This window comes from Gayadomonas joobiniege G7 (assembly GCF_000300815.1).
Taxonomy (GTDB): domain Bacteria; phylum Pseudomonadota; class Gammaproteobacteria; order Enterobacterales; family Alteromonadaceae; genus Catenovulum; species Catenovulum joobiniege.
Window position 1 is genome coordinate 634,386 of record NZ_AMRX01000008.1, and the last position, 57,671, is coordinate 692,056.

Genomic DNA, 57,671 nt, shown 5'->3' on the forward strand with positions numbered 1-57,671 from the left:
TTGCTAAAGATAGAATTAAGCCGACTTTGGTATGCTTGGTTCCAGTCTTCCCAAAGCGTTAATGATAAACCGTCAGGCAAGTGTGGGGTTTTCCGTTCAATGTACGCTTGAATGCTGGCCGACATTTTAGGAATGTTCATGTAATCAGAGTTCATTACGTCGACTAAAATTGCTGGTTCACCATCAAATGCTGAAAATCTTCTGGCTTGCATTGGACCATCAATAATTTCTGCAACGTCTGATAAATATAACGTAGCGCCATCTGCTGTTTGGCGAACAATGATATCGGCAAAATCTACTTGGTCTTCAGCACGGCTACGAACGCTCAGTTTATATGATTCGGTTTCGCTTCTAATGGTCCCTGCTGATAGGTTAACCGATTGATTACGAATGGCATTGGCAACTTCATCAAAGCTGATTTGATAGTATCTGAGTTTATCTTCCGAAATTTCAATCGATACTTCATCGCCGGTTTCGCCCGTTAAGTTGACTAAAGAAATTAATGGTAATGAGCCAACTTCACGGCGAATTTCTTGTGCAACCTTGTTTAAAATTTCTTCGCTGGCAAAGCCGTGTAAAGCAATTCTAATCATTGGCTCGCGGTTTGTCCGCTCAGTCACTATAACTTTATCTGCGTCGTTAGGTAAGCCGTTCACAGAGTTAATTTTTTCGCGCACGTCATCGGCAAATTTTCGTCGGTCGACTCTTTCCTCTCCGGTCACTGTGACTCGAGCGCGACCTTCAAATGCGTTCGACACGACAAACTTAATGCCTTCAACATTTTTTACGGCTTCTTCGAAACGGACTATGATTTGATCTTCAACTTCACGAGGCCCAGCGCCAGGCCAACTCATGCTGATGTCCATGATAGGCAAACGCACGGTCGGAAAAGGTTCTTTTTCGATTGAGAAAGTATAGCTCATTACGCCAGCAACAAATAAAGCAACCATGGCAAGGTTGGCGGCAATTGGGTTTTTAATCCACCATGCCAAAATTGAATTAGCTGGCATCTTCTTCCACCTCTTCGCTGGTGTTTTCCATTGGTTTTTTCACCGCTTTCTGGCTGACTTCTAAGGTGCTCTTTTGCTCTATAGGAATGACTTTTAGGCCATTTGTAGCCATCGCTAATGCAGATGTGATTACGCGTGTTTTGTTTTTAAGTCCAGTCACAATGATACTGTCTGGGGTGCGCTGAACTATGTTTGCTGGCACTATCTCTAATTCATTTTTTTTGCCGACAATCCACAACTCGCCGTTGTTTCTGAGGGCCGTTTTCGGGAGTTCGCTGCCCGCATCTATCCAGCGGCCTGATATTTCGGCTGCCACAAAACTACCGCTTAATAGGGGTGCAGTGTTTGATTGATACGGATTTTTAACCTGAGCGACGGCAAATAGTGAGCGGGTTTTATTATCCACCACAGCTTCGGTTCGAACGATTTTTGCTGGCCAACTTGTTTGCCCTTCGATAGTTTGGCCATATAATTTTACCGTAAACGGAGATTTTTCATAACTTTGGTAATAGCCGGCTGGCAATTGGATCTGCGATAATTGTTCAATGCTTAAAGGTAAACGAACTTCCATTAACTCAGTTGAAAAAATAGATGCAAGATTATTACCGCGGTTTACATATTGATACTCACTGACGGTTTCTTTTTCAACCCGCCCATCAAACGGGGCGTAGATTCTGGTTCGTTGCAGTGATAGCTTAGCGATTGCCAATTCGGCTTCAGCCGATTTTAAATTTGCTTTTGCTTGTTTTAATTGTGGCTCACGCAGAGCTAGTTTTGTAACCGAAGTACGACCTAAACTTTTTAGCTCTAATACTGCCGCTTCAGCTTCTGCTTCAGTTTGTGCTAACTGCTGACTTGCTTGAGCGACTCTGGCTTGTTTTTGGATCACTGCCAATTCATAGTCGCTCGGCTCAATCTCAATTAACAGCTCACCTTTTTTAAATTGCCCACCGTTTACTAAATTGGGAGAAACATAAACAACAGGACCAGATACTTGGGGTTTTAATTCAACCATGTTGACCGGTAAAACTTGACCTTGACTATGGCCTTTTAATTGAATTTTTTGATTTTCGGCAGTGTAGGTAAATACACGTATTTTTTTCACTCGATTCGGTCGCTGCTCGGGTTCAGGTTTGTTCATTTCTAACCAATAATATACGGCATAAAAAAAACTAACCAATATTAAGGGGGTGAGTACCCACTTTATAAATTGACCGCGGCGGTTTATTTGTCGTGTTTGTTCAAAGTGATTGTTCATTATTTTCTTCTTCCTTTAACGGAAACTGGGCACCTAAAGCAAGGGTTAAATCAACTCGGTTATTTAATATGGCAAAGTGAGATCGAATTTCACTTAATTCAGCGTTGATACGGCGGTTTTGAATATTAAATACTTCAAAACTACTCGCTAGACCTTGCTCGTACTGGCGTACTAATAAGTTTTCTGAAGCCAAAATCTGCTCATTTGCAGCGCTTAAATGCAAATATCTTTTGTTGAGTTCATAGTCTGACACTATGGCTGCTTCAATTTCCTGCATGGCTTGCAAGATCTTTTTTTGATAATTAAGCCAGGCGATTTCTTGCCTTGTTAAATTTTTTTGATTTAGTTGGTTGAGCCTATCTGCATTGAATACTGGCATTGCAATATCGGTGGCTAATCGGCCCAGCCAGTTTTGCCAGTCTAATAAACGGCTTAACGAATTAGTGCCATTAGATAAATCGGCCGTTAAATTAAAGCTTGGCAAATGGTTTTTACTGGAACTTTGCCAGCGATGAACCGCAGCTGCTAACCTCAATTCGGCTGCTTTTAAATCGGGGCGCTGATTTAAAATATCGGCCGGCGAAATCGTTATGTTCAATGTTGGGGCTTGCGGTGTGGTAAAAGTTAGTGGCAAAGACGCCGATGGATAACGGCCTAACATAACATTGATGCGTTGGATGTTTTGATTATAACGGCTTTCGTACTGGGCCAAATTAGACTCTATACTGTGCAAGGTTGTTTGAGCCAGATATAAATCTAGCGGTTTGGCCAATCCTAGATCAACGCGGCGACCGGTAATTTCAACACGCTTTTTTTGGTTATCAAGATTATATTGGGTCACTTCTTTTAGTTTATAATTGAGCCCTGCATCTAAATAAACGCGCATTAACGCAGCGATGAGCGATTGTTGAACTTGCTGAAAATCTGCTACAGATGCTTGCCAGTCAGATTCGGCCGCATCGGATAAGTGACCTAAACGATTCCACAAGTCTAACTCCCAACCAATACGCAAACGAGTATTCATGCTGGTGTTCGTGGTTTTTTGCTGGTTGGTATCCAAGCGCTGACTGGCAGACCAACCCGTCGAAAAATTCGCATCTGGGATCAGTTGGCTATCTGCTATTATTAAATCTGATTCGGCGATTTGGATCCTTTTATAAGCGGTTAATACATCTTGATTATTTTTTATTGCGATGTGAACCAAATTACTCAATTCACTTGGGAACTCACCCAATAATTCGAGTTTTTCGCTTTGATATTCGCTTGTTAGCCAGTTTTTTGGTAACTCTAACTTGCTTTGCTCAGCGTTTAGGTTAGCACTTTCAGAACGACTACTGCAGCCAACACTTTGTGTTAATGCAGATATCAAAAAAATCCAACAAACAGTCTGCTTCATAAGTTAATCACTAGAGGTTAAATAAATTGTTTTAAAACCTTAAATACTTTGTATTTATTATAAAGAAGGGAATACGTTTTCCCATCAATTTTATGTAAATTCTTTGTAAGTTAACTTAAGTTGTTACGAGAGAAGATAATTGACACTGTTCTAGCACTTAAATAGAAAAACACACAAAAAACACACTAGAAGAAGGTTTTTATTTTTAATTTTTTGTTATATAAAGGTGTCAGATCGTATTTGAAAAAACAAGTATGGTTTATCTTGTAACAAATAACTTATATATCGCTAATGAAATTATTAAAAAAGCTTGGTAAATTTCTGCTTCTAACGACGCTCACGTCAACATCAATGAATATATCGGCTGCGCAAACTCGCCAACCAAATGTGATCTTAATCTATGCCGATGATATCAGCGCGCGCGAGTTTCCAATTTATCAATCGTCAGTTTGGTCGGGTTTGCGGGGCAATACAGTTGCAGACCCTGATAAACGAGCTAAAACACCTGTAATCGACCGTTTGGCAAAAGACGGCGTTTATTTTGACACCGCTTGGGCGACAACAGTTTGTTCGCCCAGTCGTGCGATGATGATGACGGGGCGCTACGCCAATATCCATAAATGGTGGACAAATGGAGACATTGGTTATCTAGTTGAAGATGGTAAACGAAAGCGGAACGTACGTTTATATGAAACTTCACCGTTTCAAATTGGGCATCTAGCTAAGCAGGCCGGATATCGTTCTATTTGGGCGGGCAAAACTCAAATGAAAGGTGGCAAACATGACCACAGCGTTTATGGTTTTGATGAAGGGGTTTTTACCCCAGGTTTAAATTACCCAAATCCGGGTCCATACAGTGATTTTAATGTGATAAAAAAAGGGCAGCGCTTGTATAACCAAAATACTGGCGAACCCATCAAAAAAAGCTACGTGCAACAAGGCTGGTACTGGAAACCTAATGTGCAACTGATGAATCACAGTTCTGCGCCCGCTAAAATGCAATGGTGGCCTAATACAGAGGCCGCAAAAAAGTCATATGGTGTACATACGTATGGGCCAGATGTTGAATTAGATTTTATTTTTGATTTTATCGAGCGCCAACAGCGTAATAAACAACCCTTTTTTGTTTATCATACAACCCATTTAGGGCATGATGCTTTTGACTTTTTAAACCCCGCGTCAAAGGATAAATGGCCAGCTACGCCAAAAGTTGTCTGGGATGGTAGTGGTTATACTCGGATTACACCTAGAATTACAAAAACTTCATCTGGTTTTGATACCCACAATACGCTGACTGATTCAGGCATAGATCATCATATTGAATATCTTGATTATCAAGTTTGGTTATATTTGAAAAAGCTCAAAACCTTAGGCATAAGTGACAATACCATTATTATTATTACCGCAGATAACGGGACCAGTGGTTATGGTAAACATCAACATGTGCAACAAAGAGGGACCCATGTTCCTTTTATTATTTACGCGCCTGGTCAGGTCTTAACAAAACAAGGCCAACAAAAAACGCTCGTGAGTATAGCGGACGTTATGCCTACTTTGGCCGATATTTTCGCAACCAAAATACCTGCTGATTACACCATTCATGGGCAAAGTGTTTGGCCATACCTAACAACAGATACCGTTAAACACAGGGATTATCTGTATTCTTACAAAGGCCCACGCCAGCTTATCCGAGGCCATTATGTGATGAAAGATGGCAATGATGACTGGTGGGATGTTTCTCAAACACCTGCTGATTTAACCAGTTTTAAAAAAATCACAAACTGGCAGCAAGTCTCCGCGGCTCATAGACAGGAGCGAAAAATGCTTGAGTCTGTATTGCCAACCTTTAATAACTATGATGAAGCACATGATTATGTACTCAAATAAACTTATATGGACCAAAAAGCAGGTATTAAAACTTGTGTCAGGGCTGACTATCACCTTAAGCATGGCCTTAAGTGCGGCTGAAAAACCCAATATTATCTGGCTAATCTCGGAAGATAACTCCAAGCATTTTTTAAATTTGTATAGCCCTGGTGGGGTAAAAATGCCTGAAGTTGAAAAATTAGCTGATCAAGGGTTAATTTTTGAAAATGCTTATTCGAATGCCCCTGTTTGCTCAACTGCTCGTTCAACATTGGCCACAGGTGCTTATGGTCCTAAAATCGGCACTCATTATCATAGAGCTTCGCATTTTACCCGTTTAGCAGAAGATTTAACGCCAATATACCAATTGATGAAAGAGGCAGGTTATTATGTGACCAATAACGCTAAAACAGACTTTAACTTTGTTGAAGATGGGCAGTTATTTGCACAAAACTCGCATAAAGCTGACTGGCGTGCTCGTCAGCCTGATCAACCGTTCTTTCATATTCAAACTTTTTACGAAACGCATGAATCTAGATTGCACTTTCCGGTCTCTGATATCCAAGACAAACCGACAGTTCACGATCCAAAAAAAGTGAACTTGTTTCCTGTTTATCCAGACACTGAAACTTTTAGATATACACATGCCAGATATTTGGATTTGCATTTAAAAGTTGATGCTGAAATTTCCAAAGTGATGGCTAAATTAGAAGCCGACGGCGAGCTGGAAAATACCTTTATTTTTTATTTTGGTGACCACGGTGGGGTACTGCCTGCCAGCAAAGGGCAAATATATGAACGGGGTTTGAATGTTCCTTTAGTCATTCGTATTCCTAAAAATTACCAGCATCTTGTAGGGAAGGGACTTAGAGCACCTCATAATACGCGGGTACAAGGGGTTGTGAGTTTTGTTGATTTTGCACCAACTGTCGCTCGTTTAGCTGGCATTAAACAAACTGAACAATATGACGGTGAAGCTTTTTTAAGCTCAGATCTTAGCTTAAATAAATTAAACCAACGTAGTCATGCGTTTGCATACGGTGACAGATTTGATGATAAATATAATATGGTGCGTTCGGTTCGTAATGGTCGTTATAAGTATGTAAGAAGCTATACGCCTTATTATGCTTGGGGACTGCACTCTTATTATCGCTATCATCAAGCGGCTTATAAAGAATGGCGCAACCTGTATCACCAAGGCAAATTAAATCCAGTGCAAAGTGCATTTTTTGAGCCGGTTGCTGCAGAACAATTATATGATGTGATGAGCGACCCACATGAAACAAAAAATCTAGCATCCGATCCTAACATGCAAAAAACGCTATTGGCATTAAGAGAGCAATTGGCAAATCAATTGTTAGATTGGGTTGATTTAAGTTTTTTCCCTGAATCTTATTTAGCTAAATATGCATTTGATGATGTAAAAAACTTCAAATCAATGCACCGCACAGAAATGCAGCAGTTATTAGACATCGCCAATTTACAAACGCGCCCGTATTCAAGCACACAAAAAACCTTAGAACAGCTATTGCAGCAAGGCACCGAGTTTGAAAAATATTGGGCGTTAATTGTATTAAGTTCATATGGCAAATCAGCACAAGCCAGTGCACAAGTTGTCCGTTCTTTGCTCGCGACAACAAAAAGCACCTACGTGAAAATGCGTGCAATTGAATTTTTAACCATTGTTGATGTTTATGATCCACGCAACAGCTTAACCGAACTGATTGAAACAACAGAGGGTATCTTACGTTTAGAAGTTTTAAATATTGCAGCTTTTTTACACGAAGTCCATGGATTTGACTTTCCGATTTCAGACAAGTTTATTGAACAAGTCGCCGCACGTGAGCCGTCTAATAGACTTGAAAAAGGTGTTTTATTTAGTACAAGTGAGCGTTTAAACTTTATTAAATAAAAGGGTTAAATAACACAGATAGAAAAACCATTGTGGTTTATTATAAAAAGCGCGGGTGAGTTGCTCGCGCTTTGTATTAAAAAAATAGCATGGTTAAACTTATGAATTATCGAGCGACTTGTCAGCAAAACGAATATGCGGAGTTGGTATCTATTCATCGGCTGAATATAAAAGCCATTGATATTAATGGGCGGCAGCTAATAGGGCGAGCTTTAGACATTAAAAAAGCAGACACAGGTTTGGGTGAAGTGTTGCAAATTGAAACACCAAATGGTGTACAAAGCCTATTTATCGCTGAGCTCAAATCGTTAAATGCGTTTGATAATAAAGCACAAACGCATAACTTTAGCGTAGAATTTGAGACGTTAAATAGCTGTAATTATGATTGATTTAATAAAAACCGGATCGCCAAATCAACCCGTTCAGCCCAAGCATTTTCGGAGTGATTGGTGCCAGTAAATTCACGACTTATCCAGTAGCCAATTGGATATTTATGCTCAACAAAAATTTTATCAACGGGTTCTTGCAAAGCCGGATATAAAGCATCTAGGGTTTCAGTGCCAAAATCAAAGTAGATTTTATGTTTGTTCAAACGATGTAAATTTTGTTTGATATAGGCCTGAAAATAAGTCGGGATTGGATTATTTTGATGGCTGAAATCACCCGGCCAATGAGTAGATAAAGCGGCCGCGCCGCGAAAAATTTCTGGATACTCTAATAACCCATACCAAGAAATTAAACCGCCCATACTAGAGCCCATTAAATACGATGCATCTGAGTTTACTGAATAGTTTTTTTCTATAAATGGCATTAACTCTTTAACGATAAAAGCTAGATATAAATCCGAATAAACAGGTTGTTGAAATAATTTGTTCTCACCACCCCGTGTTTTATCATATAAGCTATTTTGCAAATCTTGTGGCATATTTAAAAAAGGCTTTTGTGGAAAGTACTCGCTATGTCTGTTACCACCACCATTATAGATACCAACAATAATAAAAGGTTTAACCTGACGATTGTTTATTAAACTCGTTACAGTTTTATCTAAGTCCCAGGATTGTCCATTCCATGTTCGTTCTGTGTCAAAAAGCATTTGTCCATCATGCATATAAATAACAGGGTACTGGTTGTTTTTGTTATATCCCGGTGGCAACCAAACTTCAATGGTGCGATCTGGCACATGCTCTGATTTAAATGATTGGTATCGTTCTAGTTTTCCATCGCTGACTTGTGGCCATACCATTGCACTTAAGGGGCCGCTAAAGACAAAAATCGCAAGTAGGATAATTTTTTTCATAGGTTAAATTTATTTAAAAAACTTGTTGTGTTTATCAATATATCTAACCTTTGTTTGAGGTCAAATGAATACGAATGCATTTTGTTATTAACTGGTTGTTCAGTTATTTATTTTTTAATTTATATATTTTAACTTTTCTATATAAAAACTTTATATCAGAAATGAATTGTTATACATTTGTTTTATTGCAATAAGCTATCCATAGGAAACCATATTAATGATTAACACAGCTCAGTTGCGACCAGTATTGTTTGCTGTCGCCAGCCTGTTCTCTGTCTCGGCTGCTGCACAAAGCGATCAAGCTATCCTTGATTTGCTTGATCAGCCAGAGCAATTGGCAGCAGGCGAAACGGCTTTTAACTCGATTTGCGCTTCTTGTCATAAAAAAGATTTAAGTGGGGCGACAGGTTTTAATTTAAAAGATTCAGAATGGGTACATGGCAGCGCGCCATCAGACATCTATAAAAATATCCAAAATGGGTTTGCACAAGCTGGTATGCCAGCTTTTAAAGGCATGTTTAGCGATCAACAAATTAAACAAATTACAGCTTATATTTTGTCTAAAAGAGAGGGCTGGGACAATTTAACCTATAAAGTATTCGAACTGGCTGAGGGTCGCGCACGTGACTGGGATCAGGTGTTAATGCAAAGAGCCGTAAAATCTGGCTCTGCGAACAAAAATATGCCTGATTTTAATATTCCTGAAAATGAAGAGTTTGCCTATGTATTAAGCGGTGATTTTTATGCTCCACGGGACCAGGATGCCCGTTTATCTGTTCATGCGCCCCACACACTTTTAGAAGTTTATATTGATGGTGAAAAAGTGGCTAAAAAAGGTAACGCTTGGCGTGGAAGTTACCCTTTAAAACGAGGTAAACAGCATCTTGAATTTCGTTTAATGACCCCACCAAAACCTTTCCCTAAATATACCCGAACCAATGCTTCTTTAATAGTGACCAATGATGCCGAAAATATAAAACTATTCCCAGCGTCTAAAAGGGCTGTGCAGCAGTTAGCTGGAACTAATTTCCCCATTACTGCGACAAACAGTGAAGTGGTGCAACGCAAAGTTGTAATCGAATTACCGCCATATTCGGTGGCCGTTGGTTTACCACAAAAAATGAATTACGCCTTTAATACTCGAAGCTGCGCGATTGTTGGCGCATGGAAAGGAGACTTGTTAAACATAGGTCCCAACATCAAAGAGCGTGGCCAAGATGGCAGTGTGCCACTTGGCGATTGGTTATTTCATGCGCCAGAGCAAATCAAACCACTAACAAAAGACTGTGATTTTATTAAATACACCCGTCGTGACGCGACTGAGTTTGAGTTTACGTTGGCCGACACACGTTTATCCGTTGCGGCAACGCAGGCTAACAATCAAACACTGACATTGACCTATAAAGTACTAGGCGGAGCTAAACCGACTCAACTTAAATTTGCGCTTCCGCGGTCAAAACAAAACAAGTATCAAATTAATGGTGGTCAACTAGTCAAACAAGGGCCTCATACACAGTGGCACATTAATACTGCACAAAATAAAACATTCAGCATTCAGTTAAGTGCAGTAGGAGAATTATAATGAGCATAAAATCTATCTTCAAACCATCGCTATTCGCCTCGCTTTTGCCTCTGGGTCTTTTACTAACAAGCACTCACAGTTTTGCAAATAAAAACTATATCCCTGAAGGTTATGAACTTAAAACTGTGATGACCCCTAAAGACGTGCCTTTTCATATAACCGGGTTAGATTCAGCGGAAAATGGTGATATTTATGTGGTGACTCGGTTAGGTGAAGTGTGGCGATATGATCAAAAATGGCACAAATTTGCTGACGGTTTACATGAACCAACTGGTTTAATGGTGGATGATGACGGCAGTATTTTAGTCGCTCAAAAACCCGAATTAACCCGCTTAGTGGATACCAATAAAGACGGCTGGGCTGATGAATACATTCAAATTGTTGATGATTGGGACTTTCACGATAACTACCACGAATTTACTTTTGGTCCGGTAAAAGATAAAGCGGGCAATTTATATGGTACCCTAAACCTAAGTCATGGCGCGCCAAATAGTTTTTCGTTGGGGACTATGGGCAGCGCGGGTGGCTGGCGTGGCTGGGCATTTGAAGTGACAAAAGCAGGTGAATTTAAACCTTTTGCATATGGTTTAAGATCGCCAGCTGGTATTGGTATTAGCCCAGAAGACGAGTTGTTTTTTACCGATAACCAAGGCGATTGGGTGCCTACCTCTAAAATGCATTTATTGCAGAAAGATAAATTTTACGCACACCCAGTGTCGTTAATTGATCACCCAGATTGGGATGAGCAAAAAATTCGCAATGCCAAGCCAGAAGATTTTGCTAAATTTAGTGAAAAGCCAGTGGTTTGGATCCCGCATATCGAAGTGGCTAACTCACCGGGTAACCCAGAATGGGATACCAGTGGGGGTAAATTTGGTCCATTTGAAGGTCAGATTTTTATTGGCGATCAAACCCAATCCAACGTATTTAGAGTGATTCTTGATAAAGTTAAAGGTGAGTATCAAGGGGCTGTCATCAATTTTGTCGGTGGCATGCAAAGCGGTAATATCCGTACTCATATTGATAATAAAGGCCAGCTGTGGGTCGGTCAAACTGCGCGTGGCTGGGGAGCAAAAGGTGGTAAGCCATTTGGTTTGCAAAAAATTGTTTGGAATGGCAAACAACCGTTCGAAGTGTTAGATGTTAAATTAGTAGAAGACGGCTTTAAATTAACCTTCACGCAAGCGCTTAAAGCAAGCTCAGTTAAGCCAAGTAGTTTTGCCGCAAAACATTGGCATTATGATTATAACGGCAATTATGGCTCGCCCAAACGTGGTGTTACTCAGTTGCCTATTAAAACAGCCAAGCTAAGTGATGACGGGAAAACGGTTCATTTAAAAATGTCTCTCACGGCAGATAAAGTCGTGCAAATTGACTTCAACGGCGTAAAAAATAAAGCAGGCAGCCAAGCGTCTACTCGCACTCTATATTACACGCTAAACCAATTGAACAATTAAGGGGGCGATATGAGCCTACAATGGATGCGAAATAGCCGCGAGCAGAAATTAGTCCCCTTATTTTTTGTGTTAATATTCAGCCTATTGAGTTTTAGCAGTGTAGCCGGAGAAAGAGCGAGTTTTAACCAAGGTTGGAAATTTAAACTGGGTGACGATAAAAGGTTCGCTTTGCCTAGTTATGACGATACTGGTTGGCAAAGTGTGACTTTGCCTCATGACTGGGCGATTGCTGGGCCATTTGATCCTAAATACAACGCCCGAACTGGTGGTTTGCCTCATTTAGGTACTGGCTGGTATCGCAAAACTCTGACCCTTTCTAAACAGCAAGCGGGTAAACGTGTTCGTTTAAGTTTTGATGGCGCGATGCAAAACGCGCGGCTTTATGTAAACGGCGAACTCGTCGGTTATCGGCCTTTTGGTTATGTTGGTTTTCATTACGATATTACTGAATATCTAAAATTTAATGGGCAAGCCAATGTGATAGCGGTTAAATTGTTTGCCGAAGATTTTGCCAGTCGTTGGTATCCAGGGGCGGGTATTTATCGGGATACTTGGTTAGAAATTGATGAACCTCTGCATATTGCGCAGTGGGGGACTTTTGTTACCACCCCAAGTGTCAATAAAAAGCAAGCCAGAGTTGCCGTAAAAACTGAAATTAATAACCTGGAGCAAGTTGATGGAGGTGTTTTAAAAACACGCATCCTTGATGCGCAAGGCCAGCCAGTGGCTAGTGCTGAGCAAAAGTTAAATCCAAATCAAAAGTTGGCAAAACAAGATTTTACTATTTCAAATCCGCATTTATGGGGCGTTGATAACCCTTACCTTTATCGAGTTGAATCAAAACTATATTTAAATGGCCAAGAAGTTGACCGTTATTATTCACCACTTGGTATTCGAGATCTTAAGTTTACGCCCGACAATGGTTTTTTCTTAAATGGTGAGCGTGTGCAAATTCAAGGCGTTTGTTTACACCATGATAACGGTCCGCTAGGCGCAGTGGCGAATCGTCGAGCGATCGAGCGTAAACTACAAATAATGAAAAAAATGGGTGCGAATGCTGTTCGCACATCTCACAATCCGCCGTCACCAATTTTAGTCGAATTAGCCGATAAAATGGGTATTTTGTTGCAAGTTGAGGCGTTTGACGTTTGGAAAGCACCCAAACGTGGCGCTCTAAACTCTTATAACAAATACTTTGACGAATGGCACGAAAAAGATCTCCGTGCAATGATCAAACAACACAGAAATAATCCATCAATCATTATGTGGAGTACGGGCAATGAAATTATGGAGCAGGCTCAAAAAGACGGTTGGAAACGTGCTAAGCAGCTAACTGATATTGCAAAGGATGAAGACCCAACGCGCTTAGTGGCGGCTGGTTTTAATCATTATCCGGGGGCGATCAATAATAAATTAAGCGATCAAGTAGATATAGTGGGTCTAAACTATAAACCTGTTGCCTATCAAAAAGTCCATCAGCAGAATCCAGATTATATATTGCTGGCAAGCGAAACATCATCGGTGACCAGCACGCGCGGTGCGTACCATTTTCCGGCGTTAGAAAAAGGTCGCAAAGATTTATCCGTTAGCAAACATGATTCACGTGAAGTTAGCAGTTACGATTATATTGGCCCACCGTGGGCTTACCCGCCAGATATTGAGTTCTATTATTTAGATAACAACCCTCAAGTGATGGGAGAATTTGTTTGGACTGGGTTCGACTATTTGGGGGAACCCACACCATACGGTGGTCGAGATCATAATAAAGACGGTCATTGGAATGCAGACTGGCCGGTTAAATCATCATTTTTTGGAATTGTTGACTTAGTCGGTTTACCGAAAGACAGATATTACCTGTATCAAAGCCAATGGTCAGACAAACCTATGGTACATGTATTACCCCATTGGAATTGGCCTAATAAAGTGGGGGAAAGCATTCCTGTGCTTGCTTATACCAACGCAGAAGCAGTTGAGCTTTTTGTAAATGGAAAATCAATGGGCAAAAAACGCAAGGGTATTGATAAAGCAACCATCCCGATTGATTTTACCCGCTGGGATACGTTAGGTGAAGGCGAATTTGAGTGGCAATCACCTTATCGGTTACGTTGGGATGTTGAATATCAACCGGGTGAAATTGAGGTTGTGGCCTACACTAACGGCAAAGTCGTTGCGCGTAAAAAAGTTGTCACCGCCGATACTGCCTATCAATTGAGTTTAAACGCTGATCGTGAAGTGATCCAAGCCGACGGCCAAGACCTGTCTTATATCACGGTTGAGGTAAAAGACAAAAAAGGCCATTTAGTGCCAGATGCCGAACACAAAATAAGATTTTTTGTTGAAGGGGGGGAAATCGCAGGGGTTGGTAACGGTGACCAAAGCAATTTGATCCCTTTTAATGCCGACTACACGCGGGCTTTTTATGGAAAAGCTGTGCTTATTGTTAAATCGAAAGCTGGTCGAGCGGGCAAGATCAAAGTCCGTGCCTTTAGCAGTCATTTGCAAGAGGGTCATTTAGAGTTAACCGCAAAACCCTAAACCCCACATCAAATTACACCTTAAAAACCTTTATTTAGTTTTTAAGGTGTAATATTTGTTAAAACTGTTGACAGTTTACAACTTTAACTATTTAATTACATGTAAATTAGTTGTATTAAATATAACGGTGAGCTGTGATGGACATTGTTAGTGAGCAAAGAATAGAGTTACCCGCGGGATTACAAAATTTTAACACGAGTAAGTTGTTGTTAAGCCTCTTGACGTTTTTTGCCGGTGCGATTGCACTGCCGTTATTGTTGAACTTATGGTTTTTATGGGGCTGGTTGCTTTTTAGTTCGGTTATTTTGGTTAAATTTTATCAGCGTGAGATTGAGCAACGTAATGCTCAATTTAAGCAATTAGTTGGACAAACAAACAGTCAAATTGGCCAGCTAAAAAACCAACAAAACACTCAAATTTTAGAGTTAGAAGGACAGATCGAAAAAATCCAACAGCAAGCTCAATTATATAAAACCGTGTTGGATACCATACCTGATTGGATTTATGTAAAAGATAATGACCATAATTATATTTTTGCCAATCATTCGTTTTGCCAAGCGATTCCAGACTTAAAAATAGGTCAAAGTGATGATTTATTTATGCCAATGGATTTTTGCAAAAAAGCCTGGTTAGACGAAAAAGCCGTCATGGAAAATACCAAAAGCTTTATTAACGTAGAAGAGCAGGCCGGTGATACTTGGTTTTCGACCACTAAAGTGCAATGGCGTTCTGAAGATACAGATAAACTACAAGGCATTATAGGTGTCACTCGTAACGTTACAGATGCTGTCGTAAACAGACAAAGAATAGAAGAAAGTAACATTTTAATTAAAGAAAAAATTGAAAAGCTGCACAAAATCAAAGCAGAAGCGCGTCAATCTCGGGGCTTAGCTGAGGCTTGTTATAAAAACTTTGATACTATGTCTTTTACCATTGGCGACATAAATACCAAAAATGATCAAATTGCCGAAACCGTTACTCTGATTAAAGGATTAGCGAACCAGTCAAAATTATTGTCGATCAACGCCGCAATCGAAGCTGCAAAAGCGGGTGATAGTGGCCGAGGTTTTGGTGTGGTTGCACACGAAGTAAGAGAACTGGCTGAGCGTAGTGAAGAAGCGGTGACAGAAATTGAAAGTGCAATCAGTGCAGGCACCCAAGTGATAAGCGAGGGCAATAGAATTGCAGATGAAGTGGGTCAGTCTTTTCATCAAACGATAGACAATTTTCAACAGATAGCTCAGGCAATGGATCTGTTAAGTGATGAGTTACTGCAAATAGAGCAATCTGTATAAAATTGCTGGGTCATCAGTGTAGTTAAGGTCCTCAAATAAATATAAGTTGTTCAATTAATTAAAGCGAACCTCTATTGTTTTGGCGATGGTTTTGATGTGCGGCAAAAAATTTGCAAAAGGCAGATATATTGTTTTAAATTGACACTAAATCAACCCGCAAAACACGCGAGAAAAACCTGGAGCATTCAAATCATAGGGACTAGAGCTCTTCTAGGCTCATTTAAAAAGCTAAATCCTAGGTTGAATGTAACAGCTTGGCCGGTAGAACTATTCATCTACACACACGGTGTGTAAATGTGGTGCACGAATACCCCATTGTCAAATGGGGTATCCAGTTATTAAATCCGCCTTGGTTGCATCTAAGTGTGCAAAGCCGGTTTACTCGTCGACTAAACGCCAGGTTCTAACCCAATCAACTTTCATGGTATTACGGTTGTCGTCCAATAAGTCGGATTTTTTCGGTAAACCGCCAACCCAATGGGAATCTTGGGTCCATAAATCCCAAATTAAATGTTGTTCAAGGGTAAATGGTTGCTCAGACGTCACGCTGTTAACAGGTTCGCCATTTAAATAAAATTGCACTGTATGTTCATCTTTCCACCAAGCGCCATAAACATGGTAAGCCTCGTTCCAAGGCACGCCTTTTAATGTGTTTTTATCGGATAATTGGCGATTGTCTGAAGGGGTTTTATCGCCGTTACGCTCTGTCACACCGTCTTTAACAATAAAGTACTGGGAGTGCATTTCCCAAGGGTAATTTTTGTGTTTGGCTTGATTCATCGATGGGTTAGAGTTGTTTTCAATGATGTCAATTTCGTCTCTGTTATTGGAGTCGCCATTGTTTAACCAAAAGGTGTTGTACGCCGAAATGTGAGCGACTTTTATTCGTGACTCTGTGTACATAGGAAACTTTATTTTGTCTTTTGAGCGAACGCGTGAGGTTTCAAACCATTGCTCTGCGCTGCCTTCATCTAACGTCGCTTTAATCCACAAATAACCGTTAGAGACCCCTGAATTTTTATTCAACATATTGACTGGGGTATTGCCGTAATTCCAATTCGTTTTAGTCCATTTGTTTGAGTCCCATCTATCAAACTCATCCGATAAGCTGGCAACTTTTTGCCATTTTTTACCCTCTGGCGTTGTATTGTCAAAGGATACAAAGCTTGGGTAATCCGGGTTTGCGGTATTCACATCAATCACATCAGACACTTTTTCAGGTGCCTTAATTGTTTGGTTTAATGTGTCGGAGCCATTGGTAATGCCACACGCAGTGACAACAGACAAACTTAATAAAGAAAAGGCAAATGATTTAAAAGTACACATCTTGAACTACCTATTGTAAACGGGTCATTAAATTTTTAATCAATATAATTTAATTGTTAACAGTCGTCAATGAGTCTTTGGGAACAGATATAGGCACTTTATTTTTGTTTTAACTTTTCAAATTTACAGTAAAATACGGTATTCGTATTTATGAGTATTTTATTTTGCATGCCATCTCGATCAGATCTGCTGAGTTAGCAGACATAAATGTTTTGGTTCAACTAGAAGAATGCTGTTTTAAAAGTGACCGTCTAACCAAACGCAGTTTTAGGCGTTTTATTCAAAGTGACTCAGCCAGTTTGCAAATTGTAGAGCAAGACCAACAATTGTTGGCATATGTGCTGGTCTTGTTACATAAAGGCAGTGTGCTGGCGCGTGTTTATTCGTTAGCGGTTCATCCCCAGGCGCAAGGGCAGGGCATTGCCGCGAAGTTAATGCAGGCTGCTGAAAAAATATCTGCGGAGCAAGCAAAACTGTTTTTACGGTTAGAAGTTGCACAAAATAATATTGCGGCGATCAATCTTTATCAAAAGCTGGGTTTTAAAGTGTTTGATGTCTACCCAGACTATTATGCCGATCATCAAAATGCACTAAGAATGCAAAAACGCTTGTTATTTAAACCGCAAAACTTAACAACCCCCAAGGTACCTTGGTATCAACAAACCACAGACTTTACCTGTGGCCCTGCGGCCTGCATGATGGCGATGAAAGCACTGGTTGATGATTTATCGCTTACGCAAAGTTTAGAGTTAGAAATATGGCGGGAAGCCACCACAATATATATGACATCTGGACATGGCGGCTGTCATCCAATTGGACTTGCATTGGCGATGCAAAAGCGTGGATTTACTTGCCAGTTATATTTAAATCAACAAGATACTTTGTTTTTAGACGGTGTACGCAGTGATCATAAACGACAAATCATAAAAACAGTAGATGACAGTTTTCGCCAACAAGCAAAACATAGTCAGCTGCCTATTTATGAAAAGCGTTTTTCACTTGATGAAATGCAACAAGCATTGTTTAGTGGGAAAATGTTAATCATTTTGATAAGTACCTATAGATTTGATGGAAAAAAAGCGCCTCATTGGGTTGTGGTGTCGGGCATGGATGATACATGTGTTTATTTGCACGATCCTGATCCAGTCGATAAACAAACCGATCAGGCCGCGTGTCAATATTTACCAATTAAAAGAGATGAATTTGCAAAAATGATGCAATTTGGAAAAAGTAAACTGCGCTCATTAATTTTGTTATCAGCGCCCGCGTAGCTCCAGACGGCGGGCCATCTCAGACATTATTAACATATAAAGCTCATCCCCCAAATATAGATCTTCGACCCCTGAATCCAGGCTTGGATTGTCGTTAATTTCAATAACAAATGCTTGTTTGCCTTGCTGTTTTATATCAACACCATAGAGGCCATTACCAATGACTTTAGATGCTTTAATCGCAGCATCTAAAACAGACTTCGGGACTTCAAAAGTGGGTAGTGTTTCAAAACCACCTGATTCGGTTTTTTTTCGGTTATGGTTGTAGATTTGCCAATGGTTACGAGCCATTTTATATTTGCAAGCGTAGAGAGGTTTGTTATTTAAAATACCAATCCGCCAGTCAAACTCTGTAAACAAATAGGTTTGTACTAATACTAAAGCACTTTTGGCTAAAATATCATTCAGGCGGTTTGTTAACTCGTTTTTATCATTAACCTTAAACACCCCCAGCGAAAATGCACCTTCTGGTATTTTTAACACCATAGGGTAACTAAACTCGGCTTCTAAATTTTGCAAAGTACTTTCGCTTGCGTCTGAAACACTCAGGGTTTTTAACGCAGGTACATGATTATAGGTAAAAGCATCATGTAAAAATACTTTATTGCAGCAGCGCAATATGGATGTTGGATCATCAATAACAACCATGCCTTCAAGTTCGGCTTTGCGAGCAAACTGATACGTATGATGGTCTATCGCTGTGGTCTCACGAATAAACAGCGCGTCAAACTCAGTCAATCTGTGGATGTCGTCTGGGCCAATAAACTCGGCTTGTATGCCAACCTTAGCGGCTGCTTTTTGCATTTTTTTTAATGCAGCTTTATCGCTCGGTGGTAGCTTTTCCGCTTCGTTCGCTAAAATCGCCATTTCCCAGCGAGCTTGTTTTGCTGGTTTTTTTTGGTTCCATAATTTTTGGTTAAATTTAAATAAAGCCGTATGAAAGTCAATAATTTGCTCAGCTAATAAATCGCTTAACGAGCAGGCTGTAACTTGTAAAATTGCCCAAGGTTGAATTTGCAACTCTATTTTTAAGATTGGCGCGGCGAATAAACCAAATAGTTTTTGACTTAAGTTATCAAAACCGTCAATTGGGCTCTGCCCAAAATAGATCCATAGCTCTATTTTTTGCTGCTGCCAAAGTGGACTCTGAGGAGGAATTTTAGGGACCAGTTTGCCACTAACCTGAGGTTTATACAGTTGTTCGTTCCGTAAGTCATTAATTGTATTAACACTAGGTATTACTTTATGGCCACGGGCTTCAGCCAACAAAGAACAATAATATCCTTTGCCTAAATATTGTTCGGTAGAACAAAGGTTGATCACACGAACATTTTTTAACTCCTTTTTCGGGTGCTCTGCAAGATACTGCTCAAAACTAATGGCAAACTCACCTAGTTCTAAATGTTGGGTTAATGATAGATCGTCGACAACGATAAGCTGAGCTTGCATAAAATTCCTTAAAAATAAATGGCTCAATGAGCCGCATATTTAAGTCCTTTTTGCACACTCGTCAAGCTATATTATCGATTTCTGGGCGATACCCTAAAACAAAAAATTTACATTTCTGTGAAAAATATGATTTAATCAAATATAAACAATCCATATTAAATATAAGTAGTAAATGTATGAATCTGTTAAGTCGGTTACAAATTAAAACCCGTATTATTCTTTTAGTATTTTTGCCGCTCCTAGTGATCCTATATTTTACCGTAGAGCGCTATCAAGTAGCGGATCAACAACTTAACAAGCTACAAGCATTAAATGTGTCATTAGAGTATGTTGAAGCAGTCTCACCTTTTATTGCATATTTACAGCAAGAATGGTTATCTACTAAAAGGTATTTAGGGCCCGGAAAGCCAGATAATCCTGCGGGTCTCGAGTTTAAAAAGGAAATGCTCCAACAACGCGAGTTAGTTGACAACGCATGGCAGAGATTTAAAAGTTTTACTGAAGTTAAAAAAACAGAACTAGCCGCATCTGCAGCGCTCAATCAAGATATTCAACAAATCCAAACAAGTTTACAATTTTTTCCCAAAGTACGCAGTTTGATAGACCAAAGGTTAAAAAGTTCTACGACAGTGTTAACCCCCGCTGGTGAAGTCACCTGGACTTTGATGGAGATTGAAAAGCTCATCGACTTATTTTTAAGCAGTACTCATCAGGTTGTATTACTCGCGGCTGAAAATAAGGACTTGGTTTTGTTGGCCAGTGCGTTTCAAAATTTAATTGAAGCGAAAAATACAGCTGCGTTTCAAATGGGCACGATAGAAACCGGAATCACAGGGCGTATTTTTCCGTATTTATACGGTGTTATAGTTAAATATGAAGCCCTTGAAAAAGACTTTATACAGCGTTTTTTAAGTTATGCGCCGGCACAAATTAAAGCCGAATATAATCGCCTAATTCGCGACACACAAGCGTTTATGACGGTTAATAAAGTTTATGAAAACCAGCGTCGAAATATCAAAGATAACTTGGGCCAACCAATTGAGATGGATATAAATGATTGGCTGAATGATGCGGAACAACTGGCTCAAGCATATAACCAATTATTAGCTCAACTGGTTATAAAAATTAAACAGCAAAAAAACAAACAAATGGCGGATGCCGAAGACAAAGTGTTTAATACGCTACTTGTTTTAGTCGTTTTAATTATCGCCCTATTGATTATTTCAAACACCATAATTACAAGTATAACCAAACCTTTAAATAAAATGGTGCAGACGTACCAAATGTTGGCTAAACACAGGGATATGAATATTCGTTTACCGGCATCAGGCAAAGATGAATTAGCGGCCGCCGCGATCGCGTTTAATCAGTTAATGGATAGTTTCAACCAAGCTATTTACGGTGTGATGACTCAATCCGATGCAATGAAACAGGCGAGTAGCCGCGTCGAGGCAGCGATGCAAACCTCTCTCAATTTATCAGAAAGCCAAAAATCATCAACGGATACTGTATCCGTAGCAATTAATCAGATGACAGCGACTATTGAAGAAGTTGCTGGCATGGCACAGTCGACTTCAGATACTGTGGTTCGTGTGCATGATACTTCAGTTAGCAGTGAAAATGATGCACAGTTAATGCAATCTGATATGCGGGCTTTAATCAGTGAATTAGACCACACGGCACAAACGGTTGACAATTTAAATCAGGAGGCCAGTCAAATCAGTAGTGTTTTAAATGTTATTCAGGCGATTTCTGAGCAGACTAATTTATTGGCTTTGAATGCTGCAATTGAAGCCGCGCGAGCTGGAGAGATGGGGCGTGGCTTTGCCGTGGTTGCTGATGAGGTACGCAGCTTGGCACAACGTACGCAAGATTCTACACAAGAAATTAGAAGCCAAATAGAGCGTTTGCAAAACGGTGCTGAATCTGCTGCTGATAATATGCGGGCACTCCAAAATCGAGGTGAAAATACGATTGAGATTGTTAGCCAAACGGCTGCGGCTTTTTCTACGTTAAAAAACCAAATGGATCAAATTACACAAATGGCACAGCAAATAGCGGTTGCTGCCGAGGAACAAACATCAGTATCGAATGAGATAAATCAACAAATTCACAGAATACGGGATGATGCCGATAGTATGCATCAACAAGCAACACAAACTCTTGAAGTCACCCATACGTTAACGGACGAAGGAAATAAACTGCAACAACATGTTAAACGCTTCAGATTAAATGAGAAAAATTAGCAAATTTTGACAAAAAAATATCACTGAATGACCCAATTCAAAAGTATATTAACAATTAATGGTTGTATGTTTACAATAAGCCATTAAACTTGGATGTTAACCAAGTATAAAATTATTGTTTTATAAGTGCTGAGAAGAGGGTCTGATGAGATTTTTACAATTTATTGGCAGTTGTTTGCTGATTATTTTTACATCAAGTGTGTTGGCTTTGGGGCCATCAAACCAGAGAGAAAGTGATTTTAACTTTGACTGGAAATTTACTTTAGTTGACAGTCGCAACTTGCCTGATCAAGTACCTTTAAATGATCAAGGTTGGCGCGACGTCAGGTTGCCTCATGATTGGAGCGTTGAAGCTTCGTTTGCAGAAAAGTGGGAAGGTGCAACCGGTTATTTGCCTGGCGGTGTTGGTATTTATCAAAAACATTTTAAAACCCCAGCGAACCCTAAAACAAAAAACACTTATGTGTTATTTGATGGTGTATACAATAATGCAACGTTCTGGTTAAACGGCCAACGACTAGGCGAAAATCCGTATGGATATTCGCCTGTATATTGGGATTTAACAAAATATTTAAACACTGACGGTAGCGACAATATATTAACTGTGCATGTTGACCATTCTCGTTATGTAGATAGCCGCTGGTATACAGGTAGTGGAATTTATCGAAATGTGACGTTAGTGACGACAGATAAACTTCATATTCCTATTTGGGGTACCTTTGTCACCACGCCTGAGGTAAATCCGCAGCAAGCCACCGTTAAAGTTGCTGTAGAAATTAATAATAGTGATCAAAAAGACAGAAATTTTGTTTTAGTTAACCACATCGTTAATGCCAAAGGCGAGCACGTTGCGAGTGTTGAAGATGACTATGAATTAGATGCGGGCGAACGTGAAACTTTTGAGCAGCAATTAAGTGTTGCAAAGCCTAACCTTTGGGATACACAAAACCCAAATATGTATCGTGTGCTCACACAAATTTATCAAGATGACACTTTAATTGATTCATATACAACATCTTTTGGTATTCGTGATATTAAATTTGAAGCGGGTAAAGGCTTTTTCTTAAATGGTAAACCGACCTTGATGAAAGGGGTTAGTTTACACCACGATGGTGGTTTAGTTGGCGCAGCAGTGCCTAAAGGCGTTTGGAAACGTCGTTTACAAAGTTTAAAAGACGCTGGCGTAAATGCGATTCGCACAGCGCACAACCCATTTTCGCAAGAGTTTTTAGACTTATGTGATGAGCTAGGGATTCTAGTGCAGAATGAGTTTTTTGATGAGTTTGATAACCCAAAAGACAAACGTTTAAACAAACATGATCGTCACGATGATTATATTTCTCGTGGCTACGACATGCATTTCCAAAAATGGGCCAAAAGTGATTTAACGCGCACCATGTTGCGAGATCGCAACCATCCGAGTGTCGTGCAATGGAGTATTGGTAACGAAATAGAGTGGACTTATTTAAACTATCGGTTTGTTACTGGTTATTGGACCCCGGATGCACCAGATAAAGATGGTAATTTTTGGGGCGGTTTACCAAAATATTCACCAGAAGAGCTTAAAAAGCGCTACGATGAAACCGAAAAAGGGCCCCATTTATTGCACGAAACCGCGCAAAAATTAGCAAAATGGACGCGTGAGTTAGATACCACACGACCCGTCACTACGAATATGATCATTCCACAAGTGAGCATGGTTACAGGTTATGCAGATGCAGTGGATATTGCAGGTTTTAGCTACCGAAATATTACCATCCCTTGGGCGCAAACTCATTTTCCGGATAAATTGATCACCATCAATGAAAACCCAGGTTTATGGGGTGACTGGTTGCAAGTACTAGAAAACCCTGGTGTGTTCAGCATATTCATGTGGACAGGCATCGACTATATGGGGGAACATCACAACAAGTGGCCTGAAAAAAGTGGTTGGGGCGATATCTTAGATTTAGCCGGTTTTAAACGCCAAGGTTGGAACTACTTTAAAAGCTATTGGGTGAATGAGCCACATTTATCGCTTGGGACGCTACCTTTAAAAGGCTCAGGGTTCAAAAAAGACGAACTGTCAAATAAAGCGATTCCGATCCAAAAAGATGTTAATGGTTGGGGTGGCAGTTTTAAACTGCGTGATTCTAATATGCATTGGGATTATAAAGAAGGTGACTTGGTTTTAGTCGAAGTCGCGTCGAATCATGCCACTGTCGAGCTTTTATTAAATGGCCGTTCGTTAGGCTATCGTAGTTTATCAGAAAGCGGCAATCGCATTGTGCGCTGGATAGTGCCATATGAGCCAGGTACATTAATGGCTAGGGCAGGCTTTGATGGCCAGCAGCAAGAGGTTGTTTTAGCTTCAACGAGTGAACCTGCTGCTTTAAAATTTACCTCTGATAAAGCCAATTTAACCGCAGATGCTTATGATGTGGCACATTTGGTGGTTCAACTGGTTGATGATAAAGGTCGTGCGATACGTACACAAGATCTTGATGTGACTTTTGAAATTGACGGTCCAGCTAAGTTACTCGGGGTGGATAACGGTGCCCCAGATAACATTCAAGATTTTCAGTCTAACAAGCTAACGACAGACAAAGGCCGAGCGCTCGCTATTATTCAATCGCTTAAAACGCCTGGCTTGATCACTATTACGGCCAGTGCAAAAGGTTTTGCGAAGCAGCGTATTACTATTGATAGTCAATAATTGTTCAAACCTCGTTTTAACGGGCGAGGGGTGTGCTGATTAAACAAAAAACGGCCAGTTTAAGCTGGCCGTTTTTTTGATTCTATTGCAAGCCTTATGCAGGCTGATAAGGCAGCGAAGATTGGTGTAAAATTATTTTTATTTTGCCGTCTTCACACTGTTTAAAGACAAAACTTTTGTTAACAAAAATGTGGCTGTCGTCGGCCCCAATAAAGTGCACATTACACTGTACTATGGCCAAGTCGCCGTGCAAAATAAAATCTTCTTTGCTGTACCAAACTTTAACCCAAGGTTTTAGTTTAAAGCCGTTGTCGTTTGGAAAGTCACTATCACCGCCGACAAAATAGGATAAAGCCCCTTCTTTAGTTGAACGGAAAGTCTGTTGACCGAATGTCAAAGTTGGCTTAAAAAGCACTTTGCCATTGTCGTAATCATAATGTTCAGACAAAACTTTAAGTGAAAATGCACGGGCATCACCACCTTCGGCATGAAGTTTGCCGACTTTCACGACATTATCACACCAGGTTTGTAGGGATTCATGCACCATTTTTTCGTTAAACATTGAAGAACCTCTTTTAAATATGTTTTGTTATAACATATCATCTATGGTTGGCAAAAACAAAAGTATCCTTGGAATTCATCAATAAAGTTAGTCTTGCTGAATATATGTGATAAAAGGCTGGATTTATTTTAGATAATGTTTTACTTTTGTTGCTTTAATAGTGTCATTTATGTAGGGTAAAAAGGTCAGTGTCATGTTTAGATTGTTTACGTATCTCTATTTGATCGCTCATTTATTCGCTGGCGTTGCGCAAGCTCAAAAACAGCCCAACTTTGTTTGGTTAACGTCGGAAGACAACCATAAAAAGTTTATACACTTATATAACCCAGCGGGCGTTAAAATGACGAGTTTAGATAGACTGGCTGGCCAGTCTATTATTTTTGATAATGCATTTTCTAATGCACCTGTATGTTCGGTTGCGCGCAGTACATTAGCTTTGGGCAGCTACGCGCCAAAAAACGGTGTGCATAATCATCGTGCGTTTAAACCCGTTGCGACAGACTTAGCAACTATTTATCAGATATTTAAAAAACAGGGTTATTACACAGTCAATGACAATAAAGAAGACTTTAACTTTACCTCCAATACAGGCGAGCAGTGGGATCAAATCGGCCGTGGTGCAGATTGGTCTGGGCGCGCAACCGGTCAGCCATTTTTTTATATTAATAATACGAATCTAACACACGAGCAGCAGATGCTGTTCGATGAATCAGAAAAGACGACTAAACCTGTACCTGATTTACCAAAAAATTTTCAATTACCGGCGTATTTACCAGATACACTACTTATGCGTTATAGCTATGCACGGTATTATCAACAACATAAATTGTTAGATAAACACCTAAACCGAGTTTTAGACAAGTTAGCAGCCGAAAATTTATTAAAAGATACCTTTGTCTTTTATTTTTCTGACCACGGTGGTGTTCTGCCCGGCAGCAAGGGCTATAGCCGTGAAGTTGGTTTGCAAATACCCTTAGTGGTTTATGTGCCTGAAAACTTTAAGCATTTACTTAGTCCGTCGCTGCAAAAAAAACTTGGCAAACGGGTAGCTGGTTTTGTCAGTTTTGTTGATTTTTTACCAACCATGGCAAAATTAGCCGGTTTTAAACTTTCACAAAGTACTGATGGAACGCCATTTTTGGGTCAAGATGTCTCATTGACCGAACTTGAGTCACGGCAAACTGTGATTTCATATGCTGATCGTTTTGGCGATAAAATGGATCATATTCGGACGCTGCGCAAAGGGCAGTTAAAATATGTGCGTAATTTTAAACCTTACCGCGCAGATGGCATCAATCAAGGCTATCGGTTTAAACAAGCTGCGCTGAGTGAGTGGCGTGATTTATTTCATGCAAATAAGCTCAATCCAGAACAAGCCCAATTTTTTACCGCCAAACCAGCCGAAGCTTTGTATGACTTAGCCAAGGATCCGGACGAAATAAACAATTTAATAAACGCCCCCGAATATCAAAAACCACTGCAAGAGATGCGTCAGCAATTGGCTCAAAGTTTAAAAGAATGGCCTGATTTAGCCTTTCTGCCAGAATATTTGCTGACTAAAAACGCAGATAATTGGCGCCATTATGGTCTTGAACAGCAATCGAAAATTGTACAAGCAATAAACATAGCTCAGTTGCAATTAGAAGATTTTTCACGTGTTCACCGCAAACTAAATAAAGCCATTAAAAGCGGTGACTATCTAAGTCAGTATTGGGCGCTGCAAACTATGTTAGGCTTTGCGGAGCAAGGCCACAAGGTGAGTAAAAAAATTGATTTACTGAGTTTAGAGAAAAATACCGCAGATACTCTTTTACAGGCCATGGTATTAGCGATTAGGCAACAAGAGAAACCCGAAATTACTTTTTATCAAACGCGACTAAATCAGTTACTTACACAAGAATCGGATGCTATAAAAGCGATTCAAATACTCAATATTGCAACTTATTTAAATGATCAGCACCAATTAAAAGCAGCGTTAGATATCCCACTCGATGCCTATCAAGCCGCCTGTAAAAACGAATCCTATTGCAAATATTTAATTCGCTACCTTAAAAATCAAGCGGCTTATTTGATAGAGTAGATAAAAACATATATTTAAATATGAATTTATTTGTTGACTGTGTTGCATTAATAGTTACAATCAGGTTATTAATGAATTGTGAATGGGTTGTGCTGTTTTATGATAAAATTAATTAAGTTAGCCGCTGTTGTTATGGGTTTACTGACAAGCCAAATGGCTAGCGCTGCTAGTCCTGATTTTGAAATCAGTTTTGGTAAGGTTGCAAAAAAGTCTGTTTTTAAAAGTGATCAATACAGTATATGGGGCGGGTCTGTCGTTAAAGGCGATGACAATAAGTATCATATGTTATATGCGCGCTGGCCAAAAGGGATAGGTTGGGAGTGGGTGACTTATTCTGAAATCGCCCACGCAGTTGCCGATTCACCATTTGGGCCGTTTAAACACCAGAGTGTTGTGCTTGAACAACGCGGCAGCCAATATTGGGATGGTAAAACGACCCATAACCCAACAGTCCATCAATTTAATGGTAAATATTATCTCTATTATATGGGAACAACTGGCGACATGGAGATAGTCAGTAAACCGGGCAAACCCAAACTTAATTGGATGCATCGTAACAACCAACGCATTGGGGTGGCTGTTGCGGACAAGCCATCAGGGCCTTGGCAGCGCTTTGATCAGCCTGTGATAGATATTAGTCGTGATGATAAAGCCCTAGACGCTCTAATGACCTCTAATCCGGCTATTACTGAAAAACCAGACGGCGGCTATTTAGCAGTTTATAAAGCCGTTGGCAAAACCTATCCCTTGCCAGGCGGTGGTCCAGTTGTTCATATGGTCGCTGAAGCAGATTCACCAAGCGGGCCATTTAAAAAACACCCTCAACCTATTTTCACCGAAAAAGGTGTGCGCTTTCCGGCTGAAGATCCTTATATTTGGTATCAAGATGGGCGATATCGAGCGATCGTTAAAAAAATTGATCATCCTGAAGGCGGTGGTCGGGTATTCTCTTTGGTGCATTACGATTCAGAAAACGGCATCGATTGGCAGCCAGGTAAATATTTCAAAGTATCTGATTTAGTCATTAATTGGGAAGATGGAAGCCAGTTAAAACTCGATCACTTAGAGCGTCCACAAGTTTATTTGGAAGACGGAAAGCCGGTAGCCATTATGTTGGCAGCCGATACCAAAGATAATAACAATGTTCGCCATTCATTCAATGTGCAAATACCCTTATCGATTAAAAAGCATTATTAAAAGGATAACTTAACAGGGCTCTATGGCATGAACAAAACGATTGTTAAATGGCTAAGCTGCTTTGTTTTGTGCAACGCAGCCACCGGGTTTGCCAGCGAACGGCCGAACATTTTATTTATCATGTCGGACGATCACGCTTATCAAGCGATCAGTGCGTATGGTTCTGATTTAATTGAAACGCCCAATATTGATCGCATCGCTAAAGAAGGTATTTTGTTTACCAGAGCAACCGTCACTAACTCTATCTGTGCGCCGTCTAGGGCTACAATTTTAACCGGCAAACACAGTCACATGAATGGCAAAATCGATAACCGAACACCCTTTGACGATAGTCAAACAACATTTCCTCAGATCTTTCAGCAAAATGGTTATCAAACCGCTATGTTTGGTAAATTGCATTTTGGCAATAATCCAAAGGGTGTTGATGATTTTATGATTCTGCCGGGGCAGGGTGAATACATAAATCCAGATTTTATTACCCCTCAGGGCCGAGTTAACAAACAAGGATATGTTACCGATATAATTACCGATGAAACGCTAAATTGGTTAAAATACAAACGCAATAAAACAAAACCTTTTATGCTCGCTTATTTGCATAAAGCACCGCATCGTTCTTGGTGGCCGAGGGCGGATAAATTCGCCGAGTTTTATCAAAAAGAATATCCGTTGCCCGAAACGCTATTTGATGATTATAAAACCCGAGGCACGGCCGCTAAATCAGCCGAGATGACGATTAGTGAGTATATGTTGCCGTCTAAAGATGTAAAAGTTGATCCTGCGCTGTTTCCATTCAGCTATGAACCCTATGTTGATTTAAAACAAAATAGTCGTATTTACAAACGCCAGTATCTGGATCGTGCCACCCCTAAACAAAAAGCTGAATATGCCAAAGTGTTGCGACAGATCACCTCAGATTATTTACATAATTGGCCTAAAATGACTGCTCGTGAGCGAACAATATGGAAGTATCAACGTTATATGCAAGATTATATGGCCACTATTGCATCGGTTGATGAAAATATAGGTCGTGTTTTAGATTATCTTGAACAAGCCGGACTGAGTGACAATACCTTAGTTGTTTATACCTCGGATCAAGGATTTTATTTAGGCGAGCATGGTTGGTATGACAAACGTTTTGCCTATCAAGAATCAATGCGAACACCGTTAATGATGCGCTGGCCTGCAAAAATTAAAAGCGGCCAAACATCGGGCGAGTTGGTGCAAAACTTAGATTTTGCACAAACGTTTTTAGATATTGCAGGGATTGATGCCCCCACTGACATGCAAGGACAAAGTTTTAAACCTTTATTAACGGGGAATGCGCATAAATGGAAAAGGGACGGTGTTTATTATCATTATTACGAATACCCCGGCCCACATGCGGTTAAACGTCATTATGCGATTGCAACCAAAAGATTCAAGCTTATTCACTTTTACCAAGATGTTGATGAATGGGAGCTATATGACTTGCAACAAGATCCGCAAGAGCTCAATAACTTGTATGTTAATCCAGCTTATCAAAATAAGGTTAAACAACTGAAATGGCAATTACGGGCGTTGCAAAAAAAGTATGCCGATAATTCATGGGTGCAGTAAGTTAATGCGACGCAAAAAGCCCTTCTACATTAATATCAAAGTTTAGGTAAACCTATGAATAAAAAGTTAATGATTTTTCTCTACCTTTGCTTGCTCTGTTTTAGCCAAATAGTGAACGCAAAATCCATGAGTTTAAACGGTGATTGGCAATTTAATACCTTTTTAGGCGATGGATCAGCCTACCGCCAGATTAGCGTACAAGCACAAGATATTGTAATTGATAATTCACAAACAAATTTAGTTAAAGCGCACGGTAATTGGAAACTGCGCACTGAGCCAGAGCGTGACAGTCAGCAATGGGGACAAGATTATTTAAAGTTTAATTATTGGCAAGCCAGTCGTGACATTCGGGTAGAGTTTAACTATCCAAACATTAAACCAGGCTATTACGAACATTTTGTATTTTACCCATTTGGTGCCAATTTAAATATGCGCTACAGCGTACATCATGCCAACGGCGTGGATGAACACTATATTAGTCAGCGCAACAAAACTGGCCAATGGGTTAGCTTAGGAATTTATCAAATAGACGATCCAGCGAAAAGCCGTATTCTCGTTTCTAGTAATGCCTCTCAGCCTGGTGTGGCTGATGCTGTAATGTTACGGCCAGTCAGCGCTGAGGCTTGGCATCAAGCTCAACAGAAAAAAGCAATGGTGATGCAACCAAGCTTTGATGATAGCCAGTGGCATAGATTAACTGTGCCAGGCCATTGGGGGATGTTAAATCAATACAGCAGTTATACAGGTAAAGGTTGGTATCGAAAACAAGTGTTTTTAGACTCTGATTGGCAAGCAGAAAAAAATGAACGTATTTGGTTGCAGTTTGATGGGGTTTATCACCTAGCTAAGGTTTATTTAAATGGCCAATATATTGGCCAGCATAGAGGTGGTTTTACGCCATTTGAATTTGACGTAACTGAACATATCAAAGCTGGCCAACAAAACCTGTTGGCGGTTCAGGCCGATAATAGCAAAATTGTTGGGGCGACATGGAATTGGGGAGGCATCATTCGAGATGTTAATTTGCGTAAAACGAAAGATACCCGAATTACCTATCAGTACATACACGCAGAGCCGGATTTAAACAAAGGAGATGCGGATTTAACGTTAAAAATGCGGGTAAAAAATTACGCTGATGAAGTCAAAAGTTTAACGTTGAAAGCCGATGTATTGCGCGCATCTGATACGCCTCTAACGCAAATGAAAACTTCTATAAAGTTAGCTGCAAATAGTGAAAAGACCATTGTTTTAAAAAGCAAACTTACGCCTGAACAAGTGGCCCTATGGCATTTTGACCGACCGAATTTATACCAACTGAGTAGCCAAGTCTTTGAAAATGAGAAGCTACTCAGTCAACGCACTGATAGATTTGGTATCCGTAAAGTGGAATTGACTGACTCGCAAATGTTGTTAAATGGCGAAGCTGTGAGAATTGGTGGTTTTAACCGCATCAGCGATCACAGATATTGGGGATCTAGCGAGGCGTTAGAACTACTAAAACAAGACATACGTTTAATGAAAGATGCTGGCGCTAACTTTATGCGTATTATGCATGGGACCCAGAATAAAAAACTGATTGAGTTATGTGATGAAAATGGCATCTTAATTTTTGAAGAAGTAAATGTGCGCACCTTAACCAACCCGGAGTTTCAAGCCCCGGATTATGAGGTTAACCGCCAATGGCTACGTGAAATGATCGAAAGAGACATCAATCACCCCAGCATTATAGGTTGGAGTGTCGGCAACGAATTAAAAGATCATTATCGATATGCTCAGCAAATGATTGCTTACGTTAAAAATGAATTAGATCCGCATCGTCTGGTCACTAACGTCAGTAATACCGGATACCGAGATGGAGATTCTGCGGACAATGATCCTTTGGGGTTTAGCGATTTAATGATGCAAAACATCTACCAAAAAGATCCTGAAAGAGTCGTCACCACTCTTGCCGAGCGGTGGCCTAATCGTCCGTTATTTATCTCAGAGTACGGATTAGGTCGTTTCACGACACCTTCGTTAGATAACGATTATCCTAATTTTGCCAGTTGGCATGAGATGATTAGGGGACGCAATACCCATGTCATCGGCACCTCTATATGGTCATTTAACGACTACCGCAGTGGCTATTCGCAAACACTTGAAGAAGACAATAGAGCTTGGGGTCTTGTCAATGCGTGGCGACAAAAACGTCGCGCCTACAAAAGGGTACAAGCCGAGATGAGCCCGTTAAAGGCCGTCAAAATGCTTAATTTCAATCTAGCCGAGAAGCAAGCCGAAGTGGTGTTAGATCCCCGCAATGCCGATGACTATCCAGCTTATCGGATGCAGGATTACCGTCTGCATTGGCAGCTTGTTAATCAGCGGGGCGAGCTATTAGAAGCCTATCAACAAAAGCTGCCTACTTTGTCGCCCGCGAGTAAAGATTTGCATCGTAAATTAAGTTGGCAAACTGAAAAAGCAGAGATTTTTGCTTTACAGCTGCAAATAAAATCCAGTAATGGTTTTATTCGATATCAGGATAGCTGGCCAATTAAAGCGCCACTATCACCTAAGATAGTCGAAGTAGAAACTTCAAATAACCAGATACGTGTGCATCTCGCCCCGCAAGCGGATGCAAGCGAATTTCAATTAAATTACCGAATATTGGGCGGAGAATGGCAGCAAACCGAACAAACGATAGACCCTATTATCACGATCAACAATGTTGAAAAAGGGGCTCAATATCAACTCAAAGCCAACGCTATCAATGACTATGCGAGTACCGCGGCTAAGCAATTGCAAACAGTCACCGCAAAAGGCGCGCAACTGGCTCCGAGGATATGGTTTCAAATGATTAGAGATAAGCGTTTGATCATTGGTTTTACTGGCCATATCAGCGACCAACAATATCAATTAGAGTATGGGCTTGATCCAAACCAGTTCACACACTCAGAACGCCTTTATGCTAGAGGTATGATAACCGCTGAGTTAGCTGATATGCGTGGCGTTATTTATTATCGATTGCGCAGAGTCACTGAACAAGGAACCAGTCAATGGAGCTCAATTAAACAAATCAAACATCTATGAGGCTGTAAGTCGATAACCTCAGCTGGCTCGGTTTTTATTAGCACAAGCTAAGCTGAAAAATTGTCTGTGTTTAGATAAAAATTTGTAAATAGATTGAATAATAATATTTTGTTGCTATTATAGATTTAATTATATGGTAAACAATTTACATAAATAGTTGTAATAATAACAAGAGGGCAGACTGTGGGGATTATCGACCTGAGCGTCATAGGTATTTTTACCTTGTTAGTTTTAGGCTGCGGCATGAGTTTTTCAAATGCCGGTAAAAATATGAAGTCATTCTTTTCGGCAGGTGGTGCTTTACCTTGGTGGATGAGCGGTTTGTCTTTGTATATGAGCTTTTTTTCATCTGGTACTTTTGTTGTTTGGGGATCAATTGCTTATACATCAGGTTGGGTCGCAGTTACGATCCAATGGACCATGTGTTTGGCCGGTTTTATTATTGGCTTTTTTATTGCGCCGCGTTGGCAAAAAACACGCGTGGTGACTGCCGCCGAATTTATTCGTATTCGTTTAGGTGGTCGTTATCAAAAAATATACGCCAGTATTTTTTTAGCTATTTCTGTACTCTCAACCGGCGCGTTTTTATACCCAGTTGCCAAATTGTTAGAAGTTTCAACGGGTGCCCCTTTGGCAACCACCATTATTGTCTTAGGCATTATTATTTTAGCTTATACCGCGGTTGGCGGTTTATGGGCAGTAATCGTAACCGATATTTTGCAATTTGTGGTTCTGGCTGCAGCCGTGATTATCGTGGTTCCTTTGTCGCTTGATTTAATCGGTGGTATCGGCAATTTTGTTGAAAAAGCACCAGAAGGCTTTTTTAACCTAGTTAATGATGAATACACTTGGGCGTTTATTTTTGCATTTGGTTTATATAATTTATTCTTCATTGCTGGCAACTGGGCCTATGTGCAGCGTTATACCAGTGTGGGCAGTGAAAAAGATGCCAAAAAGGTTGGCTGGTTATTTGGTGGTTTATATACCATAAGCCCTGTTATTTGGATGTTAGCCCCTATGATATACCGAGCTTTATACCCAGACTTAGAGGGGTTAGCTGATGAAGGTGCTTACCTAATGATGTGTAAAGAAGTTTTACCTGTTGGCATGATGGGTTTAATGTTAGGCGGGATGATTTTTGCAACCTCTAGTTCAATTAATACCTCATTAAATATTGCTGCGGGTGTGATAACCAATGACGTATTTAAGCAGTTAAAACCTAATGCAAGCCAAGCGCAATTGGTTAAAGTTGGACGAATAGCCACTATTCTATTAGGGTTTGTCACCATAGTTGTGGCTTTATTAGTCCCTAATTTAGGTGGCATTGTTGAAGTGGTTATGAGCCTAGCCGCATTAACAGGTGGTGCATTGTTTTTGCCACCGATTTGGCTGTTATTTTCAAAATATCAAACTGGACAAAGTATTTTAACCACTTCGTTAGTGACCTTAGCGCTAAACGGATATTTTAAATTTGTTAGCCCTGCATTGTTTGATTTTTCGTTAACTCGAGCACAAGAAATGATGTTAGGGGTATTAGCGCCGGTTATTATTTTGACTATTTTTGAAATTTTTCTGCGAGCCAAAGGCAAAGAATCACCCCAGTATCAGAACTTAGTGCAGTTCCGCCTTGATAAAGCCAATGAAGACGCAACGGTCGAAGTGCAACAAGAAGCCAGTAACGAAAATAAAAAAGGTATCCGCGTTATTGGTACCGGCGTTGCTGCAACGGGTTGCATCATGTTGGTTTTGACTTTGTTTGCTGATAAAGGTGTCATGATAGTAGCGCTAATGGGGGCATTTATTTTAGCAATTGGCAGCCTAATTTTAATAAAAAACAAACCGGCCAAGCGGGTTGAAGGGAGTTTGTAAAATGACAAAAACAACTCAAAGTGCGGGTTATCCTTGGGATATTCCCCAAACAAAGCCGCAGCGTAAATTAAGTGCGGCAATGGAGCGCCTGTACGATAACTATTTAACACCGCGTCCAGAAGATAACCCCTTATCTACTGCGTTTAAATATACCCGTTTATCCGGGTTTGATTATAACGGCGATAACGGCACAGTTAGCCGTCGAGATCCCTCTAAAATTATTAAACATCAAGGACGTTATTATGTTTGGTATACCAAAAGGGATACGCAGACCCCTCCAAGAGGTGCGCAGCATTGTTCTGAAACCATACCATCAACCGATTGGGACTTAGCAGAAATCTGGTATGCAACCAGCGAAGACGGATTTCATTGGCAAGAGCAGGGCGTTGCAGTGGCCCGCCCACCAGCGCCTGAGGTCGGCTGTCGCTCGGTATCGACACCCGATATATTATCTTGGCAAGGAAAATATTATCTATACTATCAGGCTTTTAACGAACCTAGTGGTTTAAAAGGCGACCATTGCCCTGTCACCATGTCTTTTGCCGATTCACCAGAGGGTCCGTGGCAAGCGTGTGGAAAAGTTGTGGTTGAGAATGGTGCGCCAGGGGAGTGGGATCAGTTTTCGATTCATGATCCTTATTTATTGGTTTATCAAAACAAGATCCATCTATATTACAAAGCGGCTTATGGCGATAGACCCGATTATTTGGTTGGCAATGGCGTTGCCATAGCCGACAGCCCATTTGGACCCTTTAACAAACATCCGTTAAATCCAATTTTAAACTCTGGCCATGAAACGGCTTATTTTAAATTTAGGCAAGGTATTGCTGCTTTAGTCACCCGAAACGGGAACGAGCATAGCAGTATTCAGTATGCAAATGATGGTGTGAATTTTGAGTTGGCATCGGTCAGTGCGTTAATGCCAGTGGCAGCCGGCGCATTTGTACCGGATGCTTTTATAAACACGGATAGCGGGTTAGGTATTAATTGGGGACTTTCTCATTTTTCTGACAAAAAAGACCCGAGCACTAAACACAGTTTTTTAGGACGTTTTGACTGTAATTTATTGGCAGATCCTAGCAGTCAAGGGTTAGCCAAAAGTGAGTTAAAAGAAACCGATTTAGTGATAGATCCTGACGTATTTTTTAGTCAAAGTTTAACGCCAGCTCAGCTGGCTCAACGATCAAAAAACTTCTAAGAGACAACACGAATATGAAACAAACGATAGCGGCATCAGCAGCGCTTATTTTTTTATTTGGTTGCCAAAACCAGCCACAAGCAAATACAACACAAAATTATCAACCACAAGTTGATGATAATAAGTTCAATCCAAGTCAGTGGCAACTAGCTTGGCAAGATGAATTTGATGGTCCCGACGCTGAATTAGAACAAGTTTGGGATGTGCAAAATAGTCCAAGTGGACACATCTTATCCAGCCGGTGGCGTGAAAACGTAAAAGTAGGAGACGGGGTTTTATATTTACAGAACCGAAAAGAAAAACGGGGCGGTCAAGATTGGACTTCTGGCAGTATTCGAACAAAAGAACAGTTTGGATACGGCTATTACGAAGCTAGATACAAATATGCAGCATCGAACGGCACCAATAACTCTTTTTGGTTAATGACCTACCCATTAAACCAAGAGATTAAAAAAGGTAAAAAGTTCGAGATAGACATTAACGAAGGACATTACCCAAACGAAGTAAATACTAATATTCATAACTGGAGTGATATTACCACTCGACCTGATGGTCGAAAAACGCACCCGAGCGATAGCCGAACAAAGAGTTATGGCGCCAAACCTGAATATAAGTTTCCGCTCGAAATTCCGGTGACTACACAAAAGATACGTTTTATTTCAAATGACTTAAATTATGTTCATTTGCGTGATTTTAGTGTTTATGGCCTTGGCGGGGCAGTAAAAGGGAAAAACCTTGCTTTAGATAAGCAAGTAAGGATTTTAACGAGTGGCCAGCGCAACGCTAAATTCAAAGCACAAAATATGCTGGGCCCTAACAGTGCAAGCTGGACATCTCAGCTAAAAGGCGATAAGTGGGTTGTTTTAGAATGGCCAGAAGAAAAAACCATCGAAGAGATTCATTTTGCTAATGGCTGGAGTAAAAACAATAAAGGTTGGGCTGGTTTAACGCAGAATTTTAAATTGCAATATTATAAAAATGGGCAATGGCATGATGTTGCCAGCTTAGATGTTGAAAATGACGTTAACTTTGCCGACGAGTACCATACTTGGGGGTTGGAGTGGAACGAGCAAGAGATTGTATTTTATTTTGACGGCAAAGAGATACGCCGAGAAAAAAATGAGTTTGCACATAGCCCATCACCGATTTGGTTAAGTTTAGCAATCATCAAATGGGACGGACCAGTAACAGATAAAATTAATGGTACCAGCATGAAAGTGGATTATGTGCGTTATTATAAAAAAGTAGCGGACGCTAAATAAACTAAGTTTTATAGACGGAAACAGAATTCAAACGTTGACCCTACTGCCTCGCCCGTTCAGGGCGAGGTGATTGCATTTAATAACTCAGAATATGATCTAATCTTTTGGTGACTATTGTCCCTTGTTTATATAATCATCCAACCATTGTCAAATAAAAATATATATAAAGTTTTATTTTTATATTTAAATGGTCAATGGTTTCATATACTCTTAGCATTTATTAACTCTTTTAATAAAAGAGCACCTATGAAACAGATATTAATATTTTTAATTGGTTTATTTTCGACAACTTGTGTCGTAGCAAAACCTATGAATGTTATTTTAATCATGGCTGACGACATCAGCGCCAGAGAATTCCCCGTTTACCAGTCGAATAAATGGTATGGAGATCGTCGGGCAAAAACACCTGTGTTGGATAAGATAGCCAATGAGGGTGGAAACTTTATAGAAACCGTCTGGGCCAGTACAATTTGCAAGCCGAGCCGTGTACAAATAATGAATGGTACATACGCGCACCAGAATAAATATTGGGATAACAGCCATATGGGTGTTAACAGTCATACTCAATATGTCGCGTATCAAAGTGCGCCAATCACACTAGGAAATATGAGTCGAGAAGCTGGTTACGCAAATATTTGGGTATCTAAAACCCATAATACGGATGGCGCGGATACCTTGAGTATGGGATTTAATGAAGGCGTTTTCAGCCCTGCCGAAACCAAACGTGCTGGCTGGAATCCTTTTGGAACCCCGAACGAAAATCCATATAAAATTTTCACCACAGCCGACCCAAAACACTGGGACCATAAATCTTTTTACTGGTGGCCTGAAATTCAGCTAATTAACCATCCAGATCACCCAGCTGAACCCTATAAATATGTAAAAACATCGCTAAATGATTATGCGCCTGATCTTGAATTAGAATATATTTTTGATTTTATCGAACGTTCAAAAGCAGCTGGGAAGCCATTTTTTGTTTATTATACGCCACATCTGGGACACACTGCGCGTGATCCTGCAGTAGAAGGCAATCCAACACTTTGGGTTCCTACGCCTGAAATTTCGTATAACCAAGAAGAAGGTGAGTTTGGCACTTATACCCGAGCAGACGCAAAATATATTCTTCAAGCTGACGGCACTTATAAAGCAATCAATATAACCCCGCCCGGAATTAGCTATCATTTAGAGTATTTGGACTACCAAATATGGCAATATCTGAACAAATTAAAAAAAATGGGCGAACTTGATAATACGGTTATCATATTTACCGCCGACAACGCCACACAGGGGTGGGGCAAAGCTTCAATTCATCGTCAGAAAGGCCCTCATGTACCTATGATTATTTACGCGCCTGGGGTTAAGGGGTTACTTGAAGGGCGACAAAATATCCAAGCGGATTTAACCGATGTATTGCCAACGCTTGCGGATATTATGGGTTATCAATTTCCTCAAGGGTATGACAAGCTTGATGGCAAAAGTATCTGGCCTTATTTAACGGGAAAAACTGATAAACATAGAGACTACATTTATGCAATGCGCCTTGATGCACAAATGATCCGCAACGACAAGGTGTTAAGAGATGGCCATGGTATTTGGTATGATGCCACAGAGACGCCAACAGATTACGACAGTTTTATAAAAATTAAGGATCTGCCTGACGGCGAGCATAAGACTCAGTTGCTGGCAGAAAAAGCAAAACTTGAACCCCTGTTAGCTCAATACGATTTGTACAATACAAGTTCCGAAGCGCCATTGCCGCCGCTCGATAGCGATGGTGATGCTTTATCAGATGCGTTTGAAAGCAAATATTCAGTTTCAGATCCCTATGCAGATCCTGACGGTGACGGCGTGAATAACTTTCATGAGTTTGTATTTGGAACTAATCCAAATGATGCCACTTCACCAACGCCCCTACAGAAACCTCATTTAATTGACGTTAGCGATGCGCAAGGTGAATATATTGGGCTTGCGTTTCAGCGCAATGAGGCACTGGGTTACGATTATTTTTTCATCATTGAAGGGACAAGCGATGGTAAAACATGGCAAACTGACGGTGTCATCCAACAGTATAGCTTTTCATCGAACGGCGATGGCACCGCGAGCGTCATTGCTAGAGTTGCTGCTGACAAAAGCAAAGCGCTGATAAAAGATTTACGCCTCAAGATTAAAAAACCAAAAAAACGCAAACCACGGAAATATAAAAATTTGTTAAAATAGGCCCTATGGAAGGGAATATCCGACAATGAAATCTAATTAAGGACGTAACAGCGCTCGAGCCGCGCCCATTATCGGCTCTACTTCGAGCATGGGAAAAGCCATTGCCTCAAAGCTCGTTGAAGATGGATTTATTGTTGTTTTTCACTCTCTAAAATGGGTTCATTAGGGGGAAAGATTGGCGCAAAGTGTGCACCAAGGGCAGCACATACAAGCTGATTTATCTGAGCAAACGCAAGCTAAATAGCTAACATCAACTGTACTAGATCGTTATGGCCGTTTGTTCTAGTTATTAGTGTTTTCTCAAGCTTTTTGTAAGGCAGCATATGTATCAATTATTAGCTAATTACAACCGTCAAATGAACGAAAAAATATATAGGGCTGCTTTAAATTTGCCCGAATCCGAAGTGTGCATGGATCGAGGGGCGTTTTTCGGTTCAATATTTGATACGCTTAATCACATTTACGTTGGTGATTTAGTCTGGTTAAAGCGGTTTTCCCAAGGAAACTTAGGGCTGAAGTCGCTTCTCCCTATGGCTGATTTACCGCAGCCGATTGGTTTGAGCGCTAGAATGGCTGATTCTCTTGCTGAGTTAAGTGAACATAGAGGCAAACTTGATCAGATCATTATTGAATTTGTAAATGAATTACGCCCCGAAATGTTAACTCGTAAGCTGGTATATCAGAACACTAAAGGGGTGGAATTTGAAAAAGACTTCGCTGCTCTTGTTTTACATATGTTTAACCATCAAACTCATCATAGGGGGCAAGTAACGACGCTATTGAATCAAATTGGTATTGATGTGGGTGTGACCGATTTGCTGGAGTGTATCCCTTAGCTTAAACATAAGTCTAAGTTAAAAACTCCAATATCGCGGCGGTAAATTTTTCAGGGGCATCCTGGGGTAACCAGTGAGAAGCGCCGTCAATGGCTTTAAATATTGCCGTTGGGATCTCACTGGCAAGCTGTTTACCATCCTCTGACTTTTGCCAAGAGTCGTCCATGCCCCAAAGAATCAGGGTCGGGGCACTAATGCTCCCGTGACGGTCGACTAACGCCATTGTCTGGTTCGCGTTTAATGCGGCGGCATTGCGAATTAAACTAAGTTTGCCTTCTTCACTCGCCCAAGGCGCTATGATGCCTTCTCTAAAGTATTGGCTTAATCTGTCTGGGCGAGACAAGCCCGCAGCTAAGCTTTCTTCTAGGGCGGTGACCAAATCAGCGACCGAACGATTTTTCCAGCGTATTGGATGGCCAAAGTCTAACATGTCATCATCAAATCTGTCGTAACAAACTGAGTTTGTGATCACCAAAGCTTGTATTAAATGCGGATGTTCAATCGCTAACATTAAAGCCACCGCACCGCCTGTGTCATGGCCGACTAAATTCACTTTGGGTATATCCAAAATTTCAAGCAAGGCAATAATCATACTCGCTTGGTCTTTAAATGAACGATCAAAACAGTCTCTTTTATCAGACCAACCGTGGCCTAAAAAGTCAGGTGCGATAACGCGATAACCGTCGGCGACAAAGGCATCAATAACAGCATGATATAAAAATCCCCAAGTTGGGATACCATGCATCAATAACAGAGTTCCTTTTTCAGCAACCCCTTTATCTAGGTAGCGCACAGTTAACGGGATATGAGCGACTGTACCCGCTGCTAATTGCACAGATTTTTGTGCAGCCGCAAAGTGTTGCCACTGGCTTAAGTCTGATTCCATTGATCTTTTTCCTCTGTTCAGCAGATAGTAATAATAAGTTCATATTCTTTAATTATCAAAAATATTTTGAAACTGATTACAAAGCTGGCTAGCAGATGATTGCCGCGTCAACTTGTATGATCGTTCAAATACTAACATAACTAACGTATTCATGATGAAAAAATTATTAGCTATATTTTTTATATTTGTTTTAGTCCCTAACCTAGTTAAAGCGGGCGATCACGCTGCTTCTGCTGCGTATATTCAAGGTGAAGGAGATGTACAGGGCATTAAACTGGCCTATCAATATTATCCAGATTATCAAATTGAAGCTTTGCCTTTGCTTGAACTCTATTTTGAAACCAGTATCAATTTTTGGCGCTACAATGATCCAGTAGAAACCGACGGCAATGCTGTGATAGCCTTTTCGCCAGCTATCCTATATCCGTTGGGTACAGTATTTAATCACAATGTTGAACTTGAGTTTGGAATAGGTTTAAGTTTATTAGACGACACCAAATTTGCTGGTAAAGATGTTAGTACACATTACCAGTTTGAAGATCGAATTGGTTTTGTCACCAAGTTTGGTAAAGACAATAAACAGAGTGTATCACTGCGCTATTTGCACTATTCGAACGGTGGTTTTAAAAGCCCTAACCCTGGATTAGACTTTATTTCTTTAACGTATGCTGAGCGTTTTTAGTTTTAGCTTGATTCAACTTATGTATTCGTAGCCCGAGCGCACGCATTATGTCCCGCCACGAAATAATGCCAACGGCGCTATTGTGATTATCAACGACTGGTATGCAGGAGACACCATATTCGTTAAACATAAAAATGGCGTCTTGTACTAATGCATTTTCTGAAATAACAACTGGATCTCTGTGCATAATTTGATGAGCTTTTTTATTTAACGAAGATAAGTCTTTCGCCGTTTCTGCTGCGGTACCTATATTAGGGCTGAGTGATTTTAAAAGATCGCGGTCAGATATCACACCCAAAAGTTTTGCATTTTCTATGACTAATAAGTGATGAAACTTTGTATTGTCAAAAATATCCTTAATAGTGCTAAGGGGATCGTCTAATTTAACAGACACCAAGCGTGTGCTCATTAATGATTTGAGTTTCATGGTGGGTTTATCTTTTTTACAACTTTAAAAGCAGTAGCTTATTAAATACTTTTAGATTAAACAAGCTATCTTAATTGTGCCAGATCAAGGCATGAAAAAATAGAAAGTGAAAAGCAAAAAAGAGACTGTTTAAAAGATAAACAGTCTCTTTAAAGGGTTATTTTATGTGTGTTTTTAAATGCGTGATCACAGGTTTTAACTGATTATGCTGTGAAAGTTTAAATTCTACACTATAGCTATAACCGGCTGGTAAGCTGGTTACGTCAATGCTGGCTGGTTTTTTTTCTACCACACGAACAAAACCAGATTTTTGCTGATAGGTTTCTTTAATGTTTGCAAATTCCGTCCATTGATCAATTTTTCCATCGTTATCAATATCAACACCCGCTCTGGCCTGCACTCCGTCTATCCAAGGGCCATCACTTATATAGTCGTTACCGGCTCGTTGCACTAACAAATAAAACTTGCCTTCAGCAAAACCGACTGTTGGGTCAGGGTGGAAACCAGCGCCTACTTCACCGTCCCAGACAAATTGTTTGTTAATATTGTCGCTGCGCCAACGACCTACACGCATGCTTTTACTTTTATCGGCTGGGTCGTAATCACAAAATAGATAATAGTGATCGCCGACTTTAATAAGCGTGTAATCGCCAAACGCATCTTGAGGTCCCTGATGTTCTTGATAAACATAAGGATACGGATCTTTACCAAATTCCATTTGGTTCGGGTGTGGTTTATACGGAAGTATTTTTCCAGTCGGAGTTGTTCTTACATCAATCGGTGGCTCGTATTCATGAGGTTCAAAGCCATTGATGCCGTCAGGACTGTCAGCATGACCCGCTAAGGGCGAATCCCATGCATGTTTACTCGGGTCTACTGGACTCCAGTCTTCGTAAATTAAATGAAAATTACCATCGTCATTTCTAAAAATGGCCATATCCGAGCCATGAGTTGGATCTTCAAATACCTTGCCAACCACCTTGCCTTGTTTTCCGTCAGTTAAGTCATCATCGATAATTAAATGCGGATCTTCATCATTCGGTTTATCAAAATAGATATAAAATTGGCCGTCTTTGTACTCGGCAGATGTGACCCAACGATTATCGTGGGTAGAGATAGGTCCATGATGAGTCCAATCTTTCATGTTGGTACTATGCCAAGCATGGTAACCAGTTTTGGGTGATTTAGCATAGCGCGCGAGCAGCCAATAATTTCCATCACTCACTGGCACGAACACAGGGGCGTCTTTTGCTTCTGCGGGTACAATTTTGTCAACCGCTTGCCAATTGTCCCAGACTGGCAGCTGCTCAACTTCTATGTTGGCAAGTTTCACCGGCTTGCGGCCTTGAAAAACTTTTGCGGTAAATTGGCCACTATCTGCCGTTAAACGGATTTGGTTTCCATTAATATCAATTCCTTCTTGCTGAGTAATTTCACCCCAGCTAAGTGATGCGGTTTGACTGTTTGGATTTTCGGTGGTCGCACATCCGTTGAGAATGGTGGCAAGCATCATGGTGCTAAGTGTTTTTTTCATTTGTTATCCTTATCATTTAACGACATTTAATGAACGTAAAGGCCAGTCGTCAGTTCTAAATGGCGCAACGGGTAACTCACCTTTGTCATATAAGTTCACGACAGGGTTATCTTCCCAGCCGTAGCGAACGGCGACAGGATTTTTAACTTGCTCAGAAAAAACTTGGACTTTGTTTTTTCCGATTATTTTTGCATCAGCTTTGACAAATTGTTGATCGTCGCCAGCAATATAAAAACCATCAACTTTCCAAGTATCTTGACTGTAGAGCTTTTTAGTCACATTTTTAAAGCTAACAATGGCTTTGTCGCCGTCAATTTTTAATTCGTCGAATCTCGGGCTGTCGGCGGTTAAATTAAAACCATACACTTTTGCGAGCGGATGACGAACTAAACGGTCTGCAACATCCTGTTTGTTCGTTGGGTGTATATTCCGCCCTTCACCGAGATCAATCGCAATCGCTTCTCCGGTGTTTGGCACGCTTAATGTCATGCTTTGTGCTTCTCGTAGTTCAGCCCAATCACTGTATTCTGAAGGCGTGTCCTGTTCAGCTCTAAAGTCCGCTAATTGCACCCAATAAAATGGGAAATCACCCTGACCCCAGCGCTCACGCCAAGTATTTATAAGCAGCGGAAATAATGAACGGTATTGATAACCACGGTTCCCATTGGCTTCACCTTGATACCAGATCACGCCACGAATACCATACCCGACCGTTGGATTGACCACACCATTAAAAATATTGGCTGGGCGTTTACCACCAGAAATGGGATCTTTAGGTTTATCAACACGGCTTTCTGCGGGACGGCCTGCTTTATTCCATGCATTAAAAGCTTTCAGCTGCTGTTGATAAGTTGCTGGATCAAAATCAGCTGTGAGTTGATCCCAATGTGATAACATCGGCTCGTATTCACCACTGTTATCTAAGGCGTCGCGTGGGATCCAGGCTTCGATTGGTGTGCCGCCCCAAGAGTTTTTAATTAAACCAACAGGAACACCAAGTGCGTGGTGAAGGCGGCGACCATAAAAATAACAAATTGCAGAAAAATCGCGAATACTACTTGGTGAGACGGTTTCCCATTTTGCATCAATATCAAACTGCGGGGTATCAATACCCACTCGTGGGACTTTCATAATACGAATGTCTGAGTAATTTGCAGTTAAAGTTTCTACTGCGGGATGGTTAGAATCCTTTACTCGCCATTCCATGTTTGATTGCCCCGAGCACATCCAAACCTCGCCAACCAATACATCTTTTATCTCTATCGAATTTTGCGCCTGAACTTTAATATTGTAGGGCCCCCCGGCCGGCATTTTGGCTAACTTAACACGCCAGTTACCGTCTGCATCGGCTTTGGTTTTATAGGTTTGATCTGCAAGTGAGATACGGATCGATTCGCCCGGGCTGGCTTTACCCCAAATCGGATTTTCCTGTTTTTGTTGCAACACCATTTTATCAGCAAAGACGCTTGGCAGAGAGACCTCTGCTTGTGCTTGCGTGCAATACATTAAAGTAGATGTCAATGACCACAAAGCTAATTTGTTCATGGATTAGTTCCCTAGCAGTTTGTTCAATAAAATTAATTTAGTATTACAACAAGTGACTGCCGGAAAACCGCAAAGCTATTTTATTTCCGATAATGCTTTTGGTAGTTGAGTGGCGAAACGCCGACTTCTTGTTTGAATATTTTAGAAAAGTGATAAACATCTAAAAAGCCGGTTTTGGGGGCTATTTGGGACACAGGCGTTTGGCTAAGCAGTAAAAACTGTTTGGCTAAATCAATCCGTTTAAGCAAAATATAGCGTTTGGGTGAGATATTAAACTGGTTTTTAAAAATACGCGAAAAATGTTCACTGCTCATATTTGCTTGCGCAGCAAGGTCGGCAACTTTTAATGGTTTGGCAAGATTGTCATGAATATGTTTTAGCGTTGGCAAAAGCTTACGGTAAGCGAGTGCATCTTTATTCTCTGATGCTGAAGTCATTTGTGCAACAAAAGGCGTTAGTAAGCTCGCCAAATGAGCATTACGTGTTAAAACGCCAGCCGCCGTATTTGGGGCCTGATGAATAGATTGAACGATAATATTTAAGTCGTCCGTTACTTGTTTGTTTTGAGTAATTGCGATTTTTTTAGGCTGCGAAAAAATCGAAAATAGATCCAGATCACCTTGCACTAGAGCGTGAAAATGGACCCAATAAAACTTCAACGTTTGTTTACAGTGATGAGAGTTTAAAGAATAGGGTGGAATCAAATATAAATAGCCAGGCTCCATTATAATGGTTTCCTGGCTAAAAACTAACTCTGCTCGACCCTCAGTTACATAGTATATGCGATTATAATGATTAACAAATTGATCACCAGACCATTGCTGATCGGTTTCCATGTAATGCGCATAATGGATATGTAAGCGCAAATCAGAGATCCACGGAATTGGCGCGATATTCTGCCATACAAAGCCACCTGAACCTGTTTCATATTTTTCTGGATATAGCACAATATTTCTACCAGTTACTATTTATTTTCTAAGATATGTTTTTATCTATAAATAATCAAATAGAGTGTCAGTTTAAGTATATAAAACAAATATTAATTAAAAGTTAAATGTTTACAAGTCTTTCGAGGGATTTGTATCTATTATTTATTTAAGGTGATGCAAAATGCAGCAAAATAGATTCACATGGCTCGGATTAAGCTTAATGGCCGCGAGCTATAGTTTGATGGCTGGGCAAACAATTGGAGCCTTCCCATATGACATGCCGGCAGAAAAACCGGCCCGGCCATTAAGTGAAGCGGTTGCGCGAAACTATGATAATTACATGTCGCCAAGACAAGAAAAAAACGAACTCTATTCCTTGTTCAAATATACCAAGCTGAAAGGGTTTGACTACAATGGAGAAGACGGCACAGTCTCGCGCCGCGACCCCTCCAAAATTATTAAAGAAAACGGCCAATATTATATCTGGTATACCAAAAGACATACTAAAGCTGTGCCTGTTGGTTTGAGTAATGCACATTTGGCAAGCGACGAAATTCCGTCGGCTGACTGGGATTTGGCAGATATTTGGTATGCCACTTCTAAAGATGGTTTTACTTGGCAAGAGCAAGGCGTTGCTGTGCCGCGTCCACCCAAACCTCAAATTGGCTGGCGCTCGGTTGCGACGCCAGATATTTTAAAGTGGAAAGGTAAATATTACCTTTATTACCAAGGGTTTAATGCACCTAGCGGACTAACTGACAACGATTGCCCAGTTGCAGTTTCGGTTGCGGAATCACCAGACGGTCCGTGGAAAGCCATCAATAAAGTGATTATACCTAATGGCAAAAAAGGAGAGTGGGATCAAAACTCCATCCATGATCCACATCCTATTGTCCACAATGGCAAAATCTACCTGTATTACAAAGCCGATTTTGATCGCATACGTGGCAGTAAAGACAGACCACAAGCAGTACGTATGCAAGGGTTAGCGATTGCGGATAATCCACTAGGGCCTTTTAAAAAACATCCGCTAAATCCGGTTTTGAACTCAGGTCATGAAACCTCACTTTTCCCGTTTAAAGAGGGTGTTGCCGCACTTATTATCCGTGATGGCAACGAGCGAAGCACCATTCAATACGCCGAAGACTGGGTCAATTTTAACATCGCCTCTGTAGTTGAGTTAATGCCGAATGCCGCTGGTTTTTATGTACCGGATGCTTTTACTGATACTAAATATGGCCGCGGGGTGACTTGGGGATTATCGCATTTTACTGCGGTCAATGGTTGGGACACAAATCACTCGCAATTAACTCGGTTTGATACTGATTTAAGTTTAGATCTGCACGATCCTGAGATGAAAAAACACAATTATAAATACAGTCCAGAGCACCACTACAAATTTGGTTTATCGGCCAAACAAAAAGAACGTATAAAAAACCAAAATTATAAGTAAAAAATACCCATTCAGTAAAATATTTATTGAGTGGGGTTTTTTAATCGAATTATTATTGTTATGTTATAACGTTATATGATTGTAAAAATGACCCTAATATAAGTTATCTGCTTAGGAGAAATAAAATGAAACACTTTGATCCGCACATTCACATGTTATCTAGAACCACAGATGACTATCAAAATATGGCGAATGCCGGGGTTGTTGGTCTAGTTGAGCCAGCATTTTGGAATGGTCAGCCGCGCACTCAACTTGGATCTTTTATCGATTATTTTGATTCTTTAATTGGTTGGGAGCACTTTAGAGCGTCCCAGTTTGGGATACAGCATTATTGTACTATAGGCCTTAACTCTAAAGAATCGAATGATTTGGAGTTAGCCGAAGGCGTGATGAAATTATTGCCTAGGTATTGCCAAAAAGAAAACGTTGTAGCCATAGGTGAAATTGGTTATGACGATATCACACCGGCAGAGCATAAGTTCTTTTTGGCTCAATTAGAGTTAGCGAAAGAATCAAATTTACCTGTTCTTGTGCATACCCCGCACCGAGATAAAGTCACTGGCACTAAAAAGACGATAGAGGCTATTCGAGAGGTGGGTGTTGCTGAAAAAATGGTATTGATTGATCACTTAAACGAGCAGACCTTGCCATTGGTGTTAGAAACAGACTGCTGGCGAGGTCACAGTATTTATCCAAATACTAAAATGTCATCTGAGCGAATGGTGGCCCTATTAAAAGAATATGGTTTAGAAAAAATGGTGGTTAATAGTGCAGCTGATTGGGGGATTAGTGATCCGTTAGCGGTTCCTAAAACCGCCAAAGCCATGTTAGCGGCAGGATTTACAGAAGCCGAAGTTGAGCGAGTGACGTTTGAAAACCCGATTAATTTTTATGCCCAAAGTGGTCGCATTAATTTGGCTGACGTTAATCGACTGGCCATTGACCAAACAAAAACCTATCAAGCCAATTCGGTGACTCGCGGCCAACAACCTGTTGTTGAATTAGCAGCCAGTTTGCAAGATTAAAGGTGATTGATGAAAACACTTATAAAAAATGCAATCACGTTAGAGCGCTTGATGGGTGGCCTTGGCGACAATCAGATGAAAGTTAATCTGGTTGTAGAAGGAACAAAGATAACACAGATTTCAACGTCTCAAATACATGACGATTTTCATCAGGTGATTGATGCAGACGGGTTATTTTTGTCGCCTGGGCTGGTCGATCCCCAAGTTCATTTTCGTGAACCTGGAATGGAATACAAAGAAGATATTGAATCTGGCAGTCGCGCCGCGGTTAAAGGTGGTTTTTGCACTGTTATCTCAATGCCAAACACCTCGCCGGTTGCTGACCATCCACACGTGATCCAAAACATGCTTGCCCGTGCAAAAGAAGTTGCGCTCTGCCATGTATATCCCACAGGATCGCTATCCATAAATTTGGCAGGCAAAAAATTAACTGACTTTAAAGCACTTAAAGCGGCCGGCGCGATTGCGATCACTGATGATGGCAAAGGGGTGCAATGTGATTCCTTGATTGAGCAAGCCCTGATGCAAGCCAAACAAGTAGGCTTGGCGATTTTGGATCACTCTGAAGATGAGCGCTTATCTAATCAAGGAGCCATTCATAACGGTGAGATCGCAAAACAATTTTCTGTCGCCGGCATAGATAGCGACTCTGAAAGCAAACATGTCGAGCGTGGTTGTGCATTAAGTTTAAAAACGGGTGGCCGCTACCATGTGTTACATGTGTCCACGGAAAAATCTATTGCCGCCATTCGTACTGCAAAAGCGCAAGGGGCCCCCGTCACAGTAGAGGTTTCGCCACATCATTTATTGTTGTGCGATCAAGACATCAAAATTAAATCTGATCAAACACTTGATGCCAATTGGAAGATGAATCCGCCGCTGCGCAGCAAACAAGATATGCTTGCTTGCCAACAAGCGCTACTAGACGGAACCATAGACGCTATTGCCACCGACCATGCGCCGCATACGCCGGCGGAAAAAGCACTCGACATAGAGATTGCTCCGTTTGGCATTATAGGGTTAGAAACAGCATTTCCTTTGATGTATACCTATTTTGTTAAATCAGGCAAACTGGCATTGGGTCAATGTATTGATCTTATGAGTAAACAGGCAGGGGCACTGTTTAATTTAGACTGCGGTCGTATCAAAGTTGGTGCGACAGCCGATTTGGTTTTATTTGATTTAGACAATTGTTTTGAGGTAAATGAAGCATTTTTTGCCTCTAAATCAAAAAATTCTCCGTTTATTGGTTATCAACTCTATGGGCTAACTCGTATGACAATGACAGCCGGAAATATCGTTTATCAGCAGGGCTGAAGCTATTAGCTCTATCTATTATGGAGCTCGTTTAAGTGTCATACAAAATTAAATAATTCTTGTTAAATAATTTGCTCTGAATGAAACTTTGTGTTTACAATTGGTATTACATGTAAATATACTCTTGTCATTCAGGTGCCGATTATGTTTTTACCAAAAATAAGTGTTTTGGTTATCTTGCTAGCTTTATTATCTGGCTGCGGTAGTTCTTCAACTGGGCCGGCTGCGATTAAACAGCCGGAACCTTTGCCTTCCCCGAGCCCTTCACCACAACCAGGCGAAGAAGCGTTGGAACCAGCCTCAGCCCCTTATGATGTTCAGGCATACCAGGCTGTGATTGATGATGCTTATTTACAAGCACCGACCAGCACTAAGCTGATTGCTCATGGCGATTTTGATGGCCAGTATAATCAATACTTCTTTATCCCTAAGCAGGGAAATGCATGGATGACGTTTAGAGTGTCTGGTGATCATAAGCGCTCGGAACTGCGCCAGATTAGTGAATGGTATGTAAATGATGCGAACTATGTTTACCAATTAAGCGGTGAAGTTAAAATCATAGATCCTTTGGCCGAGTCGGTTGATGAAATCACATTTATGCAAATTCATGATGTGACAAAAAATAGTAATGCTATTAACAAACCTCTATTGCGAGTAGTTTGGCTTCGTGAACGCAGCGGAATACAAAACAATTATTGGGCTGTGATTAAAGCAAATGCATGTTTAGAGTGCTCAGAATACGATAAGATCCCATTGGGTGCTTATTCAGCCGATGAGGTCGCAAATATCCAAATCACAGTCAAAAATAGTCGTATGAGCATTGCATTTAATGATCAAGTGAATCCACAAATTGATGAATACGATATTAGTTATTGGGATCATCTCGAAAGTTACTTCAAAGCAGGTGTATATAACCAGACTGATGGCACGGCAACAGTTCAATTTAAATCTTTAAACTTTTTAAAGATACCAATTAACAATAACTAATCGCTTTATTGGTAAATATCAATTTTTTACAAATTCTGGTCAGATTAATCAATTGTTAACTGTACAACCGGATATTAACATTCACTCATATTAATAATGATATGAGTGGGTGTGTATGGATTTAATCCAATTTTTTGGCCGTTTCCATGTGTTGGTGTTGCATTTGCCAATTGGCATTTTGTTAATGGCCGCGGTGTTAGAATTATATGCGTTGTTTTTTAATAAACAGCGAACAAAAACATTGCAAACCATTTGGTTGTGGGGTGCGTTATCGGCGTGCGGCGCCGCGCTATTGGGTTACTTATTGTCGCTAGGCGGCGGTTACAACGCAGACGCAGTTTTTGTTCATAAAGCTTTTGCTTTTGCCGTTATAGGCTGTGCTTTTATTTGCTGGTTTTATTTTTGTTTGTTAAGCCGCATTTCTTCCAAATTTGCCCCCTTTATCACCACAATTTTGTGTTTTGGTCAGCTGTTTTTACTATTTTCAACGGGTCATTATGGCGCAAATATGACCCATGGTTCGACTTATTTGTTTGATTATGCGCCCGATCCCGTTCGTAAATTAGCGGGTTTGGAAGCTCACCCGACACCACGCGAAAAAGTAACGGATTTGGCTCAGGCGCATGTTTATCTCGATTTGATTGGACCTGTCTTGGAGCAAAAATGTGTTGCTTGCCATAATGATGACAAAAGCAAAGGCAAACTTAATTTAACCCGACTAGATTCGCTTTTTAAAGGTGGGCAGTCCGGGCCAGCAGTGGTAGCTGGCGATCTCAATGCCAGTGAGCTGTATCGGCGCATTACTTTAGACAGCCATGATAAAAAATTTATGCCAGCGGGTGGAAAGCCACCGCTAAGCGATATTCAAGTTAAAACATTGGCTTGGTGGATTGAAGCCGGATTGCCGCAGGATAAGCTGTTAGGTGAGCTGGAACTTGATGATACAGCGCGCTCGATTTTGGCAACTCAACTGGGATTGCAAGCAGCCAAAGGCAGCTGGCCATTAGCTAAAACTGAGCCTTTATCACAAACACTGGCTGATGAACTAACGGCAGCAGGATTTGTGGTTAAACAAATATCGCAAGACGTCGCTTATATCGATTTAGATTATTCAGTTTCACGGCAAGCATTTACCGATCAGGCGCTTGAAGTTTTATTAAAGGCTAAAGACCATGTGGCTTGGCTTAATTTGGCTAATAGTCAAGTGAGCGATCCGCAGCTGGCTGCACTTTCTCAATTAACTCATCTGATAAAACTGAGATTAGAAAAAAATCCAATTACCAGTCAGGGGATCAATCATCTTGCAGGGTTAGATCAGCTGACTTATCTGAATTTATACAAAACTAAAGTTGATGATCAGGTTTTTAGCGCGTTGCAACAGCTTCCAGCACTAAAAAATTTGTATTTAACCGAAACCCTTGTTAGCGAACAAGCACTGACCCAATGGCAGCAAAAAAATAAAACAAGTTCACTTCAGGTAATTGCCGCCAATTATGATTTGATGGGACAAAATAATGAAAAATAATCAATTTAGTAAACGCGACTTTTTAAAAAATACGGCTTTGTTATCGGCCGGGATGATGTTATCAGGTGCCAGCCGTAGTGTGATGGCTAAAACCTCTAAAAATCCAATAGCCGCCGATCAGGTAGGCCGCTCGGCCCATGGCAAAATAGTTGGCCATGGTGATTTTAAATATAAGGTAAATTTTGAGTGGGGTAATTTGCATCCGCATAAAACGCCGGTTGAAAACAGTCATGGTTTAGCTATCGACTCAAAAGGTCGAATCATAATGTGCACCGACAGTGATGTGAATAATTTTATTGTTTATAACAAAGACGGGAAATTAATAGACGCATGGGGTACACAACACCCAGGTGCACATGCTGTCAAAATCGTTAATGAAAATGGCGAAGACGTGATTTATATCGTCGACAGTGGTTGGATTTTGAACCGTCACCGCACCAGTAATCAGTGGCGCGGTAAGTGGATTAAACAAACGGGTTTTGTTTCTAAATTAACCATAGACGGAAAACTGATTTATACCTTAGCCCATCCAGTGCAGCAGGGCATTTATGAACCAGGCATGGCGTATAACCCAACTGATATTGCGATTGCGCCAAATGGTGATTTATATGTCACAGACGGGTACGGCTCAGATTTTGTCATTCAATATGACAGCCATGGTCGCTATATTCGTCATTGGGGCGGTCCAAAAAATTCTGATCCTAATTATCGGTTAATCAATAGTCATGGCATTGAGATTGATAACAGAGATCCGTCCGATCCGCATTTATTAATTAGCTCACGTCAGCAAAAACAACTCAAAGCTTTTTCATTTGATGGCCAATTTCGTTCGGTGATTGATTTTCCCGGCGCTTATATTGGTGGCCCAGTATTTAAAGGTGATTATTTTTACGCACCGGTTTGTTGGACGGATGATAATGGTCGCAAACTGCCCAATTCTGGCTTTATTACGATTGTTGATAAAAACAACCGAGTCGTGGCGAACCCAGGCGGCGCAGCCCCCAACTATATTGATGGAAAATTACAACCTATGGCAGGCACATATGGTGTATTTAATCATTGTCATTCGGTGTGTGTAGATGATGAAGAAAATATTTATGTAGGCCAATGGAACGCCCATCAGGCATATCCGATTAAGCTGGAGCGTGTGTAATGATAAAAAACAGATATTTAGGTCTCTCAGCAATGACTCTTTTGCTCAGTGGTTGTTTTGATAATGAACCTGAGCAAGTGTTTGCCGAACCTATACCGGACAAGGTAGATTTTAACTTTGACGTTAAACCAATTCTATCGGACACCTGTTTTTTGTGCCACGGCCCAGATAAAGTGAATGCAAAAGCGGGTTTAAGTCTAGATACCTTTGAGCATGCGACTTCGCATATTACAGATAACAAAATGGCAGCCATTACGCCGGGAGACGCAGATCAATCGGAAATTTATCATAGAATTATTTCAGAAGATGATAATTTTGTGATGCCGCCCCCGAGCTCAAATTTAAAACTCTCGCCTCGCGATAAAGCCATCATCAAAAAATGGATTGAGCAAGGTGCAGAATATAAAAAACATTGGGCTTTTATAAAACCAGAAAAAACAGAGCTACCAGAGGTTAAAAATGCAGCTTGGGTAAAATCTCCAATCGATGCCTATGTATTGGATAAAATCGAAAAACGTGGTTATGAGCCAGCACAAAGGGCAGATAAAGTCAGTTTAATTCGGCGCTTAAGTTTCGATTTAACAGGCTTGCCACCAACCGAAAAAGAGGTGGCTGACTTTTTAGCGGATCAGTCTGATTCAGCCTGGCATCAATTAATCAATTATTATATGGCAAAACCCGCTTATGGCGAGCGTATGGCACAAGAATGGTTGGATGTTGCTCGTTTTGCCGATACGCATGGTTATAGCACAGATTTTTACCGTGATATGTCACCATACCGCGACTGGGTGATTGATAGTTTTAACCAAAACCGCCCTTTTGATCAATTTATTAGTTGGCAGATTGCCGGTGATTTAATGCCAAATCCAAGCACTGAACAAAGGCTGGCTACTGCGTTCAATCGGGTGCATGCACAAAACGGTGAAGGGGGCATAGTTAATGAAGAGTTTAGAGTTGAATATGTTAAAGATAGGGTACAAACATTAGGCACGGGGTTAATGGGTTTAACTATGCATTGTGCTCAATGTCACGATCATAAATATGACCCTATCTCGGCCAAAGAATATTATCAAACCACAGCGTTTTTTAATAATTTAGATGAATCTGGTCAGATATCTTATGATCCAAATGATATGCCTGTGCCGACTATGTTATTGCCAAGCGCTGAAGAAAAAGCTCAGTTAACCAAGTTAACCACTGAGATTAAAAGCCTTGAGAATCGATTGCAAGCAATCAAACAAACGGCTAACGACGCTTTTAATCAATGGAAAGGCAGTTTTTCAATTGCAGCGGCAAAAACCAGCGCTCAACAGCATTTGATTGCAGATTATCCATTGACGTTAGAAGATAACAATGAAGCTATTAAAAATCGTTTAAACGGTGAAGCACAAGGCAAAGTCATCTATGGCTCTAACGTTAAGAAAAAAGACGGCCCGGCCATGCAGTATTATCAGCAGGATAGTCGCCAAGCGATTAAGTTAAACGGAGACGATCCTTTATATTTTCAGCATTTAAATGATTTTAGAAGAGGTATTCCTTTTGCTGTGACTATAGATGCCTGGTTGCCTGAATCTGCACAAGAAGGTGTGCTTTTTCACTATAATAAAGCTGGTATTTTATATAACTTTAAAGGTTTTGATGTGGGTATAGAACACGGCCATTGGCATGTTCGGCTGGCCCATACTTATCCATATAATGCGATTTCTTTAAAATCAGTTGCTCCAGTACAAAAGGAACAATGGCTAAATGTTGCTTTTTCTTACGATGGCTCATCTAAAGCCAGTGGCGTAGATTTTTATGTCAATGGTCACGCGGTTGAGATGCAGGTAGAGAGAGACAACCTGTACAAAGAAATAAAACATACTAAAGCGCAGGTGCTTGAAGAAATTGGTCTTAAAGTGGGTGCCCGTTGGCGAAGTCGAGGTATCGCGGGTGCAATCGTTGATAATTTAAAAGTGTATAACAGTCAGTTGAGTCGTGTAGAGTTAATGGCCACCTCAGATTTACAAACGGCCAAACTCAGCGAAGAATTATTATTAGAGCATTATTTATTGCGCCATCATAAAGCGTATCAAAGTGAGCTAGCAGCACTGGCCGCACGCCGAGATGATTTAAATCAGCAGCAAGAAGCCGTTAAAGAAGTCATGGTGATGGAAGAGATGAAAACACCACGCCAAGCTTATATTTTGTTACGTGGCAGTTATGCAAGTCACGGAGATCCGGTTGAACCTGGTGTGCCTGAAGCGGTTTTACCATACGACCCGAGCTGGCCAAAAAACCGTTTAGGATTAGCTAAATGGTTAACGCACAAAGATAATCCTTTGGTCTCTCGCGTATTGGTAAACCGTTATTGGCAGATGTTTTTTGGCGATGGCATTGTGCGCACACCGGAAGATTTTGGCAATCAGGGTAAACGTCCAACCCATCCAGCACTATTAGACTGGTTGGCGGTTGAGTTTGTTGAATCTGGTTGGAATTTGAATCATTTAGTAAAACTTATGCTGCATTCATCCACTTATCAGCAATCCTCTAAAGCAACAACAGAACTACTGCAAAAAGATCCAGAAAATACCCTTTTCGCGCGCGCTTCTGCGCAACGTTTAACCGCTGAAATGTTGCGCGATAACGTCTTAGCCGTTAGTGGTTTGCTGGTGGATAAAATTGGCGGTAAAAGTACCCATCCATATCAACCTGACGGGATCTGGAGCATGAACAATATGGAATATAAACAAGGCAGTGGTGAAGATTTATATCGCCGCAGCATGTATACCATATATAAACGCAGTACACCGCCACCCAATATGACTAACTTTGACGCCTCTATGCGTGGCCACAGTATCGGCCAGCGTCAAGAAACCAATACACCACTGCAATCGTTGACCCTATTAAATGACCCACAAGTGGTTGAAGCGAGCCGGGTGCTGGCTGAAAAAATGATGCAAAAACGACCCAAGGTGGAAGATCAGTTAGCTGGGGTATTTAAAGCCCTAACAAGCCGAGAGGTCACAGCTGAGCAGTTGCAAATACTTCATCAGATGTATCAGCGGGTGGTTGTAGATTTTAAACAAGATCCAAGTAAAGCCGAAGCCTTTTTAAATGTCGGTGAAATGCCGGTAAATAGCGATCTGCCTGCCGTCGAGCTTGCAGCTTTAGGTACCGTAAGCAATATGTTGGTCAGCCATGACGCGGCCGTTATTAAGCGATAAGTGAGTAGAGGATAATTATGATTAATCGACGTCAATTTTTAACCCGAGCCGCACAAGGTTTAGGTACAGCGGCTTTGGCCGGCGCGACTGACTTATCGCTGGCAAAAGACTTATCTGGCTTGGCGATGCAACCAGAACAAAGACCCGATTTAAACGGTATTTTAGGTAAACCGCATTTGCCTGCAAAAGCAAAACGAGTGATTTATTTATTTCAAAGTGGTGGTCCGTCACAGCTTGAAACCTTTGATTATAAACCCATGCTTAATAAGATGCATGGACAGGAACTACCTGCAGAAGTGCGCGGCGATCAGGTATTAACTGGTATGAGTGCGCAGCAATCTTCACTGCCTTTGGCTGGATCTATTTACGATTTTGCCCAATATGGTGATTCTGGCGCTTGGGTGAGCGAGTTGCTACCTCATACTGCAAAAATCGTCGACGATTTATGTTTTGTAAAATCAATGCATACAGATCAAATTAACCATGATCCGGCGATCACCTTTTTGCAAACTGGTTTTCCAATC

The 57,671-nt window shown here is 40.7% G+C and carries 40 protein-coding genes (2 of these 40 cut by a window edge); 28 read left to right on the plus strand and 12 right to left on the minus strand.

What is annotated here, in order from left to right:
• The 3 genes in view from C727_RS0117215 to C727_RS0117225 are tightly spaced (each overlapping or abutting the next) and all read right to left on the minus strand, a layout consistent with a single transcriptional unit that may run on beyond the window.
• Positions 1-1,010, minus strand: the 5' end (the start) of a protein-coding gene (locus tag C727_RS0117215; protein ID WP_017446910.1) for an efflux RND transporter permease subunit. The gene continues 2,140 nt to the left of window position 1, outside the view; 1,010 of the gene's 3,150 nt are visible here — the first part of the coding sequence; the start codon lies at positions 1,008-1,010; the stop codon falls past the left edge of the window.
• Positions 1,000-2,268, minus strand: coding sequence for an efflux RND transporter periplasmic adaptor subunit (locus C727_RS0117220; protein WP_017446911.1), 1,269 nt, complete (start codon positions 2,266-2,268; stop codon positions 1,000-1,002). The genes C727_RS0117215 and C727_RS0117220 overlap by 11 nt, the downstream gene beginning before the upstream one ends.
• Complete coding sequence (locus tag C727_RS0117225; protein ID WP_017446912.1) at positions 2,252-3,664, minus strand: TolC family protein; 1,413 nt, start codon at positions 3,662-3,664, stop codon at positions 2,252-2,254. The genes C727_RS0117220 and C727_RS0117225 overlap by 17 nt, the downstream gene beginning before the upstream one ends.
• A gap of 351 nt (positions 3,665-4,015) precedes the next feature.
• Here C727_RS0117225 and C727_RS0117230 point away from each other — a divergent pair, with 351 nt between their 5' ends.
• The 3 genes from C727_RS0117230 (at position 4,016) to C727_RS0117240 (ending at position 7,831) form a co-directional block, all read left to right on the plus strand.
• Positions 4,016-5,551 (plus strand): sulfatase-like hydrolase/transferase, encoded by a 1,536-nt coding sequence (locus C727_RS0117230; protein WP_017446913.1) that lies wholly within the window; start codon positions 4,016-4,018, stop codon positions 5,549-5,551.
• Positions 5,552-5,585: 34 nt separating this feature from the next.
• Positions 5,586-7,442 (plus strand): sulfatase family protein, encoded by a 1,857-nt coding sequence (locus C727_RS18860; RefSeq protein ID WP_162131415.1) that lies wholly within the window; start codon positions 5,586-5,588, stop codon positions 7,440-7,442.
• A gap of 101 nt (positions 7,443-7,543) precedes the next feature.
• Positions 7,544-7,831 (plus strand): hypothetical protein, encoded by a 288-nt coding sequence (locus C727_RS0117240; protein WP_017446915.1) that lies wholly within the window; start codon positions 7,544-7,546, stop codon positions 7,829-7,831.
• Here the strand turns inward: C727_RS0117240 and C727_RS0117245 are convergent.
• Positions 7,822-8,739, minus strand: a complete 918-nt coding sequence (locus tag C727_RS0117245) for an alpha/beta hydrolase (RefSeq protein WP_017446916.1) — start codon at positions 8,737-8,739, stop codon at positions 7,822-7,824. The two genes, C727_RS0117240 and C727_RS0117245, sit on opposite strands and share 10 nt — an antisense overlap.
• A 217-nt stretch (positions 8,740-8,956) precedes the next feature.
• Here C727_RS0117245 and C727_RS19225 point away from each other — a divergent pair, with 217 nt between their 5' ends.
• From C727_RS19225 to C727_RS0117270, 4 genes are all read left to right on the plus strand, one after another.
• Positions 8,957-10,321 carry a c-type cytochrome gene (locus tag C727_RS19225; RefSeq protein WP_017446918.1) on the plus strand — a complete coding sequence of 455 codons (1,365 nt, stop codon included), beginning with the start codon at positions 8,957-8,959 and terminating at the stop codon, positions 10,319-10,321.
• Positions 10,321-11,778: a DUF7133 domain-containing protein gene (locus C727_RS0117260; protein ID WP_017446919.1), complete on the plus strand. Its 1,458-nt coding sequence runs from the start codon at positions 10,321-10,323 to the stop codon at positions 11,776-11,778. The genes C727_RS19225 and C727_RS0117260 overlap by 1 nt, the downstream gene beginning before the upstream one ends.
• A 9-nt stretch (positions 11,779-11,787) precedes the next feature.
• Positions 11,788-14,313 (plus strand): glycoside hydrolase family 2 TIM barrel-domain containing protein, encoded by a 2,526-nt coding sequence (locus C727_RS0117265; RefSeq protein WP_017446920.1) that lies wholly within the window; start codon positions 11,788-11,790, stop codon positions 14,311-14,313.
• Positions 14,314-14,450: 137 nt separating this feature from the next.
• Positions 14,451-15,608: a methyl-accepting chemotaxis protein gene (locus tag C727_RS0117270; protein ID WP_017446921.1), complete on the plus strand. Its 1,158-nt coding sequence runs from the start codon at positions 14,451-14,453 to the stop codon at positions 15,606-15,608.
• Positions 15,609-15,986: 378 nt separating this feature from the next.
• Here C727_RS0117270 and C727_RS0117275 read toward each other — a convergent pair whose 3' ends face one another.
• The gene (locus C727_RS0117275; protein WP_017446922.1) at positions 15,987-16,934 is read right to left on the minus strand and encodes a LamG domain-containing protein; all 948 of its coding nucleotides are present in this window, start codon (positions 16,932-16,934) and stop codon (positions 15,987-15,989) included.
• Between the two features lie 164 nt (positions 16,935-17,098).
• Here C727_RS0117275 and C727_RS0117280 point away from each other — a divergent pair, with 164 nt between their 5' ends.
• On the plus strand, positions 17,099-18,205 hold the full coding sequence (locus C727_RS0117280) for a GNAT family N-acetyltransferase/peptidase C39 family protein (protein WP_017446923.1): 1,107 nt from the start codon (positions 17,099-17,101) through the stop codon (positions 18,203-18,205).
• Here the strand turns inward: C727_RS0117280 and C727_RS0117285 are convergent.
• Positions 18,191-19,654, minus strand: coding sequence for a RimK family protein (locus tag C727_RS0117285; RefSeq protein ID WP_017446924.1), 1,464 nt, complete (start codon positions 19,652-19,654; stop codon positions 18,191-18,193). The genes C727_RS0117280 and C727_RS0117285 overlap by 15 nt on opposite strands.
• A gap of 176 nt (positions 19,655-19,830) precedes the next feature.
• On the opposite strand from C727_RS0117285, the gene C727_RS0117290 reads away from it, so the two are divergent.
• The gene (locus tag C727_RS0117290; protein ID WP_017446925.1) at positions 19,831-21,900 is read left to right on the plus strand and encodes a methyl-accepting chemotaxis protein; all 2,070 of its coding nucleotides are present in this window, start codon (positions 19,831-19,833) and stop codon (positions 21,898-21,900) included.
• A 145-nt stretch (positions 21,901-22,045) separates the two neighbouring features.
• Positions 22,046-24,595 (plus strand): glycoside hydrolase family 2 TIM barrel-domain containing protein, encoded by a 2,550-nt coding sequence (locus C727_RS0117295; RefSeq protein WP_017446926.1) that lies wholly within the window; start codon positions 22,046-22,048, stop codon positions 24,593-24,595.
• Between the two features lie 94 nt (positions 24,596-24,689).
• Here the strand turns inward: C727_RS0117295 and C727_RS0117300 are convergent, their stop codons facing one another.
• The gene (locus tag C727_RS0117300) at positions 24,690-25,157 is read right to left on the minus strand and encodes a hypothetical protein (protein WP_017446927.1); all 468 of its coding nucleotides are present in this window, start codon (positions 25,155-25,157) and stop codon (positions 24,690-24,692) included.
• Between the two features lie 193 nt (positions 25,158-25,350).
• Between C727_RS0117300 and C727_RS18870 the strand changes: the two genes are divergently transcribed.
• From C727_RS18870 to C727_RS0117345, 9 genes are all read left to right on the plus strand, one after another.
• Positions 25,351-27,237: a sulfatase family protein gene (locus C727_RS18870; protein WP_017446928.1), complete on the plus strand. Its 1,887-nt coding sequence runs from the start codon at positions 25,351-25,353 to the stop codon at positions 27,235-27,237.
• 99 nt (positions 27,238-27,336) lie between these two features.
• Entirely contained in the window at positions 27,337-28,434 is a 1,098-nt protein-coding gene (locus C727_RS0117310) for a glycoside hydrolase family protein (protein WP_017446929.1), read from the plus strand.
• Between the two features lie 27 nt (positions 28,435-28,461).
• Complete coding sequence (locus C727_RS18875; protein ID WP_017446930.1) at positions 28,462-30,030, plus strand: sulfatase family protein; 1,569 nt, start codon at positions 28,462-28,464, stop codon at positions 30,028-30,030.
• A 54-nt stretch (positions 30,031-30,084) separates the two neighbouring features.
• Positions 30,085-33,096, plus strand: a complete 3,012-nt coding sequence (locus tag C727_RS0117320; RefSeq protein ID WP_155949299.1) for a glycoside hydrolase family 2 TIM barrel-domain containing protein — start codon at positions 30,085-30,087, stop codon at positions 33,094-33,096.
• Positions 33,097-33,279: 183 nt separating this feature from the next.
• Positions 33,280-34,965 (plus strand): sodium:solute symporter family protein, encoded by a 1,686-nt coding sequence (locus C727_RS0117325; protein ID WP_017446932.1) that lies wholly within the window; start codon positions 33,280-33,282, stop codon positions 34,963-34,965.
• A gap of 1 nt (position 34,966) precedes the next feature.
• Positions 34,967-36,163, plus strand: a complete 1,197-nt coding sequence (locus tag C727_RS0117330; RefSeq protein ID WP_017446933.1) for a glycoside hydrolase family 117 protein — start codon at positions 34,967-34,969, stop codon at positions 36,161-36,163.
• A gap of 14 nt (positions 36,164-36,177) precedes the next feature.
• Entirely contained in the window at positions 36,178-37,425 is a 1,248-nt protein-coding gene (locus C727_RS0117335; RefSeq protein WP_017446934.1) for a glycoside hydrolase family 16 protein, read from the plus strand.
• A 246-nt stretch (positions 37,426-37,671) separates the two neighbouring features.
• Complete coding sequence (locus C727_RS0117340) at positions 37,672-39,642, plus strand: sulfatase-like hydrolase/transferase (RefSeq protein WP_155949300.1); 1,971 nt, start codon at positions 37,672-37,674, stop codon at positions 39,640-39,642.
• Between the two features lie 323 nt (positions 39,643-39,965).
• Entirely contained in the window at positions 39,966-40,478 is a 513-nt protein-coding gene (locus tag C727_RS0117345) for a DinB family protein (protein WP_017446936.1), read from the plus strand.
• Between the two features lie 13 nt (positions 40,479-40,491).
• Here C727_RS0117345 and C727_RS0117350 read toward each other — a convergent pair whose 3' ends face one another.
• Entirely contained in the window at positions 40,492-41,364 is an 873-nt protein-coding gene (locus C727_RS0117350; protein ID WP_017446937.1) for an alpha/beta fold hydrolase, read from the minus strand.
• Between the two features lie 154 nt (positions 41,365-41,518).
• Here C727_RS0117350 and C727_RS0117355 point away from each other — a divergent pair, with 154 nt between their 5' ends.
• On the plus strand, positions 41,519-42,046 hold the full coding sequence (locus C727_RS0117355) for an acyloxyacyl hydrolase (RefSeq protein ID WP_017446938.1): 528 nt from the start codon (positions 41,519-41,521) through the stop codon (positions 42,044-42,046).
• Here C727_RS0117355 and C727_RS0117360 read toward each other — a convergent pair.
• The 4 genes from C727_RS0117360 to C727_RS0117375 all read right to left on the minus strand — a co-directional run bounded on the left by C727_RS0117360 (position 42,015) and on the right by C727_RS0117375 (position 46,499).
• A complete protein-coding gene (locus tag C727_RS0117360) occupies positions 42,015-42,473 on the minus strand; it encodes a CBS domain-containing protein (protein ID WP_017446939.1) in 459 nt (152 codons plus the stop codon). The genes C727_RS0117355 and C727_RS0117360 overlap by 32 nt on opposite strands.
• 157 nt (positions 42,474-42,630) lie before the next feature.
• Positions 42,631-44,007, minus strand: coding sequence for a glycoside hydrolase family protein (locus C727_RS18880; protein ID WP_017446940.1), 1,377 nt, complete (start codon positions 44,005-44,007; stop codon positions 42,631-42,633).
• Positions 44,008-44,019: 12 nt separating this feature from the next.
• Positions 44,020-45,552: a sialate O-acetylesterase gene (locus C727_RS0117370; RefSeq protein ID WP_017446941.1), complete on the minus strand. Its 1,533-nt coding sequence runs from the start codon at positions 45,550-45,552 to the stop codon at positions 44,020-44,022.
• 80 nt (positions 45,553-45,632) lie between these two features.
• The gene (locus C727_RS0117375; protein WP_017446942.1) at positions 45,633-46,499 is read right to left on the minus strand and encodes an AraC family transcriptional regulator; all 867 of its coding nucleotides are present in this window, start codon (positions 46,497-46,499) and stop codon (positions 45,633-45,635) included.
• Between the two features lie 163 nt (positions 46,500-46,662).
• Here C727_RS0117375 and C727_RS0117380 point away from each other — a divergent pair, with 163 nt between their 5' ends.
• The 8 genes from C727_RS0117380 to C727_RS0117415 all read left to right on the plus strand — a co-directional run.
• On the plus strand, positions 46,663-47,934 hold the full coding sequence (locus tag C727_RS0117380; RefSeq protein ID WP_017446943.1) for a glycoside hydrolase family 117 protein: 1,272 nt from the start codon (positions 46,663-46,665) through the stop codon (positions 47,932-47,934).
• A gap of 125 nt (positions 47,935-48,059) precedes the next feature.
• Positions 48,060-48,959 (plus strand): TatD family hydrolase, encoded by a 900-nt coding sequence (locus C727_RS0117385; protein WP_017446944.1) that lies wholly within the window; start codon positions 48,060-48,062, stop codon positions 48,957-48,959.
• 9 nt (positions 48,960-48,968) lie between these two features.
• Entirely contained in the window at positions 48,969-50,276 is a 1,308-nt protein-coding gene (locus C727_RS0117390) for a dihydroorotase (RefSeq protein ID WP_017446945.1), read from the plus strand.
• A 144-nt stretch (positions 50,277-50,420) separates the two neighbouring features.
• Positions 50,421-51,263: a polysaccharide lyase family 7 protein gene (locus C727_RS0117395; protein WP_017446946.1), complete on the plus strand. Its 843-nt coding sequence runs from the start codon at positions 50,421-50,423 to the stop codon at positions 51,261-51,263.
• A 115-nt stretch (positions 51,264-51,378) separates the two neighbouring features.
• Positions 51,379-52,788, plus strand: a complete 1,410-nt coding sequence (locus tag C727_RS18885; protein ID WP_017446947.1) for a c-type cytochrome domain-containing protein — start codon at positions 51,379-51,381, stop codon at positions 52,786-52,788.
• Positions 52,778-53,941: an NHL repeat-containing protein gene (locus C727_RS0117405; protein ID WP_017446948.1), complete on the plus strand. Its 1,164-nt coding sequence runs from the start codon at positions 52,778-52,780 to the stop codon at positions 53,939-53,941. Before C727_RS18885 ends, C727_RS0117405 begins: the two co-directional genes overlap by 11 nt.
• On the plus strand, positions 53,941-57,147 hold the full coding sequence (locus C727_RS0117410; protein WP_017446949.1) for a DUF1553 domain-containing protein: 3,207 nt from the start codon (positions 53,941-53,943) through the stop codon (positions 57,145-57,147). The genes C727_RS0117405 and C727_RS0117410 overlap by 1 nt, the downstream gene beginning before the upstream one ends.
• A 17-nt stretch (positions 57,148-57,164) precedes the next feature.
• Positions 57,165-57,671, plus strand: partial view of a DUF1501 domain-containing protein gene (locus C727_RS0117415; RefSeq protein ID WP_017446950.1) — the beginning only. Its footprint extends 939 nt past the window's final position; 507 of the gene's 1,446 nt are visible here — the first part of the coding sequence; its start codon is at positions 57,165-57,167; its stop codon lies beyond the right edge, outside the window.

Excerpts from the sequence above, each read along its gene's own strand:
- C727_RS0117380 (WP_017446943.1), top strand. The coding sequence starts at position 46,663 with ATGCAGCAAAATAGATTCACATGGCTCGGATTAAGCTTAATGGCCGCG.
- C727_RS0117320 (WP_155949299.1), top strand. The coding sequence starts at position 30,085 with ATGAATAAAAAGTTAATGATTTTTCTCTACCTTTGCTTGCTCTGTTTT.
- C727_RS0117245 (WP_017446916.1), bottom strand. The coding sequence starts at position 8,739 with ATGAAAAAAATTATCCTACTTGCGATTTTTGTCTTTAGCGGCCCCTTA.
- C727_RS0117345 (WP_017446936.1), top strand. The coding sequence starts at position 39,966 with ATGTATCAATTATTAGCTAATTACAACCGTCAAATGAACGAAAAAATA.
- C727_RS0117360 (WP_017446939.1), bottom strand. The coding sequence starts at position 42,473 with ATGAAACTCAAATCATTAATGAGCACACGCTTGGTGTCTGTTAAATTA.
- C727_RS0117225 (WP_017446912.1), bottom strand. The coding sequence starts at position 3,664 with ATGAAGCAGACTGTTTGTTGGATTTTTTTGATATCTGCATTAACACAA.
- C727_RS0117330 (WP_017446933.1), top strand. The coding sequence starts at position 34,967 with ATGACAAAAACAACTCAAAGTGCGGGTTATCCTTGGGATATTCCCCAA.
- C727_RS0117290 (WP_017446925.1), top strand. The coding sequence starts at position 19,831 with ATGAATCTGTTAAGTCGGTTACAAATTAAAACCCGTATTATTCTTTTA.
- C727_RS18885 (WP_017446947.1), top strand. The coding sequence starts at position 51,379 with ATGGATTTAATCCAATTTTTTGGCCGTTTCCATGTGTTGGTGTTGCAT.
- C727_RS18875 (WP_017446930.1), top strand. The coding sequence starts at position 28,462 with ATGAACAAAACGATTGTTAAATGGCTAAGCTGCTTTGTTTTGTGCAAC.
- C727_RS0117285 (WP_017446924.1), bottom strand. The coding sequence starts at position 19,654 with ATGCAAGCTCAGCTTATCGTTGTCGACGATCTATCATTAACCCAACAT.
- C727_RS0117260 (WP_017446919.1), top strand. The coding sequence starts at position 10,321 with ATGAGCATAAAATCTATCTTCAAACCATCGCTATTCGCCTCGCTTTTG.
- C727_RS0117270 (WP_017446921.1), top strand. The coding sequence starts at position 14,451 with ATGGACATTGTTAGTGAGCAAAGAATAGAGTTACCCGCGGGATTACAA.
- C727_RS0117405 (WP_017446948.1), top strand. The coding sequence starts at position 52,778 with ATGAAAAATAATCAATTTAGTAAACGCGACTTTTTAAAAAATACGGCT.
- C727_RS18870 (WP_017446928.1), top strand. The coding sequence starts at position 25,351 with ATGTTTAGATTGTTTACGTATCTCTATTTGATCGCTCATTTATTCGCT.
- C727_RS0117295 (WP_017446926.1), top strand. The coding sequence starts at position 22,046 with ATGAGATTTTTACAATTTATTGGCAGTTGTTTGCTGATTATTTTTACA.
- C727_RS0117265 (WP_017446920.1), top strand. The coding sequence starts at position 11,788 with ATGAGCCTACAATGGATGCGAAATAGCCGCGAGCAGAAATTAGTCCCC.
- C727_RS0117240 (WP_017446915.1), top strand. The coding sequence starts at position 7,544 with ATGAATTATCGAGCGACTTGTCAGCAAAACGAATATGCGGAGTTGGTA.
- C727_RS0117350 (WP_017446937.1), bottom strand. The coding sequence starts at position 41,364 with ATGGAATCAGACTTAAGCCAGTGGCAACACTTTGCGGCTGCACAAAAA.
- C727_RS0117300 (WP_017446927.1), bottom strand. The coding sequence starts at position 25,157 with ATGTTTAACGAAAAAATGGTGCATGAATCCCTACAAACCTGGTGTGAT.
- C727_RS0117275 (WP_017446922.1), bottom strand. The coding sequence starts at position 16,934 with ATGTGTACTTTTAAATCATTTGCCTTTTCTTTATTAAGTTTGTCTGTT.
- C727_RS18880 (WP_017446940.1), bottom strand. The coding sequence starts at position 44,007 with ATGAAAAAAACACTTAGCACCATGATGCTTGCCACCATTCTCAACGGA.
- C727_RS0117355 (WP_017446938.1), top strand. The coding sequence starts at position 41,519 with ATGAAAAAATTATTAGCTATATTTTTTATATTTGTTTTAGTCCCTAAC.
- C727_RS0117395 (WP_017446946.1), top strand. The coding sequence starts at position 50,421 with ATGTTTTTACCAAAAATAAGTGTTTTGGTTATCTTGCTAGCTTTATTA.
- C727_RS0117385 (WP_017446944.1), top strand. The coding sequence starts at position 48,060 with ATGAAACACTTTGATCCGCACATTCACATGTTATCTAGAACCACAGAT.
- C727_RS0117390 (WP_017446945.1), top strand. The coding sequence starts at position 48,969 with ATGAAAACACTTATAAAAAATGCAATCACGTTAGAGCGCTTGATGGGT.
- C727_RS0117410 (WP_017446949.1), top strand. The coding sequence starts at position 53,941 with ATGATAAAAAACAGATATTTAGGTCTCTCAGCAATGACTCTTTTGCTC.
- C727_RS0117220 (WP_017446911.1), bottom strand. The coding sequence starts at position 2,268 with ATGAACAATCACTTTGAACAAACACGACAAATAAACCGCCGCGGTCAA.
- C727_RS19225 (WP_017446918.1), top strand. The coding sequence starts at position 8,957 with ATGATTAACACAGCTCAGTTGCGACCAGTATTGTTTGCTGTCGCCAGC.
- C727_RS0117335 (WP_017446934.1), top strand. The coding sequence starts at position 36,178 with ATGAAACAAACGATAGCGGCATCAGCAGCGCTTATTTTTTTATTTGGT.
- C727_RS0117370 (WP_017446941.1), bottom strand. The coding sequence starts at position 45,552 with ATGAACAAATTAGCTTTGTGGTCATTGACATCTACTTTAATGTATTGC.
- C727_RS0117340 (WP_155949300.1), top strand. The coding sequence starts at position 37,672 with ATGAAACAGATATTAATATTTTTAATTGGTTTATTTTCGACAACTTGT.
- C727_RS0117230 (WP_017446913.1), top strand. The coding sequence starts at position 4,016 with ATGAATATATCGGCTGCGCAAACTCGCCAACCAAATGTGATCTTAATC.
- C727_RS0117310 (WP_017446929.1), top strand. The coding sequence starts at position 27,337 with ATGATAAAATTAATTAAGTTAGCCGCTGTTGTTATGGGTTTACTGACA.